Annotated in this window: 57 protein-coding genes, 1 pseudogene and 1 riboswitch (2 of these 59 cut by a window edge); of the genes and pseudogenes, 44 read left to right on the forward strand and 14 right to left on the reverse strand. The window is 66.4% G+C overall.

What is annotated here, in order from left to right:
* Both WKW79_RS18680 and WKW79_RS18685 read left to right on the forward strand, forming a co-directional pair.
* Positions 1-457 carry the 3' portion of a UDP-2,3-diacylglucosamine diphosphatase gene (locus tag WKW79_RS18680; protein WP_340336673.1) on the forward strand. The gene continues 317 nt to the left of window position 1, outside the view, so 457 of the gene's 774 nt are visible here — the last part of the coding sequence; its start codon lies off the left edge, out of view; its stop codon occupies positions 455-457.
* Positions 458-1,249: a M90 family metallopeptidase gene (locus tag WKW79_RS18685; RefSeq protein ID WP_340336674.1), complete on the forward strand. Its 792-nt coding sequence runs from the start codon at positions 458-460 to the stop codon at positions 1,247-1,249.
* 2 nt (positions 1,250-1,251) lie between these two features.
* Here WKW79_RS18685 and WKW79_RS18690 read toward each other — a convergent pair whose 3' ends face one another.
* The 3 genes from WKW79_RS18690 to WKW79_RS18700 all read right to left on the reverse strand — a co-directional run bounded on the left by WKW79_RS18690 (position 1,252) and on the right by WKW79_RS18700 (position 8,534).
* On the reverse strand, positions 1,252-1,770 hold the full coding sequence (locus WKW79_RS18690) for a hypothetical protein (RefSeq protein WP_340336675.1): 519 nt from the start codon (positions 1,768-1,770) through the stop codon (positions 1,252-1,254).
* Positions 1,771-1,772: 2 nt separating this feature from the next.
* Complete coding sequence (locus WKW79_RS18695) at positions 1,773-4,586, reverse strand: DUF349 domain-containing protein (RefSeq protein WP_340336676.1); 2,814 nt, start codon at positions 4,584-4,586, stop codon at positions 1,773-1,775.
* 132 nt (positions 4,587-4,718) lie between these two features.
* Entirely contained in the window at positions 4,719-8,534 is a 3,816-nt protein-coding gene (locus tag WKW79_RS18700; RefSeq protein WP_422823921.1) for a DUF748 domain-containing protein, read from the reverse strand.
* 607 nt (positions 8,535-9,141) lie between these two features.
* On the opposite strand from WKW79_RS18700, the gene WKW79_RS18705 reads away from it, so the two are divergent.
* The 19 genes from WKW79_RS18705 (at position 9,142) to tolA (ending at position 26,279) form a co-directional block, all read left to right on the forward strand.
* Complete coding sequence (locus WKW79_RS18705; RefSeq protein ID WP_340336678.1) at positions 9,142-9,972, forward strand: lytic transglycosylase domain-containing protein; 831 nt, start codon at positions 9,142-9,144, stop codon at positions 9,970-9,972.
* A gap of 22 nt (positions 9,973-9,994) precedes the next feature.
* Positions 9,995-10,118, forward strand: a riboswitch (ZMP/ZTP riboswitch).
* Positions 10,119-10,160: 42 nt separating this feature from the next.
* Positions 10,161-11,405: a serine hydroxymethyltransferase gene (glyA, locus tag WKW79_RS18710; RefSeq protein WP_340336679.1), complete on the forward strand. Its 1,245-nt coding sequence runs from the start codon at positions 10,161-10,163 to the stop codon at positions 11,403-11,405.
* A gap of 23 nt (positions 11,406-11,428) precedes the next feature.
* On the forward strand, positions 11,429-11,872 hold the full coding sequence (nrdR, locus tag WKW79_RS18715; protein WP_340336680.1) for a transcriptional regulator NrdR: 444 nt from the start codon (positions 11,429-11,431) through the stop codon (positions 11,870-11,872).
* Positions 11,873-12,073: 201 nt separating this feature from the next.
* The gene (locus tag WKW79_RS18720) at positions 12,074-12,592 is read left to right on the forward strand and encodes a GspH/FimT family pseudopilin (RefSeq protein ID WP_340336681.1); all 519 of its coding nucleotides are present in this window, start codon (positions 12,074-12,076) and stop codon (positions 12,590-12,592) included.
* Positions 12,589-13,155, forward strand: a complete 567-nt coding sequence (gene pilV / locus WKW79_RS18725) for a type IV pilus modification protein PilV (RefSeq protein WP_340336682.1) — start codon at positions 12,589-12,591, stop codon at positions 13,153-13,155. The genes WKW79_RS18720 and pilV overlap by 4 nt, the downstream gene beginning before the upstream one ends.
* On the forward strand, positions 13,142-13,984 hold the full coding sequence (locus WKW79_RS18730; protein WP_340336683.1) for a PilW family protein: 843 nt from the start codon (positions 13,142-13,144) through the stop codon (positions 13,982-13,984). The genes pilV and WKW79_RS18730 overlap by 14 nt, the downstream gene beginning before the upstream one ends.
* Complete coding sequence (locus tag WKW79_RS18735; protein ID WP_340336684.1) at positions 13,981-14,676, forward strand: pilus assembly PilX family protein; 696 nt, start codon at positions 13,981-13,983, stop codon at positions 14,674-14,676. Before WKW79_RS18730 ends, WKW79_RS18735 begins: the two co-directional genes overlap by 4 nt.
* Entirely contained in the window at positions 14,673-17,870 is a 3,198-nt protein-coding gene (locus tag WKW79_RS18740; protein WP_340336685.1) for a pilus assembly protein, read from the forward strand. The genes WKW79_RS18735 and WKW79_RS18740 overlap by 4 nt, the downstream gene beginning before the upstream one ends.
* The gene (locus WKW79_RS18745; protein WP_340336686.1) at positions 17,867-18,319 is read left to right on the forward strand and encodes a type IV pilin protein; all 453 of its coding nucleotides are present in this window, start codon (positions 17,867-17,869) and stop codon (positions 18,317-18,319) included. Before WKW79_RS18740 ends, WKW79_RS18745 begins: the two co-directional genes overlap by 4 nt.
* Before the next feature lie 46 nt (positions 18,320-18,365).
* Positions 18,366-19,487, forward strand: a complete 1,122-nt coding sequence (ribD, locus tag WKW79_RS18750; RefSeq protein WP_422823918.1) for a bifunctional diaminohydroxyphosphoribosylaminopyrimidine deaminase/5-amino-6-(5-phosphoribosylamino)uracil reductase RibD — start codon at positions 18,366-18,368, stop codon at positions 19,485-19,487.
* Positions 19,488-19,630: 143 nt separating this feature from the next.
* Positions 19,631-20,284 carry a riboflavin synthase gene (locus WKW79_RS18755; RefSeq protein WP_340336687.1) on the forward strand — a complete coding sequence of 218 codons (654 nt, stop codon included), beginning with the start codon at positions 19,631-19,633 and terminating at the stop codon, positions 20,282-20,284.
* Positions 20,281-21,438 carry a bifunctional 3,4-dihydroxy-2-butanone-4-phosphate synthase/GTP cyclohydrolase II gene (ribBA, locus tag WKW79_RS18760; RefSeq protein WP_340336688.1) on the forward strand — a complete coding sequence of 386 codons (1,158 nt, stop codon included), beginning with the start codon at positions 20,281-20,283 and terminating at the stop codon, positions 21,436-21,438. Before WKW79_RS18755 ends, ribBA begins: the two co-directional genes overlap by 4 nt.
* A 4-nt stretch (positions 21,439-21,442) precedes the next feature.
* Positions 21,443-21,907, forward strand: a complete 465-nt coding sequence (ribH, locus tag WKW79_RS18765) for a 6,7-dimethyl-8-ribityllumazine synthase (RefSeq protein WP_340336689.1) — start codon at positions 21,443-21,445, stop codon at positions 21,905-21,907.
* Positions 21,904-22,437 (forward strand): transcription antitermination factor NusB, encoded by a 534-nt coding sequence (gene nusB, locus WKW79_RS18770; protein ID WP_340336690.1) that lies wholly within the window; start codon positions 21,904-21,906, stop codon positions 22,435-22,437. The genes ribH and nusB overlap by 4 nt, the downstream gene beginning before the upstream one ends.
* Entirely contained in the window at positions 22,434-23,615 is a 1,182-nt protein-coding gene (locus tag WKW79_RS18775; protein ID WP_340336691.1) for a pyridoxal phosphate-dependent aminotransferase, read from the forward strand. The genes nusB and WKW79_RS18775 overlap by 4 nt, the downstream gene beginning before the upstream one ends.
* 7 nt (positions 23,616-23,622) lie before the next feature.
* Positions 23,623-24,084, forward strand: coding sequence for a tol-pal system-associated acyl-CoA thioesterase (gene ybgC, locus WKW79_RS18780; RefSeq protein WP_340336692.1), 462 nt, complete (start codon positions 23,623-23,625; stop codon positions 24,082-24,084).
* Positions 24,081-24,779, forward strand: a complete 699-nt coding sequence (tolQ, locus tag WKW79_RS18785; RefSeq protein ID WP_340336693.1) for a protein TolQ — start codon at positions 24,081-24,083, stop codon at positions 24,777-24,779. Before ybgC ends, tolQ begins: the two co-directional genes overlap by 4 nt.
* 15 nt (positions 24,780-24,794) lie before the next feature.
* Positions 24,795-25,232 carry an ExbD/TolR family protein gene (locus WKW79_RS18790; RefSeq protein WP_340336694.1) on the forward strand — a complete coding sequence of 146 codons (438 nt, stop codon included), beginning with the start codon at positions 24,795-24,797 and terminating at the stop codon, positions 25,230-25,232.
* 3 nt (positions 25,233-25,235) lie between these two features.
* Positions 25,236-26,279 (forward strand): cell envelope integrity protein TolA, encoded by a 1,044-nt coding sequence (gene tolA / locus WKW79_RS18795; protein WP_340336695.1) that lies wholly within the window; start codon positions 25,236-25,238, stop codon positions 26,277-26,279.
* A gap of 53 nt (positions 26,280-26,332) precedes the next feature.
* Here tolA and WKW79_RS18800 read toward each other — a convergent pair whose 3' ends face one another.
* Positions 26,333-27,277 carry a GSU2403 family nucleotidyltransferase fold protein gene (locus tag WKW79_RS18800; protein WP_340336696.1) on the reverse strand — a complete coding sequence of 315 codons (945 nt, stop codon included), beginning with the start codon at positions 27,275-27,277 and terminating at the stop codon, positions 26,333-26,335.
* An 88-nt stretch (positions 27,278-27,365) separates the two neighbouring features.
* Positions 27,366-30,893: a DNA polymerase III subunit alpha gene (dnaE, locus tag WKW79_RS18805; RefSeq protein ID WP_340336697.1), complete on the reverse strand. Its 3,528-nt coding sequence runs from the start codon at positions 30,891-30,893 to the stop codon at positions 27,366-27,368.
* Positions 30,894-31,015: 122 nt separating this feature from the next.
* On the opposite strand from dnaE, the gene WKW79_RS18810 reads away from it, so the two are divergent.
* Positions 31,016-31,330: a hypothetical protein gene (locus WKW79_RS18810; protein ID WP_340336698.1), complete on the forward strand. Its 315-nt coding sequence runs from the start codon at positions 31,016-31,018 to the stop codon at positions 31,328-31,330.
* A gap of 47 nt (positions 31,331-31,377) precedes the next feature.
* Positions 31,378-32,163 carry a sulfurtransferase gene (locus WKW79_RS18815; RefSeq protein WP_340336699.1) on the forward strand — a complete coding sequence of 262 codons (786 nt, stop codon included), beginning with the start codon at positions 31,378-31,380 and terminating at the stop codon, positions 32,161-32,163.
* Positions 32,164-32,265: 102 nt separating this feature from the next.
* Here the strand turns inward: WKW79_RS18815 and WKW79_RS18820 are convergent, their stop codons facing one another.
* The 4 genes from WKW79_RS18820 to WKW79_RS18835 all read right to left on the reverse strand — a co-directional run bounded on the left by WKW79_RS18820 (position 32,266) and on the right by WKW79_RS18835 (position 35,258).
* Complete coding sequence (locus WKW79_RS18820; protein ID WP_340336700.1) at positions 32,266-33,177, reverse strand: pirin family protein; 912 nt, start codon at positions 33,175-33,177, stop codon at positions 32,266-32,268.
* A gap of 53 nt (positions 33,178-33,230) precedes the next feature.
* Entirely contained in the window at positions 33,231-33,794 is a 564-nt protein-coding gene (locus tag WKW79_RS18825; protein WP_340336701.1) for a flavodoxin family protein, read from the reverse strand.
* Positions 33,795-33,995: 201 nt separating this feature from the next.
* A complete protein-coding gene (locus WKW79_RS18830; RefSeq protein WP_340336702.1) occupies positions 33,996-34,442 on the reverse strand; it encodes a DoxX family protein in 447 nt (148 codons plus the stop codon).
* A 114-nt stretch (positions 34,443-34,556) separates the two neighbouring features.
* Positions 34,557-35,258 (reverse strand): pirin family protein, encoded by a 702-nt coding sequence (locus tag WKW79_RS18835; protein WP_340336703.1) that lies wholly within the window; start codon positions 35,256-35,258, stop codon positions 34,557-34,559.
* 149 nt (positions 35,259-35,407) lie between these two features.
* Here WKW79_RS18835 and WKW79_RS18840 point away from each other — a divergent pair, with 149 nt between their 5' ends.
* The 8 genes from WKW79_RS18840 to WKW79_RS18875 all read left to right on the forward strand — a co-directional run bounded on the left by WKW79_RS18840 (position 35,408) and on the right by WKW79_RS18875 (position 42,134).
* A complete protein-coding gene (locus WKW79_RS18840; protein WP_340336704.1) occupies positions 35,408-36,361 on the forward strand; it encodes a LysR family transcriptional regulator in 954 nt (317 codons plus the stop codon).
* A 58-nt stretch (positions 36,362-36,419) separates the two neighbouring features.
* Complete coding sequence (locus WKW79_RS18845) at positions 36,420-37,490, forward strand: NAD(P)/FAD-dependent oxidoreductase (protein WP_340336705.1); 1,071 nt, start codon at positions 36,420-36,422, stop codon at positions 37,488-37,490.
* 18 nt (positions 37,491-37,508) lie between these two features.
* Positions 37,509-38,402: a tRNA glutamyl-Q(34) synthetase GluQRS gene (gene gluQRS, locus WKW79_RS18850; RefSeq protein ID WP_340336706.1), complete on the forward strand. Its 894-nt coding sequence runs from the start codon at positions 37,509-37,511 to the stop codon at positions 38,400-38,402.
* A complete protein-coding gene (trmB, locus tag WKW79_RS18855) occupies positions 38,372-39,139 on the forward strand; it encodes a tRNA (guanosine(46)-N7)-methyltransferase TrmB (RefSeq protein WP_340336707.1) in 768 nt (255 codons plus the stop codon). The genes gluQRS and trmB overlap by 31 nt, the downstream gene beginning before the upstream one ends.
* Positions 39,140-39,160: 21 nt before the next feature.
* Complete coding sequence (locus tag WKW79_RS18860) at positions 39,161-40,051, forward strand: DMT family transporter (protein ID WP_340336708.1); 891 nt, start codon at positions 39,161-39,163, stop codon at positions 40,049-40,051.
* A gap of 28 nt (positions 40,052-40,079) precedes the next feature.
* Entirely contained in the window at positions 40,080-41,045 is a 966-nt protein-coding gene (locus WKW79_RS18865) for a DMT family transporter (protein ID WP_340336709.1), read from the forward strand.
* 139 nt (positions 41,046-41,184) lie between these two features.
* On the forward strand, positions 41,185-41,655 hold the full coding sequence (locus tag WKW79_RS18870) for a PaaI family thioesterase (protein WP_340336710.1): 471 nt from the start codon (positions 41,185-41,187) through the stop codon (positions 41,653-41,655).
* Positions 41,652-42,134 carry a PaaI family thioesterase gene (locus WKW79_RS18875; RefSeq protein WP_340336711.1) on the forward strand — a complete coding sequence of 161 codons (483 nt, stop codon included), beginning with the start codon at positions 41,652-41,654 and terminating at the stop codon, positions 42,132-42,134. The genes WKW79_RS18870 and WKW79_RS18875 overlap by 4 nt, the downstream gene beginning before the upstream one ends.
* 32 nt (positions 42,135-42,166) lie before the next feature.
* On the opposite strand, the gene WKW79_RS18880 is transcribed toward WKW79_RS18875, so the two are convergent.
* Entirely contained in the window at positions 42,167-42,571 is a 405-nt protein-coding gene (locus WKW79_RS18880) for a response regulator (protein ID WP_340336712.1), read from the reverse strand.
* Positions 42,572-42,832: 261 nt separating this feature from the next.
* Between WKW79_RS18880 and WKW79_RS18885 the strand changes: the two genes are divergently transcribed.
* Positions 42,833-43,870: an AraC family transcriptional regulator gene (locus WKW79_RS18885; RefSeq protein WP_340336713.1), complete on the forward strand. Its 1,038-nt coding sequence runs from the start codon at positions 42,833-42,835 to the stop codon at positions 43,868-43,870.
* A gap of 173 nt (positions 43,871-44,043) precedes the next feature.
* Entirely contained in the window at positions 44,044-44,592 is a 549-nt protein-coding gene (locus WKW79_RS18890) for a phosphatase PAP2 family protein (RefSeq protein WP_340336714.1), read from the forward strand.
* 29 nt (positions 44,593-44,621) lie between these two features.
* Here WKW79_RS18890 and WKW79_RS18895 read toward each other — a convergent pair whose 3' ends face one another.
* A complete protein-coding gene (locus WKW79_RS18895) occupies positions 44,622-45,257 on the reverse strand; it encodes an OmpA family protein (RefSeq protein WP_340336742.1) in 636 nt (211 codons plus the stop codon).
* Positions 45,258-45,430: 173 nt separating this feature from the next.
* Between WKW79_RS18895 and WKW79_RS18900 the strand changes: the two genes are divergently transcribed.
* The 3 genes from WKW79_RS18900 to WKW79_RS18910 are packed head-to-tail and all read left to right on the forward strand — an operon-like array spanning position 45,431 to position 46,996.
* On the forward strand, positions 45,431-46,342 hold the full coding sequence (locus tag WKW79_RS18900) for a CoA transferase (RefSeq protein WP_340336715.1): 912 nt from the start codon (positions 45,431-45,433) through the stop codon (positions 46,340-46,342).
* Between the two features lie 58 nt (positions 46,343-46,400).
* Complete coding sequence (locus WKW79_RS18905) at positions 46,401-46,778, forward strand: GNAT family N-acetyltransferase (RefSeq protein WP_340336716.1); 378 nt, start codon at positions 46,401-46,403, stop codon at positions 46,776-46,778.
* Positions 46,779-46,786: 8 nt separating this feature from the next.
* A complete protein-coding gene (locus WKW79_RS18910) occupies positions 46,787-46,996 on the forward strand; it encodes a hypothetical protein (protein WP_340336717.1) in 210 nt (69 codons plus the stop codon).
* On the opposite strand, the gene WKW79_RS18915 is transcribed toward WKW79_RS18910, so the two are convergent.
* Positions 46,956-47,885, reverse strand: coding sequence for a pseudouridine synthase (locus WKW79_RS18915; protein WP_340336718.1), 930 nt, complete (start codon positions 47,883-47,885; stop codon positions 46,956-46,958). The genes WKW79_RS18910 and WKW79_RS18915 overlap by 41 nt on opposite strands.
* 73 nt (positions 47,886-47,958) lie before the next feature.
* On the opposite strand from WKW79_RS18915, the gene WKW79_RS18920 reads away from it, so the two are divergent.
* The 3 genes from WKW79_RS18920 to WKW79_RS18930 are packed head-to-tail and all read left to right on the forward strand — an operon-like array spanning position 47,959 to position 50,285.
* Positions 47,959-48,396, forward strand: a complete 438-nt coding sequence (locus tag WKW79_RS18920) for a universal stress protein (RefSeq protein ID WP_340336719.1) — start codon at positions 47,959-47,961, stop codon at positions 48,394-48,396.
* On the forward strand, positions 48,397-48,903 hold the full coding sequence (locus WKW79_RS18925) for a hypothetical protein (RefSeq protein ID WP_340336720.1): 507 nt from the start codon (positions 48,397-48,399) through the stop codon (positions 48,901-48,903).
* A gap of 14 nt (positions 48,904-48,917) precedes the next feature.
* Positions 48,918-50,285 (forward strand): GAF domain-containing protein, encoded by a 1,368-nt coding sequence (locus WKW79_RS18930; protein WP_340336721.1) that lies wholly within the window; start codon positions 48,918-48,920, stop codon positions 50,283-50,285.
* 3 nt (positions 50,286-50,288) lie between these two features.
* Here WKW79_RS18930 and WKW79_RS18935 read toward each other — a convergent pair whose 3' ends face one another.
* Positions 50,289-51,005: a hemerythrin domain-containing protein gene (locus tag WKW79_RS18935; RefSeq protein ID WP_340336722.1), complete on the reverse strand. Its 717-nt coding sequence runs from the start codon at positions 51,003-51,005 to the stop codon at positions 50,289-50,291.
* A gap of 223 nt (positions 51,006-51,228) precedes the next feature.
* Here WKW79_RS18935 and WKW79_RS18940 point away from each other — a divergent pair, with 223 nt between their 5' ends.
* The 3 genes from WKW79_RS18940 to WKW79_RS18950 are packed head-to-tail and all read left to right on the forward strand — an operon-like array spanning position 51,229 to position 53,456.
* Complete coding sequence (locus WKW79_RS18940; protein WP_340336723.1) at positions 51,229-51,930, forward strand: phosphatase PAP2 family protein; 702 nt, start codon at positions 51,229-51,231, stop codon at positions 51,928-51,930.
* Between the two features lie 60 nt (positions 51,931-51,990).
* Positions 51,991-52,230, forward strand: coding sequence for an acyl carrier protein (locus WKW79_RS18945; RefSeq protein WP_340336724.1), 240 nt, complete (start codon positions 51,991-51,993; stop codon positions 52,228-52,230).
* Positions 52,227-53,456 carry a beta-ketoacyl-[acyl-carrier-protein] synthase family protein gene (locus WKW79_RS18950; RefSeq protein WP_340336725.1) on the forward strand — a complete coding sequence of 410 codons (1,230 nt, stop codon included), beginning with the start codon at positions 52,227-52,229 and terminating at the stop codon, positions 53,454-53,456. Before WKW79_RS18945 ends, WKW79_RS18950 begins: the two co-directional genes overlap by 4 nt.
* Before the next feature lie 22 nt (positions 53,457-53,478).
* Here WKW79_RS18950 and WKW79_RS18955 read toward each other — a convergent pair.
* Positions 53,479-53,574, reverse strand: a pseudogene (locus WKW79_RS18955) (integrase); the annotation flags it as partial.
* A 347-nt stretch (positions 53,575-53,921) separates the two neighbouring features.
* On the opposite strand from WKW79_RS18955, the gene WKW79_RS18960 reads away from it, so the two are divergent.
* Entirely contained in the window at positions 53,922-54,416 is a 495-nt protein-coding gene (locus WKW79_RS18960) for a hypothetical protein (RefSeq protein ID WP_340336726.1), read from the forward strand.
* Between the two features lie 492 nt (positions 54,417-54,908).
* Positions 54,909-55,344, forward strand: the 5' portion of a protein-coding gene (locus tag WKW79_RS18965; protein ID WP_340336727.1) for a GFA family protein. Its footprint extends 110 nt past the window's final position; the window shows 436 of its 546 coding nt (coding positions 1-436); it begins with the start codon at positions 54,909-54,911; the stop codon falls past the right edge of the window.

Here is a 55,344-nt window from a genome sequence, read left to right on the forward strand (position 1 = left end):
CCGCAGTGGCGTCACCATGCTGGACGACCCGACCGTGCTCGTGCTGCATGGCGAACGCTGGCTGCTGAGCCACGGCGATGCGTTGTGCCTCGACGATCACGAGTACCTCCAGTTCCGCGCCCAGGTGCGATCTCCCGAATGGCAGCAGGCCGTGTTGGCGCGGCCACTGGAAGAACGGCGCGCGCTGGCCCGGTCCGTGCGAACCCAGAGCGAAGACCGCAAGCGCAGCCCCGGCATGGTTTGGGCCGACGTCGACGCCGATGCGGCACGCGAATGGCTGCGCCGCGCCAATGCCCGCACGCTGATCCACGGCCACACGCATCGGCCTGCTGAACACGACCTCGGCAATGGCCTGCGGCGCATTGTGCTGAGCGATTGGGATGCCGCCGCGCATCCGCCGCGGGCCCAGGTCCTGTGCCTCTCCGTCGCTGGCGCGCAACGCGTGGATCTTCGATAGATGCTGGGTTGGTTACGCAGCCTGCGCTCAGGTCCGCAGATCCCCGACGCGGCCTGGCAAGCAACGCTCGACCGCTATCCGTTCCTGTCAGACCTGCCGCCGTCTGACGCCGTGCGCCTGCGTGAACTCAGCACCTTGTTCCTGCGCGACAAGCGCTTCCACGGCGCCAAGGGCTTCGAGATCACCGACGAGGTCGTGTTGGCCATTGCCGCACAGGCCGTGCTGCCGGTGCTCCACCTGAAAGGCGGCCTCGACTGGTATGACGATTTCGTCGGCATCGTGGTTCATGCCGATGAGATGGTCGCGCGTCGCCGCGTCATCGATCCGACGCAAGTGGTGCACGAGTACGACGAGGTGATCGCCGGCGAGGCGATGGAGAACGGCCCGGTGACGCTGAGCTGGAAGGCCGTGCTGGACAGCAGCAACACCACGGGCACGGGTTACAACGTCGTCATCCACGAGTTCGCCCACAAGATCGACATGCGCGACGGCGCGGTCGACGGCTGCCCGCCCCTGCCCGCTGGCTTTGCGGGCGCGCCGACCGCGAATGCCGCCCGCGCCGCATGGCTCGCGGTGCTGAAGCCCGCCTACGACGACTTCCGCGAAAAGACCATCATGGCCGACCGCTTCGGCGCCGAACCGCCGTGGCTCGACGACTACGGCGCCGTCAACATCGGCGAGTTCTTCGCGGTGGCCTGCGAGGCCTACTTTGTGAATCGCGAGCGCTTCGGCGCTGAATTCGCAGCGCTTCTCGTGTTGTTCGACGAGTTCTTCAGACCTAGGCGGCGATAGGCCTATCGACTGCGCTGCCCCAGCGTCAACGTATCAAGCTGGAAGTTGCCACTCTTGTCCCACAGCCAGGTCTCGACGTAGGTGTGCGCGCCGACCTTCGCGGGTGGCGGCGGCAGCGGCGAGGCCTTGTTGATCAACTCGGCGATCTGAAGGCTGACCTCCGGCGCATGTTCCGGCGTCCGCATGAAGGTCACGGCTTCGACTTCACCGTTGGCGCCCAGATGCGTCTCCACCGTGACCACCGCATAGACCAGCGGCGGAATCTTGCCCTTGTAGATCCGCGCCTTGTAGACCGTGTAGATGTGGCGGGCGCCAGTCTTGCGGTAGGCCCGCACCTCCGGCGTCTGCGCGGTGATCTTGCGCACCGGCGCGGGCAACGCGGCCTTCGCCGCTTCCTGCTCAGGGGTCAACGGGGGCGCACCCGCCTCGCCGGCCTGCTTCGGCGCCATCAGTTCACAGCCACTCAGCCCCGCCGCCAGCACGATCGCCGGGAGCAAGAGGCCGTAGCGGCTGCGTTGCATGTCTACCCCTTGAGCAATGCCTTGAGCACGTTCTGCAAGCGACGCGCGGTGTTGGCGTCGTGGTTGCCGGCCAGCACCTTGGCGGCATCCAGGCCCCAGGTCTGCGCGGGCGTGGGCTCGTTGCGCTTGGTCAGCAGTTGAAGCTGCATGGCACGGCGCGCATCCACATGCTCCGCGGGCGTCGGCACTTCAGCCGCGATTTCGAGGCGCAGGAGCGCATCTTGCGAATTGCCCGTCGGCGTCGAGCCGAGGGCCTGCGACCAGGCGCCACGCACGGCCGGCGAGACCGCACGACCGAGTTCCTGCACGGAAGGCAAGGCCGCGGCGTCGCGCTTTTCCCAGGCACCGAGCAATTGCGTCAAGGCTTCGCCATGCGCTTGCGCGGCGAGCTTGCGCAGGGCCGCCTGTGCATGCTCGACCGCATCGCGTTGTGCGCGGAAAGCGGCGTCGCCCAGGCGTGGGCCGCGATCTTCGAAACGGGGCGATGCGCCACGGTCGCCGAAGCGGCCGCCGCGATCGCCACCCGGCGCGCCTGCGCGGTCCGGACGGCCACCCGGGCCGCCAGGGCCGCGGCTGTCGCGCCGGTCGCCGCCACGATCTCCGGGACGGCCGCCACGGCCGGCCATCGCCGGCTCGGGCTTGCGCATGCCGGGACGGTCATCGGCGCGGCGCATCGCAACCACGGGCTTGGGCGCAGCCACGGGTGCCGGAGCGGGCGTGGGTGCCGCATCGCCTGCGCTGTCGCCGCTGGCCGCGGCATCGGCGCTGCCCTCCGGCGCGACGAGGTCAGGTGCCGGGGCGGCGGCGGGTGCAGAAGCCTGGTCGGCTTCACCCGACGCTTGCGCCTGGCCCGCGCTCTCCGCGAATTCGGCCTCGGCTGCCTGCGCGGCTTGCGCGGGCGGCGCCGACTCGGCCGTGTTGACGTGCGAGGTGGCCGCAGCCTTGGCCGGCGCCTCCGCGATCTGCACCTTCTCGCCCCGCATCGCAGCTTCGAGCTGGTTCATCGCGGCGCGGATCTTCTGCGCATCCCCGGTGGCATTGGCCGCCTCCAGCGCCTTCGACGCCAGCAGCACGTTGCGGTCGTGCTCGTTCATCGCCGACGACACCTTTTCGCGCTCGGCCGTCTTGCGGTTGAAAGCCTCGTCGATCGGGGCGCGGAAGGCGTCCCACATCTTCTGTTCCTGGCGGCGGTCCAGCGGCACACCCTGGGCTTCCTGTTGCCAGCGTTGCTGCAACGCCTTGACCGCATCGATGCGCAGGACGGGCGCGGCGCCGAGCTCCACCGCCTCGGCGATCATGGCCTGGCGCCGCTCGACGCTGGCCTTTTGGGCCGTTTCGAAAGGCGCACGCGCCGCACCGAAGGCCTCGTTCCATTGCGGCTGCAATTCGGCGAACACCTTCTCGCCCACATGGCCGGCATCGCGCCAGCGGTCGGCGAATTGGTGCAAGGCACGGTTGTGCGCCTTGAGGTCGGCCGCATCGGCATGGGCCGCGGCCCAGGTCTTGACCTCCTCGATCAGCGCGAGGCGCTGCGCACGATGCTCTGCAGCATCGGCACGGACCTTCTCGAGCCACGCCTCGACCACCTTGTGCGCCTCGTTGCAGGCTTCGTCGAAGCGCTTCCACAGCGCATGGTTGGGCACGCCGCCCTGGTCGGACTGCTTCCACTGGTCGCGCAGGGCGCGCAGGGTCTCCTGCATCTTGCGTCCGCCGAGGGCCTGGCCTTCGGGGCGCTTGAGCAGACCTTCGGCCTTGGCCACCAGGTCTTCACGCACCTTGTCGGCGCTCCAGCGCTGCCAACCTTCGAGTTCACCGGCGGCGACCAGCGCCGCATGCACGCGCGACTCCAGTTCCGACTCGACCAGCTTGCCGTGTTCCTTGAGCACCGCGCGCAGCGCAGCGGCGGCACCGGCGCTGCCCTTGCCGTGGCCTTCGGCGGTTTCCTGCTCCAGCTTGGTCAATGCGGCCTGCACGGCTTCCTGCGCGGCGGCACGCACGGACGGATCGACTGGCGGACGGGCCGGCTTGGCGGGCGCAGCCTTCGGTGCGACCACCTCGCCACGCGCGGCGCGCAGTTCGTCGGCCCACACGGGCACCGGCGGCAGCGCGGCGGCGGCGTCATTCGCTGCGGCCACGGCCTGCGCCAGCGCGGCATGGAAGGCATCCGACACGCTCAGCAACTGGGCTCGCGAGGCTTCCAGTTGCGGGGCGAACTTGCCATCCAGGCTGGTCCAGTTGGCATCCGCAGCGATCTCGTCGGCCTGTTGCGTCCAGTGCGTGACGTCGCCGCGCAGCGCCTCCTCGGCCGCCTGCGCGTCCTTCCAGCCCTTGGTCGACAGCACCTCGAAGCGCTGCGCCAGCAGCACGGCGGCCTCGCGATGCACTTGCGCCCGGTGCTGCAAGTCCTCGATGCCCTTCACGCGGTCGGCGAGGCGGGCCTTGAAGCCGGCCAGCGGTTCGCGCGACAGCGGCGCGCCGGCCTTGGCTGCGTCGCGTTGCCAAGCGAGCGCGTCGGCGATGTTGAGCTTGGGCTGGGCGAGCAGCGCCTCGGCCTTGTGCGCCCATTCGGCTGCAATGACCTCCTGGCCCTTGGCGCGACGGATCTCGTCGAGCTTCTCGCGCACGGGGCGCGCCGCGCCCTTGTCGCGACCGCTGAGTTCCTTGAACACATCCTGCAATTGCTCGGTCGTGGGCTGCCCGGCCAGCCAGTCGCGGATTCGCTGCGCGCGCTCGCCCGAAGTCGGAGCGGTGAAGGCGCCGCCGGTGAGCGTGTCGAGGGCCTGGAGGTCGAGGGATTTGGTGGAACTTGAGGTCACGGGAACGGGTGTCTTTGTCTTGAAAGAAGGGTGCGCGGAAACGCACCCCGCAAAGGGCGCCCGAATTCCGGCGAACCCCGCATTTTCACAGACCCGAGGGAGCCTGTCTGCGAGCAACTGTTTACGCAAGTTCTATCGCATGTCGAGTTTGAGTTCAGCGCCCGGTTTGGACTCGCCACCGGCGGCCTGCACATGGACCGCGCCGAGGAAAAGTCGCTCCGACGGCACTTTCTGCGCGAGCAGGTAATCGCGCACCTCGCCCCCGCGCTCCACGGCCAGTTGGCGGATCACTTCCTCGTCGACCGGGATGTTGGCGATCATCAGGTTTTCCATGTCGGCAACGGGGAGGTCCTTGGCCAGGCCGACCATGTTGCGCGGCTTGGTGATGTCGGCCCGCTTGTAGATGGCCGTGAGCAAGTCGGGGTACTCCGCGTCGGTGACCGGCTCCACCTCGGCGGCGTCCTTGCCCGCACGCACGGCGACGCGGCGCTTCTCGGCCTGGGTCAACTGGCGCAGGCGCGCCTTCTGATATGGAATGCGCTCCTGCTCCAGGCTGGCCGAGCCGCTCACGGTGAGGCGCAGGCCCGGCTTGTCGACCATGGCCTTGGCGATCTTGTCGAGGTTCTCCTTTGCCGCGGCATTCAAGGTCGCGCTGCCGGGGTCGAACACAATGGCGCTGGCGTCCCCGCCGCTGCCACCGCCGCCGGTGAGCAGTGCGAACGGTGCCGTTGCGGCCTTGACGATCAGGTTGACGATGGCCTTCCAGATCAGCGGGCCGATGCTGAACTGCGGGTCGTTCAGCGATCCCCGCAGCGGCAGGTCCACGTCGATCACGCCGTTGCGGTCGGCCAGCAGGGCCACGGCCAGGCGAACCGGCAAGGTACGCTCCGCGCCGGGCACCTCGTCACCGAACTGGAGCTGGTTCAGGATCAGCTTGTTGGTGGCGACCAACTGGCCGTCGGGCGCAATCTTGTAGTTGACGTCCATGCTCATCTTGCCGCGCTCGATGCCATGGCCCGCGTACTTGGCCGAATAGGGCGAGAGCGGCGCCAGGTCCAGCTCGCGCATCTTCGCGGTGATGTCGAGTTCCAGCGGCTTGGCCAAAGGGTTCAGCTTGCCTGTGATCTCGAGAGTGGCGGTCTGCTGCGCCTTGCCACGAAGTTCCAGGTCGGCGAGCTCAGGCGAGCCGTTGCTGCCCTTGGGCGGATTGGACGAGAAGGCGCTGAGCTTGCCGGTGAGTTCGCTGAGGTCGGCCGAATAGTTGGGCTTGACGAACAGGTCGGTGAAGTCGATCTTGCCGTTGACAAGGCTCATCGGACCGAAATTGATGACCGGCTTCATGCCGGTGTCTTCCGGCTGCGCCGCGGCCACGGGTGCGGGCTTCGCCGCTGTCGGCGCTGGCGTACCGCCGCCGACCATCAGTTCGGCCGGCGGCGGCTCGCCCGTCGTGCGGCTTGGCGGCGCCTTGGACGTGACACGCGCGCCGCCGAACTTGCGCTGGGTCGTGGTCGGCGGCTGCGGCGCGGCGGCCGCTTTGGCGATCCCTTCCTGCTCGCCCTTCTTCGTCAGGTCCTGAAGATTGAGCCGCCCGGTCGGGTCGACGATCACCCGTGCGAAGAAGTCCGTCAGCGAGGTTTCACGCACGTCGACGCGGGGCGGCGCGCTGGGCGCCAGCGTCACCTGCAGGCCACGCAGGCCCAGTGTCTTCCAGCCGAGCAACTGGTTGTTCGAGCGGTCGAAGCCGGGCGATTGGGTCAACTGGACGCTGTTGACGCGCAGGTCGTCCACGGCCAGGTCACCGGCCACCTTTGCATTCATCCCGGCCGGCGCCTGGGCATACTGAACCGTGCCCCGGTAGCTGGCAAAGGCCCGGCGCACGTCCACATTGAGCGCATCCGAGTAGTAGGCCTTGAACGCATGCACCGGAAAGCTGCCAACCTCCAGGCGGCCTTCCGCCGACACCGGCTTCAGCACCACGTTGCCCTTGTAGAGGAACTTGCCGGGATCCGAACGCCCGGCGCCGATGCGGCCGGTCACCTCCAGCGGAGACACCGCGGCAGTGTTGGGCGCCAGTTTCTGCGCATTGAGCTTGAGCGCGGTGATCTCCACTGCCACAGGCGTGCTCGCGGCATCGTCCGCATAGGAAACGGCGCCGCCGTCGACCAACAGGTTGCCGATGGTCAGGGCCCAGGGCTTGGTGTTCGGATTCGCCTTCGCCGATCCGGCATCCGGCGGCTTGGGTGCGGCGACCTTGGCCGCCTCCCCTTCAGGCTGTCCATTGCCGGTCGGCGTCTTGAGCCAGCGCTCGTACATCCAGCGCTTCTCCTTGTCGCGCTCCACACGGATCTTGGGCTGGTTGGCGCTGAAGGTGCCGATCGCGAGCGTGTGCTCGGTCATGTCCACGACGGCATCGGTCAGCTCGAAACGCCCGACGCTGGCCAGCGCCGTCTTGTCCTTCGACAGCGCCAGGCCGTCGATCGAAACTTTGTTCGCCTTCAGCTTGAGATTTGGCGCCGTCCAGGCGATTTCGACCTCGCCGCCAAGCTTGCCGTCGAGCGTGGGTTCCAGGCTCTGCGCCAGGTACGGCGCCGCCAGCGACAGGGGCAAGGCTTCGACCTGCGCCTTGACCGTCGCCGCCTTGTCGGTGCCCTGGCCCTCGAACTTGAGCCCCGCCCCGCCGATGGCCAGGCCGCCGCTGAATTCCGCAGGCTTTTCCATGGGCCACTGGATGCCGGTGGCATGGACGCCGAGTCCGGTCATCTCGACCACCGCGGCCGGCTTGACCGTCTCGTCGTGCCAGCCAACGTTACCGTCGCTCAGCGCGAACTTGTCGACTTCGATCTTCCAGGGCGTGGCGGCGGGCGCCTTGGGCGCGGCGGCCTTGTCGTCCTCGGCGGCTTTGGGCGCCGGCTTCTCCGCGGCACCGGTCGCTGGATTCTTCGGCAACAGGTTCAGCTTGCCGGCCGCATCGCGCGCCACCGCCAGGTTGGGGGCCACCAGGGCGATCTCACCGAGATGCACCACACGCTCCAGCGGCCGGACGTCGGCCAGGCCGACGCTCAGGCTGTCGAAGGCCAGCAACTCGCGCCCTTCCCCATCCGCCACACGAATCCCATGCGTCGCGACCGTGCCGGAAATCTTGAGGCCCGCTGTGGCGGCGCGCTCGAAGTCGATCTTGACGTCGGCGTCGAGCGAGCCCGCCTTCAACTGCACAGGCATCCCGGCCGGCACATAGCCCAGGTACGGCACCAGGTCGAGACCCTTGAACTGGATCTGCGCGTCGGTCTTGCGGCTCTCGGCAAAGGGTGTCGTTGCCGCCGCCGAGTCGAACTTGCTGCCATTGAAGGTGAAGGCGAGCTTCGGCTCCACCTTGGCCTCGCGCAGGGAGGCCAGGTTGCTGATGAACGGCACATTCAGCACCAGGTCGCGCAGATTGTGCTTGCGCTGGACGGTCTGGTCGTCGAAATCGATCGAGCCACCGTTGATCGCGATGTTGTAGATGGCGAAGCGCGTCGGCTCCCCTGGAGGCTTGTCGGGCGGCGTAGCCAGCTTGGCAAGGATGTCGTCGATGTCGTAGTGGCCATCGCCCAGGTGGGTCAGCGAGATCGCCGGCTGGTCGATGGTGACCGCATCGATGACCGGCGCCAGGCGCACGATCGACTGCATCTCGGCATCGACGTAGATGCGCCCGATCTGCAGCTGCGCGCCCTTGCCGTCGGCCGTAGCGATGCGCAGATCGTTCAGCGCCAGTTCCAGCGTCCAGGGTTTGAAATCGATCTTGCCGACCGTGACCTGGCGCCCCAGCTTGGCGCTGGCGATGGTCTGCAACTGACTCTTGAGCAGCGGCGGCACCACCAGCCATGCCACCAGCCAGATCACCAGAACCGTGAGCAGCGCGACGACCAACCGTCGCACCCATTTGTTTTTGATCAGGGCACCAGCATTCATCATGAAGAAGTGTGCCCCAAAGGCACTCGGGTTCCCAGAAACAAGAAAGCCCGGTGAGTCGACGCGGAGTCTCCTCACCGGGCCTGATGGCGAGTTCAAAACCCATGCCATCTTTTCGCTCGACCGGAAGTTGAATGGTTCCGGCCTCGCTGGCAGCAAGAGATTGCCACCGGGGGGTGCTTCCAACGTCGAACCGGGAGGAATCCCTCTGTTCTCGGCCTTTGGCGTGACGCCTGACGGTTCAGGCGCATTCACTTTACGCGGTGGAAAGGCCTTTGCAAATCGGTGTTTCAATCGCTTTCAGTGAGCCTTTTCGCACTACAGGTGCGAACTTTCCTCAGGTCTTTTTTAGAATAAGACTACTAGACGATATTCTTGACCGGGTATTAGGGCACCCATAGAATCCGCCCAACCTTGCTGCAAACTCGCAGCCTGTGATCTTTTGTACTCCGCCGCCGCGTGCTCCATAGCCACCGGCCCTATCAGGCGGCCGCGCTCCTTTCCCCCTCTCGCGCGGAACCTGATGCCAACCCCAGCGACGGCACCGTCGACCCGGCCCGCTTCATGCGTGTCCATGTCTCCGGTGCCGACGACGAAAGGAAAAGCGATGAAACAGGCGTTAGCCTCCACAGCCCGCGGGCTACGGACCTTCGGGTCCGATGTGGCAGACGGCTTCTTTGAAATCACCCACAACGGCTTTGCGTTGATTGGCCTCACGATCGTGTTCGCCGCCCTGGCGCTCGTCGCCCGGCCCGACCTGCGCGAATCCGGGGAAGCCCAGTTGATGGGCTGGCTGCAGTCGCGCAAGCCCGTCGTGCCGGCGCCGGAGCCGAGCGACCTGCAGCCGAATGCGATCGAACGCACGACGGCCGCGAGCCCGGGCGACCTGCCCAAGCAGCAGGCCGCCGTGGCCTATTGGCTCAGCAAGAAGTACCGCGTTGCAGCCGAACCCCTCAGCGTGCTGGTCGCCGAGGCTTATGACATCGGCAAGCGCACCAAGCTCGATCCCACCCTGATCCTGGCCATCATGGCCGTGGAATCCAGCTTCAACCCCTTCGCCCAGAGCAGCGTGGGCGCCCAGGGCCTGATGCAGGTGATGACCCGCGTCCATGGCGAAAAGTACGAAAGCGCCGGCGGCACGCTGACCGCCTTCGACCCGGTCACCAACATGCGCGTCGGCGTCAAGGTGTTGCAGGAATGCATTTCCCGCGCCGGCTCCGTCGCGGGCGGCTTGCGCTACTACGTCGGCGCAGCCAACCTGGAAGACGACGGCGGCTATGCCGCCAAGGTGCTGGCCGAGCATGAACGCCTGCGCCAAGTGGCCCAGGGCAAGGCGCCCTCCACCACCTCCACCCGCCTCCCGGGCCTGCCCGTGGCCGAGCGGAGCAAGTCGTCCGAACCCGGACAAAAGGTTGCCATGCTGGAAGGCGACTCCTGAGTTCTGGCCTCTCGGCTACACTGACGCAGTACGCGACTGGCGATAGGCGCGACCCTCCCGCAGGGTCCATGCGCTGACGTGGGATACCACTTGGGAGCGTACCGGCCGGCTTGCCGGACGTTCCGCCGTTCGCCTGGGCAGCCCTTGTTTGCATGAACAAGGAAATTTGTCTTCACAGGACTGCCAACATGTACCAACGCAACAATCTGGTCGAACAGACCGACCCCGAACTGTGGGCTGTCATCCAGGCCGAAAACGCACGCCAGGAACAGCACATCGAACTCATCGCGAGTGAAAACTACGCGTCGCCCGCCGTCATGGCGGCGCAGGGTTCGCAACTCACCAACAAGTACGCAGAAGGCTATCCCGGCAAGCGCTACTACGGTGGCTGCGAGCACGTCGACGTGGCCGAGCAACTCGCGATCGACCGCGTCAAGCAGCTCTTCGGCGCCGACGCGGCCAATGTGCAGCCGCACTGCGGCGCCTCCGCCAACGAAGCCGTGATGCTGGCCTTCCTCAAGCCCGGCGACACCATCATGGGGATGAGCCTGGCCGAAGGCGGTCACCTGACCCACGGCATGCCCCTCAACATGAGCGGCAAGTGGTTCAACGTGGTGAGCTACGGCCTGGACAAGAACGAGGCCATCGACTACGACGCGATGGAGCGCAAGGCGCATGAGCACATGCCCAAGCTCATCATCGCCGGCGCCTCGGCGTATTCGCTGCACATCGATTTCGAGCGCTTCGCCAAGGTCGCGAATGACGTCGGCGCGATCTTCATGGTCGACATCGCACACTACGCCGGCCTCGTGGTCGCGGGTTGCTACCCGAACCCCGTGCCGCATGCCGACATCGTCACCTCGACCACGCACAAGAGCCTGCGCGGCCCGCGCGGCGGCATCATCCTGATGAAGTCGCAGCACGAGAAGGTGATCAACAGCGCGATCTTCCCGGGCCTGCAAGGCGGTCCGCTGATGCACGTCATCGCCGCCAAGGCGGTGGCCTTCAAGGAAGCGCTGACGCCCGAGTTCAAGGCCTACCAGCAGCAGGTCATCAAGAACGCGCAGATCGTGGCCGAGACGCTGACCCAGCGCGGGCTGCGCATCGTGAGCGGCGGCACCCAGAGCCACCTGATGCTGGTCGACCTGCGGCCCAAGGGCATCACCGGCAAGGAAGCCGAGGCGGTGCTGGGCAGCGCGCACATGACCATCAACAAAAACGCGATCCCTAACGATCCGGAAAAGCCGATGGTCACCAGCGGCGTCCGCATCGGCACCCCGGCGATGACCACGCGCGGCTTCAAGGACGAGGAAGCCCGCGCCACGGCCCACCTGATCGCCGACGTGCTGGACAACCCGCGCGACGAAGCGAACCTGGCCGCCGTGCGCGCCAAGGTGGAAGCGCTGACGACGCGCTTTCCGGTCTACCGCTGAGCAGGACGACCGGTGGCCGCAGCATGAAATGCCCGTTCTGCGGCCACCTTGAAACGCAAGTCGTCGAGACCCGCGTGTCGGAAGACGGCGACTTCGTGCGCCGCCGTCGCCAATGCGGGTCTTGTGAGAAACGCTTCACGACCTACGAGCGGCCGGATGTGAACTTTCCGGTGGTCGTGAAAAAGGACGGCGGGCGCGCTGACTTCGAGCCGAGCAAGGTCCGCGCGTCGATGATGCTGGCCCTGCGCAAGCGGCCGGTGACCATCGAACAGATCGATAGCGCCTTGCTGCGCATCGAGCAGGAACTGCTGGCCCTTGGCTTGCGCGAGATCGAGTCGAACAAGGTGGGCGAGTTGGTCATGCGCGAGCTCAAGAAGCTCGACAAGGTGGCCTACGTGCGCTTTGCGTCTGTCTATCGGAGCTTCGAGGATGTGGACGAGTTTCGGCAGTTGCTGCGGGACATTTAGGGCCTCTTCCAGCGCGATATCTTTGTGAAATTGGCGGCACAAAGTTCCCAAATTGTCATAACTTCCGCGATCTGTTCCGTTCGTCGGCGACAGAGCGCCGTCGAGCCCTGCTAACTTTTTCACTACATTTGCGCCCGTAGCATCGCGGGCGTGAATTCGCTTCCCTACCCGCCCACCCGATTCCTTTGCGTCGCCCGCCGCTTGCCGGGCTTCACCGCGATCGAGTTGCTCATCGTCGTGATGGTCGTGGCAATACTGGCGACGCTGGCGCTGCCGAGCTTCAACTCGGTGGTGGCGCGCTACCGGGTTCGGACCGCGGTCGAGGACGTTACTGCCACGATCTACTTCGCGCGATCGGAGGCCATCAAGCGGGGCGGCGGCGTCGTGCTTCGCAAATCAACCCAAGCAGGTTGTTCTGCCCCCGAGGCGAAGAACTGGAGTTGTGGGTGGATGGTCTATGCCGACCTCAACGGCAACGGAACCTACGAACCGAATGCCGACCAACTCCTGCAGTCGACGCCCGCGCCTCGCGGCGTCGCGGTCTCGAACAACAACGGCACATCCTATTTGCGACTGAATCAATGGGGCGAGATCAGCGGCATGGGTGCGCTGGGTGTCGTCATCGGTCCTGCCGGCAACGCCGACGCTGCAAAGAAGACATTCCTGTGCCTGAGCGCAGGCGGCAGGCTGCAAACAGGCGCCGGAGATTGTTCCGGATGACGGCGCAACCCATTCGTCGGAGCCAAAAGGGCCGCCAGCGAGGTGTGACGCTCCTTGAGTCCCTGGTCTCGATCCTGATCCTCGCCGTGGGCGTGCTCGCGATCCTGTGGGTGCAGGTCCGCACGTTGGCAGAGACGCAAACCTCCGCACGACGCACGCAGGCAGTGCGGGCCATCGAAGACCTGGGCGAGCGCATCAAGTCCAATCCCGACGCCTTCGCGCAGTTGAACGCCTATGTGACCGACTGGGACATTGGCGATGCGCCTGGGGCCGATTGCAGGGCCCAGGCCTGCACCACGGCGCAGCTGGCGGCCCGCGACCTCTGGGAATGGAAGACCGAAGTTGCGCAGCGGCTCCCGCTGGGCAAGGCCGCCGTGTTTCTTTCCAGCGACGAGGAGGCCAACAACAAGCGGCAGCTGGGCGTCATGGTGGCCTGGCGGTCCAATGAGCGCTCCGACGACAAGGGCTACACCGCTCCACTGGCCCAACCCGCGCCCGCAAGCGCCGGCATCCCGAGCTGTCCCGCCGGCCTGATCTGCCATGTCGTGTATGTCCAGCCGTAGCGCGCTCATGCGGCGGGGAGCGAGGCGGCGGCAAGCGCGCGGCGTCACGCTCGTCGAATTGCTGGCCGCCCTCGTGATCGGACTGCTCGTCATTGGCGCCGCCATCGCCGCGATGCTGCTGTCGCGCAACAGCGCGGCGATGGTCACGGACGTTGCGCGCCTGCATCAACAGGGGTCTTTCGCCATGCGGGTCATCGGCATGCAGGCACGGCGGGCCGGCTCGCTCGATCTCGTGGTCCCGGCTGCAGCTGGGGGCATGGTTTCATTCAACGCAGAATTCACCGGTCTCGACGGGAAAGGCGCTTCGGTATCCGGACAGGAGGGTGAAAAGGGAGGCCCTGACAAGGTTTCTTTCACCAACCAATACATCGGACCCGTCAAGGCCGCGGGAATCTCGACCGCCAAGGCTGCGGAAATCCCCGATGCGGGCGTCGCGGTCGATCCGGAGCAGCGAGACTGCGTTGCCGACTCCGCGATCAATTCACGGCTGCAAAGCACATTTTGGGTCGAAAAGGGTGCATTGAAATGCACGGGCCTGAAGAGCAGCCAGCCCCTCGTCGCTGACGTCGCGGACTTCCAGGTCTGGTACCGCGTCAAGGCCTCGCCGACCAAGATCCGGCGCATGAACGCTGACGAAGTGAAGGCCGCCAATCTCTGGCGCTCGGTGAGTTCGGTCGAAATCTGCCTCGATCTGAAGGGCGCGGAGACCACCAGCGACCAACCCTCGAAGACCTACGTCGACTGCAACGGCAAGGAAGCGCCGCACAACGGCGTCCTTCACATGCTGTTTCGCAATGTGTTCGACCTGCGGACCCAGGGGGCGTCATGACAGGGCAGAGCAAGCATCAGCGCGGCGTGTCGATGTTCATCGTGCTGGTCATGGTGATGCTTTCCAGCCTGCTCGTGATCTGGGCCTCGCGCACCGCGCTCTTCAGCGAAATGATCACGGGCAATGACAGCGACTACCAGCGCGCGTTCGAAGCAGCGCAGGCCATGGTGCGCGACGCCGAGTTCGACATCATGGGCACCCTGGCCGATGGCAAGACCGAATGCAGGAGCGGCGCGGCATACGTGGGCTGCCGGGAACTTGCCGGCGGGGTCTTCTTTCCGGCCGACGAAGACGATTTCCAGACGCTTTCGGACAGCTTGCGCGCGGCGTCGCCATCCTGCATGCGTGGGATCTGCCTCGGCAACGATGGCACCTTCCTGAATTCGAAGACCGGTCTGGAGGCCATGCAGAAGGTTGCTGCCACCTATGGCACCTACACCGGCGCCAAGGCCACGGCCGCCAGCAATCCTCTACTGATGACCGGCGCCGGCCAGGCGCCGCGCGCCTGGTACTGGGTCGAGGTGCTGCCCTACGACGTCGGCGCGGCCACCACGGCCGGGCCGGCGCAGCGCTTCGCGCCCGACGCCGGCAATCCCTATGTCTTCCGCATCACGGCGGTCGCGAAAGGACTCAAGCCCAACAGCATGGCCGTCGTGCAGACAGTGTTCGTGCGGAAGCGGATCGACTCATGAAGAAAAAACACGCCCCCGCAAGGGCCGTTTGCGCGCTGCTGGCGTTCGCGCTGCTGTCGCCACAGGCAAGCGCGGCGCCCTTGCAATTCAGCACGGCACCCGCCGGCACGAGTTACAGGAAGCCGGCGCCGAACGTCATCGTGTCCGTGGACGATTCAGGGAGCATGGGGAAAGAAGGCATGGAGACCCTTCGCGCCGCCTTGCTCGACACCTTCTCGCAATCCAACGTGCCAGATGGCGCCATTCGCCTGGCTTGGCAATCCATGGCGCGCTGCTACACGATTCCGAGCGGCGGCGATTGCAGGGACCAGAACGAAATGCGTGTGCTGGACGCCCAGCACCGCGACAACTTCAAGACATGGGTCGGCACGCTCGGAGCCGTGGGCTACACGACGTCCCATCGCATGCTGTTCAATGCCGGTCAATACATGCGGATGCCCCCCGGCGTCAATAGCCCCTGGGCGAGCGTGCCGGGGCGCGTGCAAGAACCGATGCTGGGCTGCCGCAAGGCCTACAACCTGTTCATGACCGACGGGGGTTGGAACACGCCCTTTGGCAACAAGGATGACCCCGTCGCATGGGATGCGGCCAACCCGGAGGCGGGTGTGCTGATCCGGAACGCGGACGGCACTTCCCGCACGCTCGGAGACGGGACCCTTTACGACACGACGACCGGGCAAACGCGGATCTACCGCGACGACTTCGGCGCCAGCGTGTACACCGATGGCGATGGCTCTGGCGTCCTGCCCACCTTCTCGGACCTCGCCTTTTTCTATTGGGCGACCGACCTGCAACCAGCCCTGCCCAACAACGTGCCTCGACGCATCGCGCGCGAAGGCAGCGAGACTTTCACGGACGGTTCGCAGTCGCGCGACATCGCCGAATTCTGGAATCCACGCAACGATCCCGCCAACTGGCAACACCTCACGCTGTACACCGTTGGATTCAATGAGGCGGCCAAGTGGGGCAAGGATGTAGGCCCCGTGCTGGAAGGCAGCACCTGGGGCGGTGAGGATTACAACCGCTTGATGCTGGGCACGACGACCTGGCCCGATCCACTGGGCGAGCGTGCCACCAAGGACGACACGCGACGCATGCCCGAACTGTGGCACGCCGCCCTCAACTCGCGCGGCAAGTTCATTCCGGCGCCCACCGCCGCCTCGCTGGCTGAGGCCTTCAAGGACGTGCTGAATTCGATCGCCGCGGACACGGGACGTGCGCTCACGTCGGTGACCGGCTCTTCCGGGAGGGCCCGGGACGCATCGATGTCCTTCGAGGCTGGCTACTCCGCCGACGGATGGCAAGGGGCTGTCACCGCCTACACCGTGGCGGCGGGCACCGGCGCCGTATCGGCGAGCGGCGCGTGGGGCACGGCGGTGGCCGCCGTGGGCAATACCAATACGCCCGCGAAGCCGGTCTCCACGGCGACGCTGTTGGACGGCAGCAACTTCAACCTGGCGAACCGACTCGTGCTGTCCCACAACGGCACCGCTGGCATCACGTGGGCGTGGGACAACCTCTCCGACGCGCAGAAGGCCGCGCTCGACACGGGCGCCGCCGGCATCGACGGCAAGGGTCAGGACCGGCTCGCCTTCCTGCGCGGCGACCGCACACGGGAAGTCTCGAACGGCGGGAGCTTCCGCAACCGCAAGTCGCGCCACGGGGACATCGTCAATTCGGTGCCCTGGGTGGTGCCGGGCAAGCCCGCGGGCACATTCAGCGATTCGACCTACGCCACTTTCAGGAGCGCCAATGCGACGCGGTCCGCCATGCTCTACGTCGGCGCCAACGACGGCATGCTCCATGGCTTTCTTGCCGCCGATGGCTCCGAGAAGATTGCCTATGTCCCCGAGGGCCTGTACGGCAGGCTGTCGCACCTGACGTCGCCCGGCTACGAGCACCAGTACTTTGTCGATGGCTCGCCGCTCTCGGGCGATGTCAAGCTCGGCGACGGCACCTGGAAGACCTACCTCGCAGGCTTCCTGGGCGCCGGAGGCCAAGGCTTCTTCGTCCTGGACGTGACCGATCCTGCCGCCTTCGCGTCGACCTCGCCGGGCAGCCTGGTGGTGTTGGACAAGACCGGTGCCGATATCGACCCGGACATCGGCAGCATCTTCAGCCAGCCGGTCATGGGGCAGTCCGGCGCAAGCGCGGCGCAGCAGATCACCCAACTCAACGACGGTCGCTGGGCGCTGGTCACGGGCAACGGCTACAACAGCACGAACGAGCGGGCCGTGTTGCTGATCCAGTACCTCGATCGCGGCAAGGAACTGGTCCGGATCGTCGTCGGCCACGCGGGCGGCAACGGCCTCGGCGCGCCCCGACTCATCGACCTCAACGGCGACGGCAGGCCGGACATCGCCTATGCCGGCGACCTGCACGGCAAACTCTGGAAGTTCGACCTCTCTGGCAAGTCCTCGAGCGACTGGAAGCCTGCGTTCGACAACCTCCCGCTCTACATCGCCCACGACGCGACCGGCAAGGCCCAGCCCATCACCGCCGCGCCGGTGTGGCTGCCGCATCCCCAGGGCGGCCTCATGCTGGTGTTCGGCACCGGGCGCAATCTCACCAATGATGATCGGGGGGACACATCGCCACAGACGCTTTACGGCGTCCGCGACAGCACCGTCATCACGCGCGGCGAGGACAACGAGGTGGTCCTGTCGGGCGGCGAACCGGTCGCCAATGGCCGCCATTCGCTGGTCGCACAGACCATCGGCGCACAGGCCGGCACCTCGAGCGCCAGTGGCAACCGGCTCTGGCACCTCAGCGCCAACGACGTGGACTTCGCGTCTCGCAAGGGTTGGTACCTCGACCTGCCGCTTGGCGAACGCGTGGTGCAGAACCTCGATTGGTTCGACGGGCTGCTGGTCGACATCGCAAGCATCATCCCGGGCGCCGATGGCAACACGACGGAAGAGACCTGCGGCCCGACCATGGTGAACGGCCGCAGCTATCTCACCACGTTGAACGCGATCACCGGTGCCGCCCCGCGCTCGCAGATCTACGGGTACACGGCCAGCACCTCGACGGCTGATGTGCCCATGACCGCCTCTCGCATCGAGTCATCGCTGCGCCATGCCGTGAAGACGGACAAGAAGGTCATCAGCGTCTGCCCCTCGGGCCAGACCTGCGACGACCGGGATCGGCTGGGCAAGCTCAGCCTGCGGCCGAGTTGGAGGCAGTTGCGGTGAGGGCTGCTGCGAGGGGGCGTTCGCGCCGGCGCGGCTTCACGCTGATCGAAGCCATGATCGTGGTCGCGGTGATCGGCATCCTGAGCGCCATCGCACTGCCCAGCTACCGGGAGTACATCCGCCGGGCCAATCGCGCCGAGGCGCGCGCGGGCTTGCTTCAAGCCGCCCACTGGCTGGAGCGGGTGGCCACGGCCCGGGGCACCTACCTGACGACCGAGGAAGCCGCCACGAAGTTTCCCACGGCGTTGCAAGAGGTGCCGTCCAGGAGTTACACGATCAGCCTTGCGAACACGGACACGCAGGGAGCTGGCTACACTTTGGCGGCGACTCCGCAAAACGGCCAGGTCGGCGACAAGTGCGGCGAGTTCACGTTGACACATGATGGGAAGCGCGGCCTGTCCTCGGCGAGCGCTTCCGCCGAACTGGTGGCGGATTGCTGGAGTCGTTGAAAGCCCGGGTTGGCCGGCTCCAACTTCATCTCCCGATCACTCCTTCATGCCATTCGACGCGCAAAAGATGGATATGGCGCTCGCGCTGGCGAGTGCGGCACAAGCCAATGTTTCACCGAATCCCGCAGTGGGCTGCGTCATCACGAACAGCAAGGGCGAGGTCATCGGCCAGGGCCAGACCCAGCCGGTGGGCGGGCCGCATGGCGAAATCATGGCGATGCGCGATGCCGCGGCGCGTGGCCATTCGGTCGTCGGCGCGACGGCGTACGTCACGCTGGAGCCCTGCTCGCACCATGGACGCACCGGCCCCTGTTGCGATGCGCTGATCGCCGCGGGCATCCGCAAGGTGGTCGCTTCGATCGCGGACCCCAATCCGCTGGTGGCCGGCGAGGGCTTCGCCCGGCTGCGCGCGGCGGGCGTCGAGGTCCACGTCGGGCCGGGCGCCGCCGCATCGCGCGAAATCAACATGGGCTTCTTCAGCCGCATGGTCCGCAAGACACCCTGGCTGCGGATGAAGGTCGCGGCCTCGATCGACGGCAAGACCGCCCTCGACAACGGCGTGAGCCAGTGGATCACTGGCGCGGCCGCTCGCACCGACGGGCACGCCTGGCGGGCGCGCGCGAGTGCCGTGCTGACCGGCGTGGGCACGGTGCTGGAGGACAACCCCCTGCTCGACGTGCGCCTGGTCGAAACGGGGCGCCAGCCGCACCTGGTCATCGTCGACAGCCAGTTGCAGACGCCGCCCGATGCACGCCTGTTCATGCCCGGCCGCGCTGTCTGGATCTATGCCGGCGCGCGCTCCAGCCCCGAGAAGGAAGAAGCGCTCAAGGCCCGCGGCGCCACGGTGACGCACCTGCCCAATCCGCAAGGCAAGGTCGACCTGGCGGCGATGCTCGCCGATCTGGCGCGGCGCGAAATCAACGAACTGCACGTCGAGGCCGGCCACAAGCTCAATGGCTCTCTGATGCGCGAAGGGCTGGTCGATGAACTGCTGGTGTACCTGGCGCCAAAGTTCATCGGCAGCGGCATGGGAATGGCCAGCCACATTCACGCCGAGGGGCCGCTGACCGAGTTGGCCGGTGCGCTGCCGCTGGAATTCCGCTCCGTCGACATGCTGGGGCCTGACCTGCGCGTCATCGCCAGGGTCGTCGGGCGCGACGCCTTCTAGGCTGCAAAAGCGCTTTAAGCGGCGCAGCGCGAGGCGAGATACAGTGTTTCGGCCGCCTGTTGCGGCCTCGCCAGCAGGGATCGCCGAAGCGCACCAGGCGGGTGCAAGCCGGAGCCGGCCAAATACTCTGCGAAAATGCGCAGATGTTCACCGGAATCATCACCGGCGTGGGGCGCATCGCCGCCATCCACGACCTCGGCAGCTCTTCTTCCCACGGCAAGCGACTCAGCATCGCCACGCCCGACGGCTATCTCGACGACGTGGGTCTTGGTGACAGCATTGCGCTCAACGGCGCCTGCATGACCGTCACCACCCTAGACCCCGCCAACAAGCAGTTCACCATCGACATTTCCGCCGAGTCGCTCGACAAGACGGCCGGCCTCACCGAAACCTCGGCGCGGATCAACCTCGAAAAGGCCTTGCGCGCCAGCGATCGCCTGGGCGGCCACATCGTGTCCGGCCATGTCGATGGCATCGGCACGGTGAGCCGCTTCGCGCCGGTCGGCGAGAGCTGGGAGCTGCGCATCGTCGCGCCGCCCTCGCTCGCCCGCTTCCTGGCCTACAAGGGTTCGATCACCGTCAACGGCGTGAGCCTGACGGTCAACAGCGTGAGCGACGGCCCGCAGGGCAGCGAGATCAGCATCAACCTGATTCCGCACACCGTGGAGAACACGTCGCTGGGAGGGCTGGTCGAGGGCAGCCGCGTGAACCTCGAAATCGACACCGTCGCCCGTTATGTGGAGCGCATGCTCCAGGCCGGCGCCCTTCCCCTCCCCACCCAGACGAACAAGCCATGAACGCCTCCGTCACGCCGATTGGCACCCCAGTCAACGGGCGAACGCCCGCCCCCATTTCCTCCGTCGAAGACATCGTGGCCGACCTGCGCGCCGGCAAGATGGTCATCCTCGTCGACGAGGAGGACCGCGAGAACGAAGGCGACATCGTCATCGCGGCCGATCACGTCACGCCGGAGGCCATCAACTTCATGGCCCGCCATGCGCGCGGCCTGATCTGCCTGACCCTGTCGCGCGAAATGTGTGAACGCCTGAACCTGCCGCCGATGGTGGCGCGCAACGGCGCCAAGCACTCGACCGCCTTTACCGTCTCGATCGAGGCGGCCGAAGGCGTCACGACGGGCATTTCCGCCGCCGACCGCGCGCGCACCGTGCAGGCCGCCGTGGCGCGCGATGCCGTGGCCACGGACCTGGTGCAGCCGGGTCACATCTTCCCGTTGCAGGCGGTGGATGGCGGCGTGCTGATGCGCGCCGGTCACACCGAGGCGGGCTGCGACCTCTCGGCCATGGCGGGCTGCTCACCGGCCTCGGTCATTTGCGAGGTGATGAACGAGGACGGCACCATGGCCCGCCTGCCGGACTTGCAGGTGTTCGCCGCCGAGCATGGGCTCAAGATCGGCACCATCGCCGCGCTGATCGAGCACCGCGCCCAGACCGAAACGCTGATCGAGAAGGTCGGCAGTCGCGAAATCCAGACCACCTGGGGCGCGTTCACGGCGCATGCCTTCCGCGACAAGCCGAGCGGCGGCGTGCATCTGGCGCTGGTGCGCGGCGCCTGGGCGGCCGATGACGTCGTGCCGGTGCGCGTGCACGAGCCTCTATCGGTGCTCGACGCGCTCGAGATCAATCGCTCGCTGCATTCGTGGAGCCTCGACGCCAGCCTCGCGCACATCGCGGCCGAAGGTAAGGGCGTGGCGGTGCTTCTGAATTGCGGTGAGTCGGCCACCGAGTTGCTGGCCCAGTTCGAGGGCACCGCGCGCCCCGCGCAGGCACCCGAACGCGGACGCATGGACTTGCGAAACTATGGCGTGGGCGCGCAGATCCTGCGCGACTGCGGCGTGCACAAGATGAACCTCATGGCGAACCCGCGTCGCATGCCGAGCATGACGCCCGGCTATGGCCTCGAGATCGTCGGCTACACCCACAAGGACTGCTGAAATCATGCTGAATGCGAACAAGGGCGCCGCGGGTGCGCTCGATGGCAAGGGCTTGCGCATCGGCATCGTGCAGGCGCGCTTCAATGACGACATCACGGGCGCACTCGCCACGGCTTGCCTGGCCGAGTTGTCGGCACTGGGTGTGGCGGACGCCGACATCGACCACGTCTTCGTGCCCGGTGCGCTGGAGGTGCCGGTGGCGCTGCAAGCTTTCGCCGAGCGTGGGGGCTACCAGGCGCTGATCGCGCTGGGCTGCATCATCCGCGGCGAGACCTATCACTTCGAGCTGGTGGCCAACGAGTCCGGCGCAGGCGTGAGCCGCGTGGCGCTCGACTACCGCATCCCGATCGCCAACGCGATCATCACCACCGAGAACCTGGCGCAGGCCGTGGCCCGACAGACCGACAAGGGCCGCGACGCGGCGCGCGTGGCGGTCGAGATGGCGCAACTGCTGGCGCAAATGTCATGACCGCACAAACACCCAGCAAGACCGGCAAACCGCCGCGCAAGACCACCGGCGGGCTGACCAGCACCGGCGCACGCAAGGCCTCGGCCAAGTCCAACCGCAGCCGCGCACGCGAGTTCGCGTTGCAGGCGCTGTACCAGCACCTGGTCGGGCGCAATGACGCGACCGAGATCGACCACTTCACGCGCGACCTCGCGGGCTTCCACAAGGCCGACGCGGCGCACTATGACGCGCTGCTGCACGGCTCCATCGAGCAGGGCGCGGAGATGGATGCGCTGATCCTGCCGCTGCTGGATCGCAAGATGGAAGAGATCTCGCCGATCGAGCACGCGGTGCTGTGGATCGGCGTCTATGAATTCCAGCATTGCCTGGACGTGCCGTGGCGCGTGGTGCTCAACGAATGCGTGGAGCTCACCAAGGAGTTCGGCGGCACCGACGGGCACAAGTACGTGAATGCCGTGCTCAACGGGCTGGCGCCGAAGCTGCGTGCGGCGGAGGTCGAGGCGGATCGGGCGAAGGGCAACGCCCGATGAGGGTCGCGTCGCGGGCGGAGCGCATCGAACCGTTCTACGTGATGGAAGTGGCCAAGGCCGCCAGCAAGCTGGCGCGCGAGGTGGCCAACACCGACCGGCCGATGATCTTCCTGAACATCGGCGAGCCCGATTTCACCGCACCGCCGCTGGTGCAGGAAGCGGCCATGCGCGCCGTGCGCAGCGGCGCTACGCAGTACACGCATGCCGTCGGACTGGACGCGCTGCGCGAGCGCATCAGCGGCTGGTATGCGCAGCGCTTCGGCGTCGATGTGCCGGCGCGTCGCATTGTTGTGACAGCGGGCGCTTCGGCGGCGCTTCAACTGGCTTGCCTCGCGCTGATCGAGGCCGGCGAGATGCTGCTGCCCGACCCGAGCTATCCGTGCAACCGCCACTTCGTGAGCGCGGCGGAAGGCAAGGCGGTGCTGGTGCCGACGACCGCGGAAGAGCGCTTCCAGCTCAGCGCGGCCAAGGTCGAGGCGGCATGGACCGACAAGACGCGCGGTGTGCTGCTGGCCTCGCCTTCCAATCCGACGGGCACCTCGATCGCGCCGGATGAACTGCGCCGCATCCATGAGGTGGTGACGCGTCGGGGCGGCATCACGCTGATCGACGAGATCTACCTGGGGCTCTCCTACGACGACGCGTTCGGCCACACTGCCTTGGCCATCGACGACAACGTCATCAGCATCAACAGCTTCAGCAAGTACTTCAACATGACGGGCTGGCGGCTCGGCTGGCTGGTCGTGCCGGAAGCCTTGGTGCCGGTGATCGAACGCCTGGCGCAGAACCTGTTCATCTGCGCCAGCACAGTGGCGCAGTACGCGGCGCTGGCCTGCTTCGAGGCCGAGAGCATTGCCGAGTACGAACGCCGTCGCGCCGAGTTCAAGGCCCGGCGCGACTGGTTCATTCCGCAGTTGAACGCGCTGGGTCTCCATGTGCCGGTGGTGCCGGATGGGGCCTTCTACGCCTGGGCCGATTGCAGTTCGCTCGCTCACAAGCTGGGCATCGAGGGCAGTTGGGATTTCGCCTTCGAGGCGATGAAGCGCGCGCATGTCGCTGTCACGCCGGGACGCGACTTCGGAACGGCCGAGACGGCGAAGTTCATCCGCTTCTCGACGGCGAGTTCGATGGCGCATCTGCAAGAGGCCATCGAGCGGTTGAAGGCGATGGCGGCGTGAGGTTCGCATGAGCTTCCAATTCCCCATCCGCGTCTACTGGGAAGACACCGACGCCGGCGGCATCGTCTTCTACGCCAATTACCTGAAGTTCATGGAACGCGCGCGCACCGAATGGCTGCGCTCGCTCGGCATCGAACAGCGCCAGTTGCGCGACGAAACGGGCTGCCAGTTCGTCGTCAGCGAGACGCAGCTCAAGTACCACCTCCCCTCGCGCCTGGACGACGAACTGCTCGTGACTGCCGATGTGCAACAGATCGGCACGGCGTCATTGATAATCGGCCAGCGCGTGCTATCAAAAACGGAGCAGGGCAAGTTGCTGTGCGAAGGCACGATCCGCATCGGCTGGGTCAATGCCACCACACTGCGGCCTGCGCGCATTCCGGCCCGTGTGACGGGAACCCTCGGCGCGCCGGTGGCTCCATCACGCGACGAAGCGGCCAAGGGGCCCTCACCTCATTACAAGCCATGAACCAAGACCTCTCGATACTCTCCCTGCTGATCCATGCCAGCCTGCCCGTGCAGCTGGTGGTGTTGCTGCTGGTCGTGGTGTCGGTCGCCAGCTGGGCCGCCATCTTCCGCAAGTACTTTTCGCTGAAGCGCACGCGCGCACTCAACGATGAATTCGAACGCGAGTTCTGGTCGGGCACCAGCCTCAACGAACTGTTTGCCTCCGCCGCGCAGAACGCCAAGCTGGCCGGCCCGATGGAACGCATCTTCGCGAGCGGCATGCGCGAGTACCAGAAGCTGCGCGAGCGCAACATCGTCGATGCCGGCACCTTGCTCGACGGTGCACGCCGCGCGATGCGGGCGAGCTTCCAGCGCGAGCTGGATGCGGTGGAACAGAACCTGTCCTTCCTGGCAACTGTTGGCTCGGTGTCGCCCTACGTGGGCCTGTTCGGCACGGTGTGGGGGATCATGCATGCCTTCACCGGCCTGGCCGCGCTGGCGCAGGTGACGCTCTCCACAGTCGCGCCCGGCATCGCCGAGGCGCTGGTGGCCACGGCCATCGGGCTGTTCGCGGCAATTCCCGCCGTGGTGGCCTACAACCGCTTCGCCCGCGAGATCGACAAGATCGCGATCGCGCTGGAGACCTACATCGAAGAGTTCTCCAACATCCTGCAACGCAACCTGTCGGCCAACGTCGCTGCGGCGACCAACCGCTGAACGGAGGCGCACGCCATGCCCGCCATGTCCTCCCGCGGCCGCGGCCGCCGCACGATCAACGAGATCAACATGGTCCCGTTCATCGACGTGATGCTGGTGCTGCTGATCATCTTCATGGTCACGGCCCCGCTCATCACGCCGAGCGTGATCAACCTGCCGAGCGTCGACAAGGCCAACAAGCAACCGGACAAGCCGATCGAGATCGTCATCAAGAGCGATGACGAAGTGCAGTTCAAGAAGGATTCGTCGCAGGGTACCGGCGGCACCTCGATCCCCATGACGCAGATCGGCAAGGCCGCGAAGGACGCGCAAGGTGGCGACGACAACCGTCCAGTGGTCATCAGCGCCGACAAGTCGGTGAAATACGAAACCGTCGTCAAGGCGATGAACCAGTTGAAGCGGGGCGGCATCGAACGCGTCGGCCTCTCCGTGACCACCACGGGCGGCAAATAACGCATGTCACTGGCCGCAGACCGCCCCGAATTCGCGCCGCCGCCGCAGCGTGGCACCCCACGCGCCGTCGTCCTGGCGCTGATCGCGCACGCGCTGCTGATTGCCGCACTGACTTGGGGCGTGCATTGGAAGCGCGAAGCCGACGACGATGCGATCGAGGCGGAGCTCTGGTCGTCGACGGTGCAGCAGGCCGCGCCGCGTCCTGTGCCGCCGCCGACGCCCGTCCCACCTCCTCCGCCAGCGCCCACACCGGCCCCGCCGCCGCCCCCTCCTCCGCCACCGCCGCCCCAGGCCGTGAAGCCGCCGGAGCCGCCCGCGCCGCGCGCGCCGGACATCGCGCTCGAGCGCGAGAAGAAGCTGAAGGAGCAGCAGGAACGCGCCGAAGAAGAGCAGCAAGAACGGCTCCGGCAGCAGCAGATCGCCGCGAAGAAGGCGCAGGCCCAGAAGGAACGGGAAGCGCGTGAGCGCGCCGAGGACGAGGCGCAGCGCAAGAAGGAAGAGCAGCAGCAGAAGCTTGCGGAGCAGCGCAAGCGTGACGAAGCCGAGGCGAAGAAGGCCGAGGCTGCGAAGAAGGCGGAAGCGGTGAAGGCCGAGGCCGCCAAACAAGCTGAAGCGAAGAAGGCGGAAGCGGCCAAGCAGGCTGCGGCGGATGCGGCGAAGCAAGCGGCTGCCGATCGTGCGGCCACGCTCAAGCGCATGCAAGGTATGGCCGGCGCGTCCGGCGATCAGACCTCCGCACCGCGTTCAGGCAAGGGCTCTGGCAGCGGGATTTCCGGTGGCTACTTCGGACGCGTCGCTGCGCTCATCAAGCGCAACGTGGTCTTCGATCCAGAATCGGTCAGCGGCAACCCGGAAGTGGTGGTCCAGATCCAGACCTCGCCGGACGGAACCATCGTTGGAACGCCGCGGGTGGTGAAGTCCAGCGGCAATGCGGCATGGGACGAGGCCGCGTTGCGCGCCATCCAGAAAACCGAAGTGATGCCGCGTGACATCGATGGCCGGGTCCCATCGCCGTTTCCTGAAATCGTGCTGCGGCCGAAGGGCTGAGCTGAAACTCGCAGCGATGCTGCGACTTGCCAATCAGGTGCGAGATCCTGCAGTCAACGCGGCAGCGGCAGCAGCCCCTCATCCAGCATGGCCTGAACAATGTCCGCCTGACGCCGGTCCCGCCTCCGCTTGACCTCCGGCCTCTGCTTGGCCTTGTCCGCCATCCACCGCTTGAACTCCACGAAGGCCTCCGGCGCAATGGTTCGCATCATTGCCATTCGCCCCGTAACGGAAATCACGATGTGTTCAAAACGCGGAGCGCTGGTGAGGGTCGACGCGCGGATGGCTTGCACGGGCCACAGATCGCCCTCGTCGTCCGAAAAACGGAAGGGGTGCGGATCATCCCCCTCCGGTTGCCGGCGCAGGAAGTCAACCTCGAAACCGCTCGCGCTGATGGCCGTCTCGTTCTGATCTTCCTTCCGCTGGAAGGTCGGATCGGCACGCTGCAGGACGCACAGCACCGACGTCTCCAAGCGGGCCATGTCCGCAATGAAGCGAACGCGGCGCCGCGCATCCCACAACAGGTCGACGTCTTGCGTGGCAAGCGCGCCTTGCGCGATGCGCACGCCCGCAGCGCTTTCGTAGGCATAGAGAGCATGCGTGCCGACCACGGTGAAGTGCTCGCCCAACTCCGCGGCCTCTAGCGCCTGAAGGATCGAGATCACGATCGCTGGCACGCGCCCGACCTTGAGCGCCTTGTTCAAGCGCTCTGCTTCTTTCAACGCGTCTTTGAGACTGCTCAACCTGCCTTCGATGGCTTGCTTGCGCGAGCTGAAGTCGGCGTAGATCTTCTCGGTATCCGGCGAGCGCGGACCGATCCGCTGTTGCCTGTTGTCCAGCTGTGTCTTGACCAGGTATTCGTACTCGCCCTGCTGCTTCCAGTACATGCCGCCGACGTACTGGCGGGCCTGCGCCTGCACCCGGCTGAACTCGCCGAAGATGGTGCTGGAGTCAATGGCCTGGCGTGCCGCGTTGTCCGACAGGGGGATGTAGTTCATTGGCCGTATTATTTGCGAAATCGCATTTTATACGGCCAAAATGGCATGCTATCGATTTGATAGCAATCCGGCAGCGCTGCAAAGGCGCTCAGTCGTACACCACCACTGCATTCCCCGCCTCAGCCTGCGCCGTCCAACTGGCCAGCGCCGCATCCTCCGGAAAGAAGCGCGCCGCCTCGCCCAGCTGCAATTCCACCTTCGCCCCCGCGCGCGCCAATGACAGCCGCACCGGCAGGCCGATACGCGGCTCATCCGGCTCGCTGTTCTCCAGCTTGCGGGGCGGAAAGTCCTTTGCGATGCGCGCGATGTCCGGCGCCTTGCCGTTGACCGTGACGCGCAGGAACTTGCCGAAGCGGCAGCGCGCCGCGGCCAGGTCGTACACCTGCGATACCTTGAAGCGCGCCTCGAAGCCGCCGCGGCCCGGTTGCAGCACGCCGCTCACGACGACGAACTCGTCGTCCTTCAGCACATTGCGGTTCGCGTTGTAGGTGGCTTCGTCGCAGGTGGCGTCGATGGCGTCGCTCTTGTCGTCGAGCTTGAACAGGATCATCTTGCCGCGCAGACCGTTGATGATGCGCAGGTCGCTCACGATGCCGGCAATGACCTGCTGGTCGCGCGAGTCCATCAGGTCGGTGATCTCGCGCTTGCAGAAGCGGCGCACCTCGTGCTCGACCTCGTCGAACAGGTGGCCCGAGAGGTAGAAGCCGATGGCGGTCTTCTCGTAGGTCAGGCGTTCCTTCACGCCCCACGGCGTGGCCGGGATGAGGTCGGGTTCCGCCGAGGCCGAGCCGTGCTCGCTGTCGCCGAAGATGTCGACCTGGGCCGCATTGGCGGCGGTTGCGTTGGCGAACTCGTAGGCGCGGTCGATCGACGCGACCAGGCACGCGCGGTTCTGCTGGATCAGGTCGAAGGCGCCGGCCTTGATCAAGGCTTCCACGGTGCGCTTGTTGATGCGGGTGCGGTCCACGCGCACGCAGAAATCGAACAGGCTCGTGAACGGGCCGCCCTCCTCGCGCGCCGCCGCGATGGCGTCGATCGCGTGCTGGCCCGTGCCCTTGACGGCGCCGAGGCCGTAGCGGATGACCTTGTTGGTCACCGGCTCGAAGCGGTAGCGGCCGCGATTGACGTCGGGCGGCTCGAAGGTCAGGCCGAAGTTCTTGACCGCATCCTGGTACAGCACCTTGAGCTTGTCGGTGTCGTCCATTTCCACGGTCATGTTGGCGCAGAAGAACTCGGCGCAGTAATGGACCTTGAGCCAGCCGGTGTGGTACGCCAGCAGCGAGTACGCGGCGGCGTGCGACTTGTTGAAGCCGTAGCCCGCGAACTTCTCCATCAAGTCGAAGATTTCGTCGGCTTTTTCCTGCGCAATGCCGTGCGTCGCGAGCGCGCCCGCACGGAACTTCTCGCGGTGCTCGGCCATTTCCTCCAGCTTCTTCTTGCCCATCGCACGGCGCAGCAAGTCGGCGCCGCCGAGCGAGTAGCCGCCCAGGATCTGCGCGGTCTGCATCACCTGTTCCTGGTAGACCATGATCCCGTAGGTCTCGGACAGCATCGTGCCAACGGCCGGATGCGGATATTCCACCGGCTCGCGGCCGTGCTTGCGCGCGACGAAGCTGGGAATCAGGTCCATCGGGCCCGGACGGTACAGGGCGTTGAGCGCGATCAGGTCTTCAAGCCGCGTCGGCCGCGCGTCCTTCAACATGCCCTGCATGCCGCGCGATTCGAACTGGAACACCGCCTCGGTCAAGCCGTCGGAGAAGAGCTTGTAGGTGGGCCCGTCGTTCAACGGGATGTTCTCGAACGCGAAGTTCTCCTGGCCCTTGTGGCGGGCCACGATGAAGTCCTTGGCAATCTCCAGGATCGTCAGCGTGGCCAGACCCAGGAAGTCGAACTTGACGAGACCGATCGCTTCGACGTCGTCCTTGTCGTACTGGCTCACGGCCGAGTCACTGCCCGGCTGCTGGTACAGCGGACAGAAGTCGGTGAGCTTGCCCGGTGCGATCAGCACGCCGCCCGCGTGCATGCCGATGTTGCGGGTCATGCCTTCGAGCTTCTGCGCGAGCTCGACCAGCATCTTGACTTCTTCTTCCTTCTCGATGCGGACCGCGAGTTGCGGCTCCAGTTCGATGGCGTAGTTGTTCTTGTCGCCATCGACTTTGGGCACCGGCGGGTATTGCAGCGTGTACGACATGCCCGGCTTGTTCGGGATCAGCTTGCTGATGCCGTCGCAGAACATGTAGCTCATGTCGAGCACACGGCCCACGTCGCGGATCGCGGCGCGCGCAGCCATCGTTCCGAAGGTGGCGATCTGGCTCACGGCGTTGCGGCCGTACTTGTCCTTCACGTAGTCGATCACGCGGTCACGGTTGCCCTGGCAGAAGTCGATGTCGAAGTCGGGCATCGAGACGCGCTCAGGGTTCAGGAAACGTTCGAACAGCAGGTTGTATTCGAGCGGGTCGAGGTCGGTGATCTTCAGCGCATAGGCCACCAGTGAGCCCGCGCCCGAACCCCGGCCCGGACCGACCGGGCAGCCATTGTTCTTGGCCCACTTGATGAAGTCGCCCACGATCAGGAAGTAGCCCGGGAAGCCCATCTTCAGGATCGTGTTGATCTCGAACTCCAGGCGCTCGACGTAGCGCGGGCGCTGCGCATCGCGCTTGGCCACGTCGGGGAACAGGTGGGCGAGACGGACCTCCAGGCCCTCGAAGGATTCCTGGCGGAAGAAGTCGTTGATCGGCATCGGCACGCCGTCGATGAGCGGCGTGGGGAAGTCGGGCAACTGCGGCTTGCCGAGCACCAGCGTGAGGTTGCAGCGCTTGGCGATCTCGACGGTGTTGGCGATGGCGCTCGGCACGTCGGAGAACAGTGCTTTCATCTCTTCCGCGGACTTGAAGTACTGGTCGGGTGTGAACTTCCGGACGCGCCGCTGGTTGCCGAGGATCTCGCCTTCGGAGATGCAGACGCGGGCTTCGTGGGCCTCGTAGTCTTCCGGCCCTGCGAACTGCACTGGATGGGTGGCCACCACGGGCAATTGCAGGCGCGCGGCAAGCTGCACGGCGGCGATCACATGCGGCTCGTCTTCCGGACGGCCTGCGCGTTGCAACTCGATGTAGAAGCGATGCGGGAAGATGCCCGCGAGTTGCAGTGCGACTTCGGCGGCGCGTGAATCGCCATGGGCGCCGCCCTGCAGCAGCGGATGGCCGAGCGGGCCGGCTTGCGCGCCTGACAGCAGGATGAGTCCGCCGTTGAGTTCCTGGAGCCAATCCAGCTTGCAGGCGGCCTGCGACTGTCCGCGACCGACGTTCTGCGTCCAGGCACGCGCCAGCAGCTCCGACAAGTTCAGGTAACCCTGCATGTCCTGCACCAGAAGCACCATGCGCGTGAGCGCGCCCGACTCATGGCCCAGGCCCTCGACGAAGACTTCCGCGCCGAGCACGGGCTTGACGCCCTTCCCGCGCGCTTCCTTGTAGAACTTGATCGCGCCGAAAAGATTGCTCAGATCCGTGATGGCCAGCGCGGGTTGCTTGTCCTTGGCCGCGGCCTTGACAACTTCATCGATGCGGTTGGTGCCGTCGACGACGGAAAATTCGGTGTGCAGGCGCAGGTGAACAAACATGGTCACATTGTAGGAAGCGCGCCTTTCACAAGGTGCATTCGCTACCGGCGGGAGGGTTGTCCCGATCAGGTGCTGCGCTCTCAGTGACGATACTTGCGAAAAATTTCAGGGAGACACGTTTCATGGCCATTTCCATTTCGGCGCGCGAGGCGCGCCTCGTCCAGCGCTATCCGGTGCTCAAGCGCGTGCCCGAGGGCCAGCGTCTTCCGCTCGCGCGGCAGGCTGCCCGCGAGCGCTCGGTGTGGGGGCCGCCGCTGCTGGCGCTGGTGTTGCTGCTGCCCTTGCTTTGGCTGGGCGTTTCATGGGGCCAGGCGAACCTGGATCGCACCTGGCTCGCGGTAGTGGGCGGGCTGGTCGGCGGGTTCATGGTGGCGGCTTGCATGCAGATCATCTACTACACGCATGGGAAGGCGATTCATCGGCTGGTGATGCGGTAGCCAGGCCCGATGGGGCCGCGCGGACGCGCCGCCTAAAATCCCGCCCCGTGAATGACATCCTGAACATAGCCGCCTACAAGTTCGTCGGCATCGACGACGGGCACGCGTTGCGCGAGCAACTGCTCTCGCATGCCAAGGCGCTCGGCCTCATGGGCACCATCCTGCTGGCACCTGAAGGCATCAACCTCTTCCTGGCCGGGACGGCCGACGCGGTGCGCGAATTCGTCGCGACGCTGCATGCCGACCCGCGCTTCGCCGACCTGGAAACCAAGGAAAGCTGGTCCACCACGCAGCCCTTCCGGCGCATGCTGGTCAAGCTCAAGCGCGAGATCATCCGCATGGACCATCCGGCGATCCAGCCCGCCGCCGGGCGCGCGCCGGGCGTGGAGGCGCTGACGCTCAAGCGCTGGCTCGACCAGGGGCATGACGATGCAGGCAAGCCGGTAGTGCTGCTCGATACGCGCAATGCCTTCGAGGTCGACCATGGGACGTTTGAAGGTGCCATCGATTGGCGCATCGAGAAGTTCACCGAGTTTCCGCAGGCCATGCTCGATCATCGCGATGAGTTGCTCGGCAAGACGGTCGTGAGCTTCTGCACCGGCGGCATTCGTTGCGAGAAGGCAGCGATCCTGATGCATGAAGCCGGGTTGCCGGATGTGCTGCAGTTGGAGGGCGGCATCCTCAAGTATTTTGAGGAAGTGGGTGGTGCGCACTATCGGGGCGAGTGCTTTGTGTTTGATGGGCGGCGGACGCTGGATGCGAACCTGGCCGCCAGTGGGCATGCGGCGAGTGCGCGGGCGGCTGAGGATCCGGATATTGCGATAAAGGGGTAGCCCCTCACCGCGGCCCTCTCCCCGGCGGGGAGAGGGAGTCAAAGCGGAGGCACACTCAACTGCACCCTCACCCCAACCCTCTCCCGCTTGCGGGAGAGGGAGTCAGGCAGTCTTGAGGTCGGGCGGCGGATTGGCGAAAGGGTGTTCCGGCAAGGGGATGAACTCCGTTTCGCCGGGCACATGGCCCATGCGCTGCGCCTTCCAGTCGGCGCCGGCTTCGAAGATGCGCTCACGCCGGCTGGAGACGAAGTTCCAGCTCATGAAGCGCGGGCCGTCAAGGGCATCGCCGCCGATCACGACCAGGCGCACTGGCGCTTGCGCTTGCAGCGTTGCGCCGGTGTTGTCGGGCAGTGCGGCCATGGTGTGCGCTGGAACTGGCGCGCCATCGAGCGTCGCATCCCCTTCGACCACATAGATCGCCATCTCCTGCGCCAGCGCGGGCAGTTCGAAGCGTGCGCCAGCGGGCAATGTGATGTCGAGGTACAGCGTGGGCGCGAAGGTCTTCACTGGCGACGTGAGGCGGAATGCCGTGCCGATCAGCACGCGCACGGGAACGCCCTGCTCCACCACCTCCGGAATGTCCGAAGCGGCCGTGTGCTCGAAGCTCGGCTCCGTTTCCTCGAAGGCCTGCGGCAGCGCGGCCCAAAGCTGCAGGCCGTGGTTGACGTAGCTTGCATCCAGCAGCCGTTCGGGCTTGCGTTCGGAATGCACGATGCCGCGGCCCGCGGTCATCCAGTTGATCGCGCCGGGCAGGATTTCCTGCGCGCTGCCGATGCTGTCGCGGTGCATCATCGCGCCGTCGAAGAGGTAGGTGACGGTGGCCAGGCCGATGTGCGGATGCGGGCGCACGTCGTGCGCGTTGCCGGGCTGCTCGGTGGCGGGTCCGAAGTGGTCGAAGAAAACGAAGGGCCCGACCGAGCGGCGCTTGGCGGCAGGCAGCAGGCGCCGGACCTTGAAGCCGCCGCCGAGGTCCTTGTCAGCGGGTTGCAGTAGCAGGAGCGAGTCTGGGTTCATGGCGGCGATCATGCTGGAAACGGCCGTTGGATGCACGCCGGCTCACGCCGTGCTCAGGATTTCGACGATGCCCAGCGGCTTGCAACAGTTGCCACCCGCTCGCCAAACGCACGTGCCGTCTCCAGGTCGCCCTTGGACATCTCGCCGGGGCTCGCATCGGTGGGCGAGGTGGTCATCAGGCCGCCGTAGCCACCGACGTAGTTGAGCGATTCGCGCGTCGCGGCCTTGTTGTTGCTGGGCATGAGGCCCTGGCTGATCCACATGCCGTGGTGCTGCATTGCGAGTGTCCACAGGTAGGTGATGGTCGCGTACTTGTCGCCGTTCATCGCCGCGCTGTTGGTGAAGCCGGCGAAGAGCTTGTCGCGCCAGCCCTCGGCGAACCAGACCTTCGACGAGGCATCGGCAAAGCGCTTGAACTGCCAACTCGCCCCACCCATGTAGGTGGGCGCACCGAAGATGATGGCGTCCGCCGCCGCGAGCATTTCCCAGCCGCCAGCCGGAAGCTTGCCGTCACCATCGATCTGCAGAAGCACGGCCTGGGCGCCATCTGCAACGGCTTGGGCAACACGCTGGGTGTGGCCGTAGCCCGAATGAAAAACGACGACGATGTCGGCCATGGGATCCCCGGAAAAGAGTGAACGAAGCGACGGCATGGCGATCGCTTCGTTCATCGCCATGCGGGCCTGGCGATTCTGCCGTGCCGACGGTGCGCCCCTGAATCGTTCCCGCGAATTCGCAGGAACTGAAGGCCGCGCCCGCCCTCGCGCTTCGTCTCCGGGGGAGTGACGCGCGAGGGACTCGACCGGCGTCGCGCTGGATCAGCGCTTGCCGTCGATGCTCAACCGGCCCGCACCGAAGCCGGCAAGTGCGATCAAGCCGCCTGCAATGGCCATGTTCTTGTTGAAGTTGATCGTCTGCATCATCTTCATCGCGTCAGGCGCCGACCAGTACTTGTGGAAGAACACTGCGGCCGCCACGGTGAACAGGGCCATGGCGAAGGCGGTGATGCGCGTCTTGAAGCCGAGCAGCAGCGCGATGCCCAAGCCAACTTCCACGAAGATCGCAATGGCCGCGCCGACTTCCGGCAGCGGCAGGCCGGAGGATGCGACATAGCCGACCGTGCCCGAGAAGTTCATGAGCTTGCCGATGCCCGCGGGGATGAATAGGTAGGCGATCAGGATGCGGCCGATGAGGGCCGTGATGTCCTGCAACGAGTTGGTCGAGACGCCCGAAGAAAGCGACGAGGTAGAGGTAGCTGAGGCCATGACTGACTCCTTGGTTGAGAAAAACAAACGGGTGATGCCTGAGGAACCGGGCGGCCGGCCCGCGGCTGTTGAAAGGGAAATAGACGCCGCGACATGCGCGGCGCCTGCAAGCGATTACGGATTCAGGTCGAACACCAGGACTTCGGCGTCCTTGCCGCCCGAGAGCGTGAGCGTCGACTCGCCTTCCAGCATGGCGGCGTCGCCGGTGCCCAGCTTCTGGCCGTTCACCTCGAGCTCGCCGCGCACCAGGTGCACGTAGTTCTTGCGCTTCGGATCCAGCGCCAGCGTCGCTTGTTCCGCACCGTCGATCAGGCCGGCGAACAGCTTGGCATCGGCATGCACCTTGACGGAGCCTTCGGCGCCATCGGGCGATGCGATCAGGCGCAGCTTGCCGCGCTTCTCGGCCACGTCGAAGTTCTTCTGCTCATAGTCGGGCGTGATGCCGCGCACGTTGGGCTCGATCCAGATCTGCAGGAAGTGGGTCGTCTCGTCTTTCTTGTGGTTGAACTCGCTGTGCTGCACGCCGCGCCCCGCGCTCATGCGCTGCACGTCGCCCGGCGGGATGGACTTCACGTTGCCCATGCTGTCCTTGTGGGCCAACTCGCCCGACAACACGTAGCTGATGATCTCCATGTCCTTGTGGCCGTGGGTGCCGAAGCCGGCGCCCGCCGCCACGCGGTCTTCGTTGATCACGCGCAGGTTGCCGAAGCCCATGTGGGCCGGGTCGTAGTAGCCGGCGAACGAGAAACTGTGAAAAGAACGCAGCCAGCCATGGTCGGCATAACCGCGGTCTTGGGACTTACGAACTTGCAACATCATTGAACTCCTGAGGCCCATCCGGGCCTCTCTTCGAATGCCGCACCGTATGCGCAGCGGATGTGAAGAACTTTAGGGCGTGTATTCCTGCTCACCAGCGCGAAGTTTTGATGGCACCATTCAAATAATTTGAACAATCAAACCCTCAAATGCCTGCTGCTCGCGATGTCCTGACCCCCGACGCCCTCGCCATGTTGCAGACCGTGGCCAGCACTGGAAGTTTCGCGGGCGCTGCCCGTGCGCTGAACCTGGTGCCGAGCGCGCTCAGCTACCGCGTGCGCCAGATCGAGGACGCGCTCGACGTACTGCTGTTCGACCGAAGCGCGCGCCAGGCGCGGCTCACCGAGGCCGGTGCCGAACTGCTGCGCGAGACCGCCCGGCTGCTGGCCGACATCGACGCAGTAGCCAATCGCGTGAAGCGCGTGGCCACCGGCTGGGAGCCGCAACTGACCATCGCACTCGACAGCGTGATCGCACGCGACCCGGTGCTGGACCTGGTCGGCGCCTTCTATGCGCTGGAACCGCCGACGCGACTGAAGCTGCGCAACGAGACCCTGCTCGGCACGATCGAGGCACTCAGCGTGGGCGAGGCGGACCTGGCGATCGGCACCGTGCTCGATGCGTCCAGCCTGGCGTTCACCGCGACGGGCATCCGCACGCGGCCGTTGGGTGAACTGCGCTTTGTCTTCGCCGTCGCGCCGCATCACCCGCTCGCGCGCGTGACCGGGCCGCTGAGCGACGCGGTCATGCGACAGCATCGCGCGGTGGCGGTGGCGGACTCCTCGCGCTCGGGGCAGAGCATGACGGTCAACCTCGCCGGCGGGCAGGACCGTCTCACCGTGCCCACGATGCACACCAAGCTGTCGGCGCAATTGCATGGACTCGGCGGCGGCTTCCTGCCCGAGCCGATGGCGCGTCCCTTCATCGAGGCAGGTCACCTGGTCGAGTGCCAGACCGAGCGCGTGATGCCGGTCGGGCAGATGCATGTCGCATGGCGCGCACCCTCGGCGGGCAAGCCCGGGCGCGCGCTCGAATGGTGGCTCGGACAGCTTGAACACGAAGGTACACGCCGCGCCTTGCTGGAACGCCACAGGGGAAGATGAGCCGCGCCCGAGGTAGAGTCAACACGCCCGAACACGTCGCCAAAGAAAGAGACTCGTCATGAAAGTACGTCCTCCCGCCGACCGCCATCGACCCTCCGCCGCCAAGCATTTCGCCATCGTCGGCGCAGGCATCGCGGGCATCACCGCCGCCCGCACGCTGGTCCAGGCCGGCCACCGCGTGACGGTGTTCGAACGCAATTCAGGCGCGGGCGGCCGCATGGCCAGTGAGGTCACGCAGTTCGGCCGCTTCGACAGCGGCGCGCAGTACTTCACGATCCGCGACGACCGCTTTGCATTGGCGCTGCAGACGGTGCATCCGCTCTGCAAGCCATGGAGCGCCAACCTCATCCGCGTGCTCGATGCGCATGGCCGCGTGGCCGAAGCCGCATTGCCCTCGCGCGAGCCGCACTGGGTCGCGCAACCCGGCATGGACGCCCTGGTGGCCCGCTGGGCCCAGCCGCTCGGCGACGAGGTGGTGACCGACACCGAAGTGACGGCCATCGAGCCCGATGCGCTCAACCCGGCGCGCTGGCAGCTCCGTACCGCCGGTGCCGGTGACACCTCCCACGTCTATTCCGATTTCGACAGCGTACTGGTCACCGTGCCGGCAGGCCTGGCGCGGACGCTGCTGGCCAACAGCCGGGTGCCGGAAGCGCTCGGCAAGAAGATAGAGCACGTGCGCATTGCGCCTTGCTGGACGCTGATGATCGCGTTCCCGCAGGCCAACCAGCCGACCATGTCGCACCTCGGCCCCCAATGGAATGCCGCGCGCAGCAACCACCACCGCGTGGCCTGGCTGGCGCGCGAATCGTCGAAGCCCGGCCGCGACCCGATCGAGCGCTGGACCTTGCAGGCCAGCCCCGCCTGGTCGCAGGAACACATCCGCGACGACGCCCAGCGCGTCGAAGCCAAGCTGCTGCGCGCCTTCTCCGAAATCACCGGCATCCTGGCCACGCCGAGCTATGCGCAGGCCCGTTGCTGGCCCGAGGCGCAAACGCTGGTGCCGGCGGGCGAGTCCCACTACTGGGATGCCAAGTCGCAGATCGGTCTGGCTGGCGACTGGTGCACGGGGCATCGGGTCGAGGACGGCTTTCTCTCGGGCCTCTCGCTGGCCCTGGACGTGATCTAGGGGCGCCTTCTTCACGGGATGCATCCGACCGGTCGATTCGCCCCCTCGCCCACCGGCCCGCTGCATGCGGGTTCGCTGGTGGCCGCGCTGGCAAGCTGGCTCGACGTGCGCGCACGCGGGCCACAGGCGAAGTGGCTGGTGCGCATCGAGGACGCCGATACAGAACGCTGCCTGCCCGGCATGGGCGACACGATCCTCGCTCAACTCGCGGCCTGCGGCCTGGTGCCGGATGCGTCGCCGGTCTGGCAGACGCAGCGCGTCGCGCTGTATCAGCAGGCGCTGGACCAGTTGCATTCACAGAACGCTGCATACCCCTGCGCCTGCTCGCGCAAGGACATCGAGCATGCGCTGACACGCCTCGGCCTTGTGCACGAGCGTCACGGAGAGCGCGTCTACCCCGGCACCTGTCGGAACGGCCTGCACGGCAAGCCCGCCCGTGCCTGGCGCTTCCGCGTGCCACCGGGTGGCGTGCGTTGGACCGACCGCCGAATGGGCGCGCAACACCAGGACGTGGCCACCGAGGTCGGCGATTTCATCCTCAGGCGCGCCGACGGCCCCTGGGCCTATCAGCTCGCGGTCGTGGTCGACGATGCGGACCAAGGCATCACGGACATCGTCCGCGGCGAAGACCTGGCCGACAACACGGCCCGCCAGATCCAGTTGCAGCGCGCGCTCGGCCTGCCGACGCCGACCTACCTGCACACACCGTTAGTGCTGGCCGCCGATGGCCAGAAACTCTCGAAGCAGAACGGCGCCGAGGCGCTGGACACGCGCACGCCCGACGCCGCATTGGCCGCGCTCAACGCCGCCGCCGCCGCGCTCCGCCTGCCCGCCGGCAGCGCGACGAACATCCCCGAAGCCCTGGCCGCCTGGGTGCCCGCATGGCGCGATCTCTACAATCCGGCCCCGTGAGCCAAGCCCCATCCACCCCCCAAGACCACCCGCCCGCCCCCGGCGAAGACGACAAGCCGCATCCCCTGCACCGCCGACTCAAGAGCTTCGTCAAGCGCGGCGGCCGCACCACCGAAGGCCAGGCCAAGGCCTACGAGGACTTCGGCCCCCGGTTCCTGCTCCCCTACCGCGAGGCGCCACTCGATTTCGACGCCGCCTTCGGCCGCCATGCGCCCACGGTGTTGGAGATCGGCTTCGGCATGGGCGAGGCCACGGCGCATATCGCCACGGTACTGCCCGACCACAACTTCCTCGCCTGCGAGGTGCATGAGCCCGGCGTCGGCAAGCTGCTCAAGCGCTGCGGCGAGCAAGGCATCGGCAACATCCGCATCGTGGCCCATGACGCGGTCGACGTGCTCGACCACATGATCCCTTCCGGCTCACTGGCCGGCGTGCATGTGTTCTTCCCGGACCCGTGGCACAAGAAGCGCCACAACAAGCGCCGCCTTTTGCAGACACCCTTCGTGCGCAAGCTGGCCGAGCACTTGGCGCCCGGCGGTTACCTGCATTGCGCGACCGATTGGCAGCCCTATGCGGAACAGATGCTGGAAGTGCTCTCGGCCGAACCGCTATTGCGCAACACCGCGACCGACTACGCGCCCAAGCCCGACTACCGGCCTCTGACCAAGTTCGAGAACCGCGGCCTCAAGCTCGGGCACGGCGTGTGGGACCTGGTGTTCGTGAAGCAGGTCGGATGACGATGACCTTGCAGGCCGCCTGTGGGTGAGCTCGCAGGCGTCCTGGCGGCGATGCTGTCGAGCGGCCTCGGCGGCACGGCCATCGGCGCGACGCGCTACCTGATCGGGCTGACCGATCCGCTCACGCTCGGTGCCTTTCGATTCGGCATCGGCGTCGTGCTGTTGCTGCCCGTCGTGCTACTGCGGCGCGAGCGCTGGCCGGGTGCGCGGGACTGGCCCGCGGTCGCGGCGCTGGGCCTGCTGTTCTTTGCGCTGTTTCCTTTGCTGTTCAACGCCTCGCTGATCCACACCACGGCCGCACGCGGCGCTCTGGCGTTGTCGACGCTGCCGGTCCTGACCATGGTGATCGCCGCGCTGTTTGGCGTGGAGAAGCTCACGCGGCGCAAGTCCACCGGTGTACTGATCGCGATGGGCGGCGTTGCGCTGGCGCTGGTCGCCGGACTCGCGAACGCGCCGCCGGGCGCCTGGCACGGCGACCTGCTGATGGTGGCTGCCGCGCTGTGCATGGCGCTCTACAGCGTGAGCGCCAGGCCGTTGATGGCGCGCTCGGGGCCGGTGGCGTTCACCTGCTTTGCCATGGGCGTGGGGGCGGTGTGCCTCGGCGCCATCGCGGCCTGGCGCGGCGGCTTTGCCTCGGTGGCGCACTTCGGCGCGGCGCAGTGGTGGGCGCTGCTCTACCTCGGCGTCTTCGGCGGCGCCGTCGTCTTCATCCTCTGGGCCTATGCGCTGGAACGCACCACGCCAACGCGCGTCGCAATCTCGATCACGGTCAATCCCATCATGGCTTCGCTGGTGGGCGCGCTGCTGCTGCACGAGCCGATCGGCTGGAACCTCGTGGCCGGCCTGCTCGCCGTGTTCCTCGGCATCTGGATTGCAACGACCGGCGGACGCACCGCGGTCGCGCAAGCCTGAAGCCCTTCCTCTCTCCGGAATCCAACTCTTGTCTGCACGCAACGATCACCCCATCCTCACCAACCGCAAGGTCGTGGTTCTCCTGGCCCTGTTCTGCTGCGTGCTGTGGGGCAGTTCCTTCCCGGCCATCAAGAACGGCTATGCGCTGTTCGGCATCGCGCCGGTCGATGTGCCGACCAAGCTCGTGTTCGCAGGATGGCGCTTCGTGCTGGCCGGTGCACTGCTGCTGGCCTACGCAGTGCTCAGCGGCAAGCGCGTGGGCGGCTTCTCGCGGCGCACGCTGGGCCAGTTCGCCATCCTCGGCATCACGCAAACCACGCTGCAGTACGTCTTCTTCTACATCGGCCTGGCCTACACCACCGGCGTGAAGAGTTCGATCATGAATGCCACCGGCACCTTCTTCAGCGTGCTGCTGGCGCACTTCATCTATCACAACGACCGGCTGAGCTTCCACAAGCTGCTGGGCTGCATCGTCGGCTTCGTCGGCGTGATGGTGGTCAACGTCGGCGCCGGCCTGGGCGGAATGTCCTTCGACTTCACGCTGCTCGGCGAAGGCTTCATCGTCATCGCGGCGCTGGTGCTGGCGGCGGCCAGCATCTACGGCAAGCGCATCTCGCAGGGCATCGATCCGATCGTCATGACGGCCTGGCAGATCGTCATCGGCGGGGCCGCGCTTCTGGCCGGCGGCTATGCCACGGGCGGCGCCCTGACCGGCTTCACACCGGCGTCGAGCGCGCTGCTGGCCTACCTGGCGCTGCTGTCCTCGCTGGCCATCTCGATCTGGAGCCTGCTGCTCAAGTACAACCGCGTGAGCATGATCACGGCGTTCAACTTCATGGTGCCGGTGTTCGGCGCCGTGCTGTCGGCCGTGTTCCTTCACGAGAGCATCCTGGAATGGCGCAACGCCGTGGCGCTGGTGCTGGTGTGCTGGGGGATCTGGCTTGTAAGCAAGGAGCCGGCGGCGGATTCGCGGCGGGAAGTGGCGACGACGTAGATCCCGCCCGACCCAGTCGCTGAGCGCGCAACGATTCGAAGCCGCAGGTCCGCGCTCCCCGATGCTTTCTTGCAAAGCTGGCGACAGCCGCCCCTTCCGTTGCATGCCATCATCGGTTCCTCCACAGCCCCCAGATTTCATGACATTGCAAGAGTCCAGCAGCGCAGCCATGAAGGGCCGCGACTACGCCGAGCTGTTCGCCCGGCGCATTCCGCATGGCCACGACATCGGCATGCAGGTCGAGGACGCGAGCGCGGACGGCAAGACGCGGATTCGGCTCGCTCCGCAGCCCCACCTCGCGGGCGACAACGGCGGCGCCTTCTTCTTTCCCGGCGTGCTCTTCAGCCTGGCCGATTCGGCCAGCGGCCTGGCGGTGATGCGCTCGCTCGAACGTATCGTTCCCATTGCCACGCTCGACATGCGCATCGACCATCTCGCACCGGCCACGATGGATGCCGACCTGCGCGCCGAGGCCGAGTGCTACCGCATGACCCGCAGCGTGGCCTTCACCCGATGTGAGCTGACGGCCGGCCCCGCATCGAAGCTGGTCGCCATCGTGATGGGCACTTTCATGCTGTCATCGAGCACGCCGCGCGGAGCCCGGCCATGACGCAGGAACTTGAATCCGGCGAGGCCGGCGCGCAATCCCTGCGCGACCGAACCGCAGCGAACCTGGAGGCGATGCCCTATTGCCGCCATCTCGGCATTCGCCTCGCGCCCGACGCACAGGATGGCGCGCCAACCTTCCACCTGCCCTTCGACCCCCGGCTGATCGGCAATGCCTCGCTGCCCGCGATCCATGGCGGCGTGCTGGCCACGTTCATGCAGGCCTGCGCACTGGCAGCCACCAGCGCCGCGCTGGGTAACCAGGTGCCACCCAAGCTGGTCGATTTCTCGCTCGACTACCTCAGTTCCGCCGGCCCGTCGGATTTGTACGCGCAATGCGAGATGCACCGCGTCGGCCGGCGCATCGCCGCCGTCGGCATCCGTTGCTGGCAACGCAGCGCGGACGAGCCCGTGGCGCTGGGCCGCGCGCATGTGTACGTGGCGGCATCCTCATCCGATGCGTCGGTGACTCTGCCCGACTAGAAGGGCCCCGCACCGCGAGCCGGGGGACAAGCTCAGCCGTCGCCCCGCGGTGGCAACGACCTCGTCCGATCCGGCAACCCGAGCGCCCGATGGATCTTGCCGATCAGGCGCGGAATGTCGAGGGGCTTGGTGTCGACATCGTTGCAGCCCGCGTCGAGCGCGCGTTCACTCTCGTCGGGCACGCCCTGCGACGTCAACGCGATGATCGGGATCGATTGCGTGCCCGGGTCCGCCTTCAGCCGGCGTGCCGCCTCCCAGCCGTCGATGTCCGGCAGGCTGCAATCCATGAGGATGATGTCGGGCGACTCCATGCGCGCCCGCTCGATGGCCCCCGCGCCGTCGCTGGCCACGCTGATCTCGAAGCCCTGCCGCACCAGGCGGCGCGAGAGCGCGTCGCGCTCCGAATCGTTGTCCTCGACGATCAGCACGCGCGGCATGAGACTCTCCCGCATGACGCAAGGGTTCGGCACGCGGGCGCACCGGGCACGCACCCGGATCGACCTCGATGACAGCGTCCTTGGGTCATACAGAAAGTAATACTTGTGTTGATATGCAGACACAGATTAAGCTTTCCGCGGGGAGCAAGACTGTCCGCAGCCGCCAATCCACTCGCTTTTCGCGCCAAGCGTGAATGAGGTTCGTGGCCGGACCTTTCGAATCAAGGCTTGTCCGTCGTGGCGTCCTGCGCTCCTCTGCCGTTGAACATCCTCCATGGCCTGCAGAAGGCCGGTATCGATCTCGCCGAAGTTGCGGCACGTGCCCACCTCGCCGTCGAAGACCTGAAGAAGCCACTGAGCGACGAACAAGCCGATCGCTTCCTTACCGTCGCTTACGAGACCATCGGCGATCCTGCTGCAGGGCTTGCGCTGGGCATGCAGATGCGGCCCGAGCTGTTCGGCGTGGTCGGCTTCTCGGCCATGACCTGCCCCGATCTGGGCACGGCGCTGGCGCGTATCGTCCGCTACACCGCGCTGGTATCGGCTTGCGACGTGGAATTCATGCAGGACGCCGGCGAGGCCGAGATCCGCATGCACTACAGCGGACCGCAGCGCCCCTACAGCCGCTGCCGCATGGACATCCAGATGGGCGCGCTGTTGAGCTTTGGCCGCCTTTTCACCGAACAGCCGATCACGCCGGTGCGCCTGACCTTGCGCGGTGAGCGCCCGCCCTACCATGCCCGCTACCCGGAAGTCTTCTCCTGCCCCGCGCTGTTCGAGCAGCCACACGATGCCATCGTGCTCCGCCGCGCCGACCTCGACCTGCCGCTGGTCAGTGCCAATCCGCAGGTCACGGCGCTGTTCGACGATGCGGCCGAACGCGAGCTGCTCGCCCGGCGCCTGCCGCGCGACATGACCAAGGCCGTGCGCGACGCGCTGCGCGAGATGCTCCGCGGCGAGTTGCCCACCATCGAGCAGGTGGCCAGCAAGTTGTGCGTCAGCGAGCGCACCCTGCAGCGGCGGCTGGCGCGGGAGGGTGCGCAATTCACGGCCCTGCTGGACGACGTTCGGCTCGAAATGGCGCGCCACCACCTGGCGGCCGGCCGGGCCAGCCTGACCGAGATTGCCTACCTGCTGGGCTTTGTCGACCCCAACTCCTTCTTCCGCTCCTTCAAGCGCTGGACCGGGCAGACGCCGGACGTCTATCGCAGCGGCGCCGCGCATCCGGCGCTGCGACTGCCCTTGGGCACGCATGCGTCTGGCAGCCCGTGGCCGGCGCCATCTGCCGGCTCCGCCTGAACGCCTGCCGTGGCCAGGCCGCGGGCGGTATTCGCGGTATTGACACGTGTGACACCTTGCTGATCGGTTTCTGAACGGGCGATTCATCCTGCGGTCACGCGCGGGCCATAGCCTGCTGGCATGCAATCCGCCCGACGACATGGAATGCGTCCCGTCCCAAGGTACCGCGCCCGGTGAATCTCCTCAACCAGCAACTCTTTCTGTGGATCGGTGGCGGCTTTTCGCCGAACGCTGAGCTACTCTGGCTGGCCATGCAATTGGCCGTTGGAACTTCCTGGGTGATGGCCGGCACGATTGCCGTCGCGGCCTGGCGGCGTCGCGCCGACCGGTACTACATCCTCGCGGCCTGCCTGCTGACCATGCTGGCGGGCACGCTGTCGCAAGAGATTGCCGACGTGCTGGAGCACCCCCGGCCGTTCATGCTCGGGCTGAGTCCGCCGTGGATCGCGCACGGTTACCGCGGCTCGCTGCCGAGCACCCACGCGAGCGTGATGTTCACCGCAGCCATGTGCTTCATGTACCGGCCGCGCCTGCGCGGGATCGGCTGGATCCTGGCTGGACTGGCGCTGCTCACCGGCTGGGCCCGCGTGTATGTCGGCGTTCATTTCCCGCTGGACGTGGTGGCCGGCCTGCTGCTCGGCAGCACGCTCGCCGCCGGCATGGCACTGGCCTGCCACTGGCTGCAACGCATTCCGACGGCCCGGCCGACGATGCCCGCCTGAAGCCCGGCCTTCCTTCCGGAGCCGGGACGCTACTGGGCGACCAGTTCGACGCGCCGATTCCTGGCCCGCCCCCGGCCGCTCTGGTTCGACACCACCGGCGAGAGACTGCCCAGGCCATTGGCGGTCAAGCGGTTGCGCGCAATCCCGTAATCCATCACCAGCGCAACGCAGATCGCGTGCGCCTGCCGCTGGCTGATTTCACGGTTGCTGGCCAACGAGCCGATGTTGTCCGTATGCACCGCGACGTGCAGGCGAAGTGCCGGCCGCTGTTTCATCAGCGTGCCGATCTGGTCGAGCGCGAGCTTGTTGGAGGGGAGAAGTTCATGCCGGGCGTCGAACAGGATGCCGCCGACCACCACCTTGCCATTTAGGTCGAGGCTGCGGCCCAGTTCCGTCGCACTGAGGACGGGCGGCAGGGAGGGTGGGAGTTGCGACGGCAGTTCGGAGCCCGGCGAATGCACGCTTCGCAAACCCGGCCGGGTGTCCAGCGGCAGATGGATCTCGTCGTAGCCAGCGTAGTCCCGAACGATCAGCACCTCGGCAGCCTGCGGACGTGCGCCGCCTCCGCTGCCTGAAGGCTCGGCGTCGGCGGACGGCGGATGGATGCCCAGCAGCACCAAGGCGAATGCCAACCCGGCAATCGGGTGACTGACGACACGGGACATGGTTTTCACGCGGCTCCCTGAAACGAATCAAACCGATTGTCACTCAGACATTCAGCGAGCCGACTCGGGCAAGAGCACGTTGCCAGAATGCTTTAATCGTCCGTCGCAGCGCCATTCCACGCTATAAAACTTGTAGCAACCAATACTTTGGGTTGATCCATGAAATGCATCCGATGACCGCCAAATTCTTCACAAACTCCAACAGCTTGCATGGCGTGCGCGTGCTGAGTCTTGCCCTCAACCTGCCCGGCCCGGCCGCGCTGATGCGTTGCCGGCAGATGGGGGCCACCTGCGTCAAGCTGGAACCGCCCGGCGCGCAAGGCCAACCATCCGACCCGATGGCGCAGTACGCGCCGGACGCCTACGCGCAACTGCACGAGGGCGTTCTGCATGTGGCGGCCGACCTGAAGACGGCCGAGGGACAACAGGCGCTGCATGCCGAACTCGCCCAGGCCGACGTGCTCCTCACATCGTTCCGCCCTTCCGCACTGGCCCGCCTCGGCATGGATTGGGAGGCGCTGCACGCGCGCCATCCGCGCCTGTGCATGGTCGCCATCGTCGGCGCTCCGGCGGAACGCGCCGAGGAGCCGGGCCACGACCTGACCTACCTCGCGGAAAGCGGGCTGATCACCGGCCTTGATCTGCCGCCCACGCTGTACGCCGACATGGCCGGCTCGCTGATGGCGAGCGAAGCGGTGCTGCAGGCGCTGCTGCAACGCGCGATGGCAGCCGACGGCGCGGGGGTTCGCATCGAAGTGGCCTTGTCCGAAGCCGCGCGCTACCTCGCGCTGCCGCGCCACTGGGGCCTGACCTTGCCATCCGCCCCGGTCGGCGGCGCGCATGCGGGCTATCGCATCTACCCGTGCGCGGATGGCCGCGTGACGATCGCCGCGCTGGAGCCGCACTTCGCGCAGCGCCTGGCCGTCGCGGCGGGCCTGGGTGCGGAAGGCGGCAAGGGCATGTTCCGCTCGTCCGTGCATGCGGGCATCGCGGCTTTTGTGGCGACGCTGACCTGCGACCAGTTGGACGCGCTGGCCCTGGCGCACGACATCCCGATGCACAGCCTGCGCGACGACGCACCCTGACACGGAACAGCATCGACCGGTATCGCCCGTCACCGCCTCCAGCGCCCCTGCATCTGAAATGACGACAACAACCAGCTTCTTCGACATCGACGCCGCAACGGAAGACCAGTGGGCCGCCTACCACCTCTACCGCCGGCTGCGCGCCGCCGAAGACACGCCCGACGAACCGGTGCTGAGCAACGCCGACTTCGAGCACCTCGTGCGCAGGCAGTGGCCGCTCGTTGAAACGCGGCGTTTCATCGCGCGGACGGGTGACAAAGTCATCGGCAACCTTTACCTCGAATCGCGCCGCAAGGGCTCGCCCGACTACGACACCTTCGCACCCTTCATCGGCATCGGCGGCGGCGTGTTGCATCCGCATCGCCGGCGCGGCGTGGGCACGGCGCTGCTGCGGTGGCACGCCGCTGGCGCGGCAAGGGCCTGGCCAGGAGCGTGAAGGCCGCGATGCTCCAGCTCGTGCAGGCGCGCTACCCGCAAGCGCGGATGATCGTCACGTCCAATGCCGAGATGAACGGCCCGATCCTGTCGATCAACCAGCGCCTGGGCTTTGTGACGCACCGGCGCAATGGGCACTACCAGATCGATACGGGATCGCTGCGCGACTTCCTGGCCCTCAGGCCGCCGCTGGCCAGCCTGTCAACGAACGCGCGCTGACGAATTCCCTTGCCGCGCCTGTGACCGGGTCGTCGAAGGCGAGCTTTCTCGCGAGCAGTTGCATCGGCCGCGCGAGGTCGTCGGGGCCGAAGGGCTTGAGCACCGGGTAGATCTCGTCATTGACGATCGGGACGCCGAGCGCGTTGCAATGCACGCGCAACTGGTGCTTGCGGCCGGTCACCGGTGAAAGCCGCAGGCGAGCATGTTCGTCTCGCACTTCGATCACGTCGATGCGCGTCTCCGAATTGGGCTCGCCGGGCACCTCCTGCGTGCGCATGAAGTGCGCGTCGGGCAGCAGCCGGCTCTTGTACGTGGCGGGCACCGTGGCGCCGGGTGGCCAATGCACGATGGCTTCGTATTCCTTGCGCATCGCACGATCGATGAACAGGGTCTGGTACTGCCCTCGCGTGGCCGGGTTGGCCGAGAACAGCACCAGCCCCGCAGTGGCCCGGTCGATGCGATGCAGCGGCACCAGCGCATCGATGCCAAGCGCCCGTTTCACGCGCACCAGCAAGCTCTGCTGCAGGTAGGGACCGGAGGGCGTGACGGGCATGAAATGCGGCTTGTCGACGACGATGAGATCGGCGTCCTGGTGCAGCACCGTTTCGTACTCCGGCAGGTCGGGCTCCGGCCCGAGCGAGCGGTAGTAGAAAAGCCGAAGGCGCGGCTGGTAGCGCCGCGTCGGCGTGACGGGTTCACCGCGCTCATCGACCACCGTGCGCTCTGCGATGCGCTCCAGCCAGGTGCCGCGTTCGATCGCCGGAAAGCGCTCCACCAGGAAGTCCAGCATCGTCGGCCAGTCGCCCTCCGGCAGCGCCACCACGCTCGGTCCGACACCTTCTCGCGTGGGCAAGGGCGCCCTGGGGCGTGTGGATGGCGCATTGGACATGGGGCTGACTCTAGCGTGACGCCGCACGAAGGCCGTCGTATCCTCATGCATCCACAGCTCCCGGGGGAAAGCGATGTTGAAGATTCTTCTGCCCATTGACGGCTCCGACGAGGCACTGGCCGCGGTGCGGCATGCGATCCGGCTCGTCGAGGAAGGGCTGAAGGCGAGCTTCGTGGTGGCCAATGTGCAGGCGCCGGCCAACCTCTACGAGATGGTGTCGGCGCCCGACATTGGCGTGCTGGAGGAAGTGAGCACGAGCGCCGGCACGCACCTGCTGGCATCGGCCGAAGCGCTGCTGCGGCATGCGGGCCTCGAGTTCGAAAGCGAGGTCGGCCACGGCGATCCGGGCCACACGCTGGTGGACATGGCCGAGGGCTTCGGCTGCGACATGATCATCATGCAGACCTCCGGCGCGAGCGACCTGCGCAGCGCGCTGGTGGGCTCGGTTTCGCATTCGGTGCTGCATGGGGCCAGCATTCCAGTGCTGCTGGTGAAGGCCTTCGGGGACTGAGTGACCCAGGCCCCGACCCTGCCCTGCGCACCGCTCACGCCCGAGTTCATCGCGATGGTGAACCGGGGCGTGTCGACCGTCGTCGCCTCGCGCGACGCGGCCATGCGGCCGAGCCTGATGCGGGCCATGGGCAGCTCGATCTCGATGGACGGTACGCGCATTACCGTGTTCGTGGCGCGCAGCCAGGGCAGGCAACTGTTGCTCGATGTGGCATCCACCGGGCAGATCGCCGTGGTGTTCAGCGACCCCGGAAGTCACCGCACGCTGCAGGTGAAAGCGGGCGCGGTCGACCTGCGCAATGCCGATGCGGGCGACACGGCCCTGCTGCGGCGCTACCTGCTGGCGATGGAGCGCGAGATCTGCGCCATCGGCTATCCCGTCAATGTGGTGGATGCCATGCTGGCCTGTCGGCTCGATGACCTGGTGGCCATCAGCTTCACCCCAGCCGCCGCCTTCGACCAGACGCCCGGCCCGCGCGCCGGCAGTGCGCTGGCGGCGACGAACTGAACACCCAGCACCCGATGACCACCACGACCACCATCGAGCTGTCCGCGATCCGTGGCTGCCTCGAAGGCGTGGTGCCGTCGATGATGGCGACCTGCGCACAGGACGGCACGCCCAATGTCGCGTACCTGTCGCAGGTCTGCTACGTGGACGATCGCCATGTCGCGCTGTCCTTCCAGTTCTTCAACAAGACGCGGCAGAACATCCTGGCCAACCCGTATGCATCGGCGCTGGTGATGCACCCGCGCACCGCAGCTTTCTACCGGCTGCACCTGCACTACCTGCGCACCGAAACCAGCGGCCCGACCTTCGAGAGCATGAAGGCGCAACTGGCTGGCATCGCCTCGCACACCGGCTTGGCCGGCGTGTTCAAGCTGCTGGGTTCCGACATCTACGAGGTGCTGTCCATCGAATGCGTGGACGGCTGCCCGCTGCCCGCGCCGCCGGCGCCAGCGATCGGACTGCTCGGCGCGTTGCGTCGTTCGGCCGAGCGGATGATGCGATGCAGCGGCACCGATGAACTGCTGCAGGCCACACTCGGCACCCTGCATGACCAGATGGACGTGCAGCACGCGATGGTGCTGATGCTGGATGCCAGCGCGCACCGGCTCTACACGGTGGCCAGCGCGGGCTATGCCACCTCGGGCGTGGGCTCGGAGATCGAGATGGGGCACGGCGTGATCGGCGTCGCGGCGCGCGAGTGCACGCCGGTGCGCATCAGCCACATGACCAACGCGGCCAGCTACAGCCACGCGGTGCGCAGCAGCATGCAACTGCTGGAGCCCGGCGTGGCGCTCGAGACCGACATTCCCTATCCCGGCCTGCCCGAGCCGCACAGCCAGCTGGCCGTGCCGATCGTCTCAACCGGCCGGCTGGTGGGCGTGCTGTTCGTCGAAAGCCCGCAGGACATGCGCTTCGGCCATGAGGACGAGGATGCGATGGTGGCCATCGCCGGGCAACTGGGCGCCGCGCTCGAACTGCTGCAGAACGCGGCCGAACCGGCCAGCGAGGCTTCGGTACAGGAAGCCCCGACACCCCGCGCGCAGGCGGCGGGCGAAGCCGCGCTGGAACTGCGCCACTACCGGGCCAACGACAGCGTGTTCATCGACGGCCAGTACCTCATCAAGGGTGTGGCCGGCGCCATCCTGTGGAAGCTGCTGCGCGACCACACCGGCCTGGGCCGCAGCGAGTTCAGCAACCGCGAACTGCGGCTCGACACCAGCATCGGCCTGCCCGACGTGACCGACAACCTGGAAGCGCGTCTGGTGCTGCTGCAGCGCCGGCTGGTGGAGAACAGCCCGCACATCCGCATCGAGAAGACCGGGCGCGGGCGCTTCAGGTTGCGCGTCGACCGACCGGTGAAGATGGTCGAGATGGGCTGCTAGCGACTACAGGCCCAGGCTCTTCAGGAGCTTGGCCCATTCATGTTCGCGCAGGTGCGGGCGCACCACCTGGAGCGCCGCCTCAAACGCGGGCGCGGGCGCGTGGGCCTGCATGTCACCGAGCATCGCCGCGCGTTGGGCCGGGTTGATCCATGGCACCATCCAGCGCACCGCGAACATCATTTCCTGCGGCGGGATCGAGGCCACCAGCGCGTTGTGGATCTCGACCAGCTCGGCGTCGGTGTAGCGGGCCCACAGCACCGCGTTGTGGGCCGTTTCCTCGATGTACATGTGTTCGTAATTGTGCGAGACGAACAGCGAGAGGCGGGCATAGAGCGTCGCGGCGGCCCGCGCCCGGTCTTCCGGTGCGCATTGGAGCAGGGCCGAACACATGTCGCCCAGCAGGCGGATCTCGCGCTCATGCTCTTCATGTTCATGCGCGATGACCCCGCTCGCACCTGGCGCGCGCGCCTCCAGCGCAGGGTGGATGAAGTTGTTCTCGTGGGTGAGGTGCGAGCGGCAGAAGTCGAGCAGTTCCATCACGCGCTGCGTGGTCTGCGCCAGCTCCAGCGCGTCGTCGCAGTCCATGCGGCCGACGGCCAACAGCGTGTCCGCCATCAGCGCGCGAAGGCCCTTGTGAATGCCCGCATACAGGTCGACACGCTGTCCTTGCGCGGCTGCGGCCTGCGCCACCTGTTGCAGTTCGTCGAGATCGTTCTTCATGGTGATCGGTCCTTCATTCAAGGTGGATGGAAGTGACGGGTGCCGGATGCGCCTGCCCCTTGAAGAGAAGTCTAGGAACGGGCGTGCGGCGGCGCTGCTAAGAAATGCCTAAGGGATTACTCAGAATTTCTTAAATGGGCTTGGCCTCGCAAGGGCTTGCGCGCGTTGCTGTCAGACTGGCGTCGCCCGTTCGGCATATGCTCGGACAGCCTCGACCCCGCACATGAACCCTTTGACAGACTCGCTCGGCATCCCCTCCCCTTCGCCCTGGAAAGCCGAGATGTGGCTGCGCTTTCGCAACCTGTTCTGGCTCAAGCTCGTGGGCACCACCGCCTGCACCTGGCTCTTCTTCATCGGCTACTTCCACCTGCTGCGCCATCCGGTCAACGCGGTGACGGAGATGCCGCTGACCGCGCTGGACCACCTGATCCCGTTCAGCCCGCAGTGGCTGGGGGCGTACCTGTCGCTCTGGCTCTACGTGGGTTTCGCGCCCGGCTTGCAGCGCAACTTTGCCGAGTTGCTGGTCTATGGCCTTTGGGTGGGCGGGCTGTGCCTGTCGGGCTTGGCGCTGTTCTACCTGTGGCCGACCGCGGTGCCGCCGCTCGGCTTCGACGTGTCCGGCTATGCCGGCTTTGCCATGCTGCAAGGCGTGGACGCGGCGGGCAACGCCTGCCCCTCGATGCACGTGGCGGTGGCCATGTTCACGGTGCTGCGGCTGGACGACGTGTTCCGGCAGGCGCGCACGCCGGTCGCCTTCCGGCTGGCCAACGCCCTGTGGTTCCTGGCGATCGTGTACTCGACCCTGGCGGTGAAGCAGCACGTGGCGCTCGACGCCCTGGCCGGCGCGCTGCTGGGCCTGGCCTTCGCACTGGCCTCGCTGCACTGGCGGCCCGCCCCTCATCGGATGGAAGCCCTTACGGCCTGAACGGATATCATCCGCTATCAATGACCAACAGGCCACGCACCGTGGCCACGCGATACAGGCATGAGTTCGCTGAAAGAATTGCAGGAACTGATCCACGAGAAGTACGGGATCGACACTTCCACCCTCGACCCGGACACCTCCTTGCGTGACAAGGGATTCGATTCGCTGGCACTGGTCGAATTCGTATTTGCCATCGAAGACAAGTTCGGCATCACCATGCCCGATACCGACACCGAGATCGACTCGCTGGCCAAGCTGGCCGACCTGGTCGACAAGCTCAAGGCAGCGCAACCCTCGTGAACGCGCGGGTCGACGTCACCGGCCTGGGTGTGATGGCGCCGCATGGCGCTGACGCCCAGCAATTGTTCGAGGCCCTGATGCGCGGCGAATCCGCTGTGCGCCCGGTCTTCCCGGACCTGCCCAAGCCCGCCGCCGCGGCCACCGTGGCCTTCGACGAGACGCGCTGGTTCACCAAGCTGCAACTGGCCGGCGTCGACCGGGTCAGCCAGTTGGCGGTAGCCGCGGCCGACCTGGCGATGCGCGATGCCAGCCTGTCCGATGGCAGCAGCAACACCACCTTCGACCCTGAACGCATCGGCGTTTACGTCGGCTGCGGCATGGGCGGCGCGACTGCGCTTGAATCGGCGTACCGCAGCGGCGGGCGCGTGCCGCCATTGACCATTCCGGCCTTCATGCCCAACGCGCCGGCCTCGCACATCGCGCTGCGCCAGCGCGTGCAGGGGCCGGTGCTGACGTACTCCGTGGCCTGCGCGTCGTCCGCGATTGCCATTGCTGAAGCGGCCAAGGCGGTGCAGCGAGGCGAGATCGACATTGCGATTGCCGGCGGCAGCGAAGCGCTGGTGGTTCCGGGCGTCGTGCTGGCCTGGCAGGCGATGCAGACGCTGGCCACCTTCCAGCCGGGCGAGGCGGCTTCGGCGGTGCGGCCTTTTGCGGCTGATCGCAGCGGCTTTGCGCTGGGCGAAGGCGCGGCTTTCATCGTGCTCGAATCGGCCGAGCGCGCCCGTGCGCGAGGCGCGCGCCGCTATGCGACGGTGGCCGGCTGGGGCTCGAGTTGCGACGCCACGCACCTGACCAAGCCCGACGCCGCGGGCCAGGCGCGCGCCATTCGCGCGGCGCTGAAACAGGCTGGATTGCAACCCCGGGACGTCGGCTACTGCAACGCGCATGGCACGGCCACACGCATCGGCGACGTGGTGGAGCGTGATGCGCTGGCCTCTGTGTGGGGTGAAGGCGAGGCCCTTGGCGACCTGCGCGTGAGTTCGACCAAGGCCTTGCACGGCCACTTGCTGGGCGCGGCTGGCGCGCTGGAAGCCGTGGTGACGGTGCTGGCGCTGCACAACCGGGCGTTGCCGCCGAATGCGAACTGCACGGCCGTCGAGCCGGCATGCGGCGGCATGAACCTGGTGCAAGGACCCATCACCGATGCGTCGCGGCTGGAAGCGGCGATCAGCAACTCGTTCGCCTTCGGCGGGACGAACTCGGTGCTGGTGTTCACGACGCCTTGACGCAGCGCTTGCCGGTTTTCTTTCAGAGGGAGTCGAGCGGGCTGAGCACGCCGCGGCCGCCCTTGTTGAGGACGTGCGTGGAGATCATGGTGGTGCTCACGTCACTGTGGCCGAGCAGGGGGCAGAGCGAATCTTTGGCAATGCGCCGTCCGACGGGCAGACGGGGCCATCCTTGCATTCGCATCGCGCCTAACCACGCGTTGCAGTGAACCGCCTTCGGCAATACGGCATCCTCGTTCCTGAGGATGACAGCTCCATCGCGCCGCGCTAGCCTTCCCGGCCGCAGATCAACATCGCGCCTGACTTGCGCTGCAGTGGACCGCCTTCGGCGTCCATTGAGTTTGTTCGCCGCCAAGCATTTCGGACATGCCAAAGATCAAAAATTCGCCGTCGCTTCAGTGACCTATCTTCTGCGGCGAGATGAAGCGACGGAACGCCGCCAACTTCAAAATGAGGGGTAAGGTCATGCATGTCGTATCCACTGTTCTCCGCCTTTCAACCGCCGCCGCGATGGCGCTTATGGCCGTGAGTGCCAGCGGTCAGCAGAATTCCTTCAGCTTCTCGTGTCAGAGCGTCGGTTCCAGCCCGCCCGAGCCACTTGGCGACCGCGAAGGGCATTCGATTTCTTCTGGCGAGATCAGCTGTCGTGCCGAAGGAGGCCCGCTGGTCGGCGGCGTGTTGACGGGTACGAACGTCTATGAATGGGAGAAGGGTGCGGGCGTCCTGCTCGCAGGCAGTGGCATCATCCGGAAGCCCGGCGCAACGACGGCCTACCGCGTCAATGAAGGGAAGATCGCGCTCATCGTGACCGATGGAAAAGTCACAGGAACAACTGGATCGGGCAAAGGGGTCTATACGCTTGCAAGCGGAAGTGCAGCCACCCTGGCCGGGAAGTCCTTCACGTACGCCACCCGACCAACGGCCCCCGGCCAATTTGCGATAGATGTCAAGGTGGACTGAACTGAGTGCACGAGCAAGGTCTGAGGCCCTTTGCATCGGCTTCGCGCGCCTCAGGCCGCAATCCGTAGTGGCATCCGAAATGACGCCCGACCCTTCGTTCCAGTGGACTTCGGTGGCCTCTGAACTCAACGTTGAGCCCCAAAGGCAAATGGATTCAGTAACTTGCATCATGGAACCAAAACCAGATGCGAAGACGCATCAGCAAGGCAACATGAATCGTGAAACTGGCAGCAGCACGTATCTTTGTTCGCGACATCTCTGAGGCGACCGTCTTCTACGAAGGACGGCTCGGTTTGCGCGTTGGCGCGAGAGCGCCGGAGGCTGACTACGTTGTTTTCGAGGCCGGTTCAGGATCCTTACGGCAATGAGCTGCAACTCGCACAGTATCCGGGTGCCCCCTGATCGGCCGCTCGGGCCAACGTCTGCCGGCCGGCCTCTGTCCGCAGCTCAGCTTCAACGTCAAGCATTCAGTCCACTTCGGAGAGATAGCCGATGACCGATCACACGACGACACTGACCTGTACCTGCGGGCAGGTGGCCCTGGCCGTTCTGGGCAGGCCCATCGTCAGTGCTGAATGCCTTTGTACCGACTGCCAGAACGCGGGTGCGTTCCTGCAGTCATTGCCTGGTGCACGGCCCACGCTGGACCAGAAAGGTGCCACGCGATTCGTGCTTTATCGAAAGGACAAGGTCCGGTGCGAGCAAGGGCAGGATCGTTTGCGAGAGCATCGGTTGTCGAAGGATTCCAAGACACGGCGCGTGGTTGCGATCTGCTGCAATACGCCCATGTTCCTGGAGTTCACCGATGGTCATTGGTTGAGCATCTACGGCGGTCTCTGGCCGGTGGCGAACTTGCCGCCACTCGAGATCAGGACGATGGCCCGTGATCGCCCCAAGGGCGTCGAACTCCCCGGCGATGTGCCCAATC

It is taken from the genome of Variovorax robiniae, from assembly GCF_037889955.1.
GTDB classification, from domain to species: domain Bacteria; phylum Pseudomonadota; class Gammaproteobacteria; order Burkholderiales; family Burkholderiaceae_C; genus Variovorax; species Variovorax robiniae.

Bases quoted from the DNA above. Each gene is read 5' to 3' on its own strand.
- WKW79_RS18685 (WP_340336674.1), top strand. From the start codon at position 458: ATGCTGGGTTGGTTACGCAGCCTGCGCTCAGGTCCGCAGATCCCCGAC.
- WKW79_RS18690 (WP_340336675.1), bottom strand. From the start codon at position 1,770: ATGCAACGCAGCCGCTACGGCCTCTTGCTCCCGGCGATCGTGCTGGCG.
- WKW79_RS18700 (WP_422823921.1), bottom strand. From the start codon at position 8,534: ATGAATGCTGGTGCCCTGATCAAAAACAAATGGGTGCGACGGTTGGTC.
- WKW79_RS18705 (WP_340336678.1), top strand. From the start codon at position 9,142: ATGAAACAGGCGTTAGCCTCCACAGCCCGCGGGCTACGGACCTTCGGG.
- glyA (WP_340336679.1), top strand. From the start codon at position 10,161: ATGTACCAACGCAACAATCTGGTCGAACAGACCGACCCCGAACTGTGG.
- nrdR (WP_340336680.1), top strand. From the start codon at position 11,429: ATGAAATGCCCGTTCTGCGGCCACCTTGAAACGCAAGTCGTCGAGACC.
- pilV (WP_340336682.1), top strand. From the start codon at position 12,589: ATGACGGCGCAACCCATTCGTCGGAGCCAAAAGGGCCGCCAGCGAGGT.
- WKW79_RS18730 (WP_340336683.1), top strand. From the start codon at position 13,142: ATGTCCAGCCGTAGCGCGCTCATGCGGCGGGGAGCGAGGCGGCGGCAA.
- WKW79_RS18735 (WP_340336684.1), top strand. From the start codon at position 13,981: ATGACAGGGCAGAGCAAGCATCAGCGCGGCGTGTCGATGTTCATCGTG.
- WKW79_RS18740 (WP_340336685.1), top strand. From the start codon at position 14,673: ATGAAGAAAAAACACGCCCCCGCAAGGGCCGTTTGCGCGCTGCTGGCG.
- ribD (WP_422823918.1), top strand. From the start codon at position 18,366: ATGCCATTCGACGCGCAAAAGATGGATATGGCGCTCGCGCTGGCGAGT.
- WKW79_RS18755 (WP_340336687.1), top strand. From the start codon at position 19,631: ATGTTCACCGGAATCATCACCGGCGTGGGGCGCATCGCCGCCATCCAC.
- ribBA (WP_340336688.1), top strand. From the start codon at position 20,281: ATGAACGCCTCCGTCACGCCGATTGGCACCCCAGTCAACGGGCGAACG.
- ribH (WP_340336689.1), top strand. From the start codon at position 21,443: ATGCTGAATGCGAACAAGGGCGCCGCGGGTGCGCTCGATGGCAAGGGC.
- nusB (WP_340336690.1), top strand. From the start codon at position 21,904: ATGACCGCACAAACACCCAGCAAGACCGGCAAACCGCCGCGCAAGACC.
- WKW79_RS18775 (WP_340336691.1), top strand. From the start codon at position 22,434: ATGAGGGTCGCGTCGCGGGCGGAGCGCATCGAACCGTTCTACGTGATG.
- ybgC (WP_340336692.1), top strand. From the start codon at position 23,623: ATGAGCTTCCAATTCCCCATCCGCGTCTACTGGGAAGACACCGACGCC.
- tolQ (WP_340336693.1), top strand. From the start codon at position 24,081: ATGAACCAAGACCTCTCGATACTCTCCCTGCTGATCCATGCCAGCCTG.
- WKW79_RS18790 (WP_340336694.1), top strand. From the start codon at position 24,795: ATGCCCGCCATGTCCTCCCGCGGCCGCGGCCGCCGCACGATCAACGAG.
- tolA (WP_340336695.1), top strand. From the start codon at position 25,236: ATGTCACTGGCCGCAGACCGCCCCGAATTCGCGCCGCCGCCGCAGCGT.
- WKW79_RS18800 (WP_340336696.1), bottom strand. From the start codon at position 27,277: ATGAACTACATCCCCCTGTCGGACAACGCGGCACGCCAGGCCATTGAC.
- dnaE (WP_340336697.1), bottom strand. From the start codon at position 30,893: ATGTTTGTTCACCTGCGCCTGCACACCGAATTTTCCGTCGTCGACGGC.
- WKW79_RS18810 (WP_340336698.1), top strand. From the start codon at position 31,016: ATGGCCATTTCCATTTCGGCGCGCGAGGCGCGCCTCGTCCAGCGCTAT.
- WKW79_RS18820 (WP_340336700.1), bottom strand. From the start codon at position 33,177: ATGAACCCAGACTCGCTCCTGCTACTGCAACCCGCTGACAAGGACCTC.
- WKW79_RS18825 (WP_340336701.1), bottom strand. From the start codon at position 33,794: ATGGCCGACATCGTCGTCGTTTTTCATTCGGGCTACGGCCACACCCAG.
- WKW79_RS18830 (WP_340336702.1), bottom strand. From the start codon at position 34,442: ATGGCCTCAGCTACCTCTACCTCGTCGCTTTCTTCGGGCGTCTCGACC.
- WKW79_RS18835 (WP_340336703.1), bottom strand. From the start codon at position 35,258: ATGTTGCAAGTTCGTAAGTCCCAAGACCGCGGTTATGCCGACCATGGC.
- WKW79_RS18840 (WP_340336704.1), top strand. From the start codon at position 35,408: ATGCCTGCTGCTCGCGATGTCCTGACCCCCGACGCCCTCGCCATGTTG.
- WKW79_RS18845 (WP_340336705.1), top strand. From the start codon at position 36,420: ATGAAAGTACGTCCTCCCGCCGACCGCCATCGACCCTCCGCCGCCAAG.
- gluQRS (WP_340336706.1), top strand. From the start codon at position 37,509: ATGCATCCGACCGGTCGATTCGCCCCCTCGCCCACCGGCCCGCTGCAT.
- trmB (WP_340336707.1), top strand. From the start codon at position 38,372: ATGGCGCGATCTCTACAATCCGGCCCCGTGAGCCAAGCCCCATCCACC.
- WKW79_RS18870 (WP_340336710.1), top strand. From the start codon at position 41,185: ATGACATTGCAAGAGTCCAGCAGCGCAGCCATGAAGGGCCGCGACTAC.
- WKW79_RS18875 (WP_340336711.1), top strand. From the start codon at position 41,652: ATGACGCAGGAACTTGAATCCGGCGAGGCCGGCGCGCAATCCCTGCGC.
- WKW79_RS18880 (WP_340336712.1), bottom strand. From the start codon at position 42,571: ATGCCGCGCGTGCTGATCGTCGAGGACAACGATTCGGAGCGCGACGCG.
- WKW79_RS18895 (WP_340336742.1), bottom strand. From the start codon at position 45,257: ATGTCCCGTGTCGTCAGTCACCCGATTGCCGGGTTGGCATTCGCCTTG.
- WKW79_RS18900 (WP_340336715.1), top strand. From the start codon at position 45,431: ATGACCGCCAAATTCTTCACAAACTCCAACAGCTTGCATGGCGTGCGC.
- WKW79_RS18905 (WP_340336716.1), top strand. From the start codon at position 46,401: ATGACGACAACAACCAGCTTCTTCGACATCGACGCCGCAACGGAAGAC.
- WKW79_RS18910 (WP_340336717.1), top strand. From the start codon at position 46,787: ATGCTCCAGCTCGTGCAGGCGCGCTACCCGCAAGCGCGGATGATCGTC.
- WKW79_RS18915 (WP_340336718.1), bottom strand. From the start codon at position 47,885: ATGTCCAATGCGCCATCCACACGCCCCAGGGCGCCCTTGCCCACGCGA.
- WKW79_RS18920 (WP_340336719.1), top strand. From the start codon at position 47,959: ATGTTGAAGATTCTTCTGCCCATTGACGGCTCCGACGAGGCACTGGCC.
- WKW79_RS18930 (WP_340336721.1), top strand. From the start codon at position 48,918: ATGACCACCACGACCACCATCGAGCTGTCCGCGATCCGTGGCTGCCTC.
- WKW79_RS18935 (WP_340336722.1), bottom strand. From the start codon at position 51,005: ATGAAGAACGATCTCGACGAACTGCAACAGGTGGCGCAGGCCGCAGCC.
- WKW79_RS18940 (WP_340336723.1), top strand. From the start codon at position 51,229: ATGAACCCTTTGACAGACTCGCTCGGCATCCCCTCCCCTTCGCCCTGG.
- WKW79_RS18945 (WP_340336724.1), top strand. From the start codon at position 51,991: ATGAGTTCGCTGAAAGAATTGCAGGAACTGATCCACGAGAAGTACGGG.
- WKW79_RS18960 (WP_340336726.1), top strand. From the start codon at position 53,922: ATGCATGTCGTATCCACTGTTCTCCGCCTTTCAACCGCCGCCGCGATG.